57 protein-coding genes and 1 tRNA gene (2 of these 58 only partly in view) are annotated in these 54,843 nt (G+C 63.5%); 28 read left to right on the plus strand and 30 right to left on the minus strand.

Features of this window, described 5'->3' with window-relative positions:
• The 3 genes from ACP2YO_RS07050 to ACP2YO_RS07060 form a co-directional block, all read right to left on the minus strand.
• Nucleotides 1-276, minus strand: partial view of a carbohydrate ABC transporter permease gene (locus tag ACP2YO_RS07050; RefSeq protein ID WP_426440213.1) — the start only. Its footprint begins 681 nt before the window's first position; 276 of the gene's 957 nt are visible here — the first part of the coding sequence; its start codon is at nt 274-276; the stop codon falls past the left edge of the window.
• A 132-nt stretch (nt 277-408) separates the two neighbouring features.
• Nucleotides 409-1,746 carry an ABC transporter substrate-binding protein gene (locus ACP2YO_RS07055; protein ID WP_426440214.1) on the minus strand — a complete coding sequence of 446 codons (1,338 nt, stop codon included), beginning with the start codon at nt 1,744-1,746 and terminating at the stop codon, nt 409-411.
• Between the two features lie 147 nt (nt 1,747-1,893).
• Nucleotides 1,894-2,937 (minus strand): C-terminal binding protein, encoded by a 1,044-nt coding sequence (locus tag ACP2YO_RS07060; RefSeq protein ID WP_426440215.1) that lies wholly within the window; start codon nt 2,935-2,937, stop codon nt 1,894-1,896.
• Between the two features lie 286 nt (nt 2,938-3,223).
• On the opposite strand from ACP2YO_RS07060, the gene ACP2YO_RS07065 reads away from it, so the two are divergent.
• Entirely contained in the window at nt 3,224-4,909 is a 1,686-nt protein-coding gene (locus tag ACP2YO_RS07065) for a methyl-accepting chemotaxis protein (protein ID WP_426440216.1), read from the plus strand.
• Nucleotides 4,910-5,032: 123 nt separating this feature from the next.
• Here the strand turns inward: ACP2YO_RS07065 and ACP2YO_RS07070 are convergent, their stop codons facing one another.
• On the minus strand, nt 5,033-5,983 hold the full coding sequence (locus tag ACP2YO_RS07070) for a DMT family transporter (RefSeq protein WP_426440217.1): 951 nt from the start codon (nt 5,981-5,983) through the stop codon (nt 5,033-5,035).
• Nucleotides 5,984-6,236: 253 nt separating this feature from the next.
• Nucleotides 6,237-7,082: a metal-dependent phosphohydrolase gene (locus ACP2YO_RS07075; RefSeq protein ID WP_426443094.1), complete on the minus strand. Its 846-nt coding sequence runs from the start codon at nt 7,080-7,082 to the stop codon at nt 6,237-6,239.
• A 147-nt stretch (nt 7,083-7,229) separates the two neighbouring features.
• Here ACP2YO_RS07075 and ACP2YO_RS07080 point away from each other — a divergent pair, with 147 nt between their 5' ends.
• On the plus strand, nt 7,230-7,631 hold the full coding sequence (locus ACP2YO_RS07080; protein WP_426440218.1) for a DUF1330 domain-containing protein: 402 nt from the start codon (nt 7,230-7,232) through the stop codon (nt 7,629-7,631).
• Between the two features lie 3 nt (nt 7,632-7,634).
• Here the strand turns inward: ACP2YO_RS07080 and ACP2YO_RS07085 are convergent, their stop codons facing one another.
• The 4 genes from ACP2YO_RS07085 to ACP2YO_RS07100 form a co-directional block, all read right to left on the minus strand.
• A complete protein-coding gene (locus ACP2YO_RS07085) occupies nt 7,635-8,789 on the minus strand; it encodes an alpha-hydroxy acid oxidase (RefSeq protein WP_426443095.1) in 1,155 nt (384 codons plus the stop codon).
• 99 nt (nt 8,790-8,888) lie between these two features.
• Nucleotides 8,889-9,698, minus strand: coding sequence for an MlaD family protein (locus ACP2YO_RS07090; RefSeq protein WP_426440219.1), 810 nt, complete (start codon nt 9,696-9,698; stop codon nt 8,889-8,891).
• A gap of 108 nt (nt 9,699-9,806) precedes the next feature.
• On the minus strand, nt 9,807-10,733 hold the full coding sequence (locus tag ACP2YO_RS07095; protein ID WP_426440220.1) for a DMT family transporter: 927 nt from the start codon (nt 10,731-10,733) through the stop codon (nt 9,807-9,809).
• A 159-nt stretch (nt 10,734-10,892) separates the two neighbouring features.
• Entirely contained in the window at nt 10,893-11,930 is a 1,038-nt protein-coding gene (locus ACP2YO_RS07100; RefSeq protein ID WP_426440221.1) for a LysR family transcriptional regulator, read from the minus strand.
• 64 nt (nt 11,931-11,994) lie between these two features.
• Here ACP2YO_RS07100 and ACP2YO_RS07105 point away from each other — a divergent pair, with 64 nt between their 5' ends.
• Nucleotides 11,995-12,255 carry a hypothetical protein gene (locus ACP2YO_RS07105; RefSeq protein ID WP_426440222.1) on the plus strand — a complete coding sequence of 87 codons (261 nt, stop codon included), beginning with the start codon at nt 11,995-11,997 and terminating at the stop codon, nt 12,253-12,255.
• Between the two features lie 6 nt (nt 12,256-12,261).
• On the opposite strand, the gene ybaK is transcribed toward ACP2YO_RS07105, so the two are convergent.
• A complete protein-coding gene (gene ybaK / locus ACP2YO_RS07110; protein ID WP_426440223.1) occupies nt 12,262-12,744 on the minus strand; it encodes a Cys-tRNA(Pro) deacylase in 483 nt (160 codons plus the stop codon).
• 349 nt (nt 12,745-13,093) lie between these two features.
• Between ybaK and ACP2YO_RS07115 the strand changes: the two genes are divergently transcribed.
• The 4 genes from ACP2YO_RS07115 to ACP2YO_RS07130 all read left to right on the plus strand — a co-directional run bounded on the left by ACP2YO_RS07115 (nt 13,094) and on the right by ACP2YO_RS07130 (nt 17,475).
• Nucleotides 13,094-14,386 carry an adenylosuccinate synthase gene (locus ACP2YO_RS07115; RefSeq protein WP_426440224.1) on the plus strand — a complete coding sequence of 431 codons (1,293 nt, stop codon included), beginning with the start codon at nt 13,094-13,096 and terminating at the stop codon, nt 14,384-14,386.
• Nucleotides 14,387-14,421: 35 nt separating this feature from the next.
• Nucleotides 14,422-15,990 (plus strand): hypothetical protein, encoded by a 1,569-nt coding sequence (locus tag ACP2YO_RS07120; RefSeq protein ID WP_426440225.1) that lies wholly within the window; start codon nt 14,422-14,424, stop codon nt 15,988-15,990.
• Between the two features lie 196 nt (nt 15,991-16,186).
• A complete protein-coding gene (locus ACP2YO_RS07125; RefSeq protein WP_426440226.1) occupies nt 16,187-16,615 on the plus strand; it encodes a DUF5413 family protein in 429 nt (142 codons plus the stop codon).
• Between the two features lie 314 nt (nt 16,616-16,929).
• Complete coding sequence (locus ACP2YO_RS07130) at nt 16,930-17,475, plus strand: DUF4112 domain-containing protein (protein WP_426440227.1); 546 nt, start codon at nt 16,930-16,932, stop codon at nt 17,473-17,475.
• A gap of 84 nt (nt 17,476-17,559) precedes the next feature.
• Here ACP2YO_RS07130 and ACP2YO_RS07135 read toward each other — a convergent pair whose 3' ends face one another.
• The 5 genes from ACP2YO_RS07135 to ACP2YO_RS07155 all read right to left on the minus strand — a co-directional run bounded on the left by ACP2YO_RS07135 (nt 17,560) and on the right by ACP2YO_RS07155 (nt 21,087).
• On the minus strand, nt 17,560-17,850 hold the full coding sequence (locus ACP2YO_RS07135) for a hypothetical protein (protein ID WP_426440228.1): 291 nt from the start codon (nt 17,848-17,850) through the stop codon (nt 17,560-17,562).
• A gap of 221 nt (nt 17,851-18,071) precedes the next feature.
• On the minus strand, nt 18,072-18,236 hold the full coding sequence (locus ACP2YO_RS07140; protein ID WP_426440229.1) for a DUF3309 family protein: 165 nt from the start codon (nt 18,234-18,236) through the stop codon (nt 18,072-18,074).
• A gap of 279 nt (nt 18,237-18,515) precedes the next feature.
• The gene (gene msrB / locus ACP2YO_RS07145; protein ID WP_426440230.1) at nt 18,516-18,941 is read right to left on the minus strand and encodes a peptide-methionine (R)-S-oxide reductase MsrB; all 426 of its coding nucleotides are present in this window, start codon (nt 18,939-18,941) and stop codon (nt 18,516-18,518) included.
• A gap of 21 nt (nt 18,942-18,962) precedes the next feature.
• A complete protein-coding gene (msrA, locus tag ACP2YO_RS07150) occupies nt 18,963-19,679 on the minus strand; it encodes a peptide-methionine (S)-S-oxide reductase MsrA (RefSeq protein ID WP_426440231.1) in 717 nt (238 codons plus the stop codon).
• A 298-nt stretch (nt 19,680-19,977) separates the two neighbouring features.
• Nucleotides 19,978-21,087 (minus strand): ATP-dependent DNA helicase, encoded by a 1,110-nt coding sequence (locus tag ACP2YO_RS07155; protein ID WP_426440232.1) that lies wholly within the window; start codon nt 21,085-21,087, stop codon nt 19,978-19,980.
• A 197-nt stretch (nt 21,088-21,284) separates the two neighbouring features.
• On the opposite strand from ACP2YO_RS07155, the gene ACP2YO_RS07160 reads away from it, so the two are divergent.
• From ACP2YO_RS07160 to ACP2YO_RS07195, 8 genes are all read left to right on the plus strand, one after another.
• Entirely contained in the window at nt 21,285-22,490 is a 1,206-nt protein-coding gene (locus ACP2YO_RS07160; protein WP_426440233.1) for an LLM class flavin-dependent oxidoreductase, read from the plus strand.
• A 216-nt stretch (nt 22,491-22,706) separates the two neighbouring features.
• Complete coding sequence (locus ACP2YO_RS07165) at nt 22,707-23,657, plus strand: sulfonate ABC transporter substrate-binding protein (protein ID WP_426440234.1); 951 nt, start codon at nt 22,707-22,709, stop codon at nt 23,655-23,657.
• Nucleotides 23,658-23,683: 26 nt separating this feature from the next.
• The gene (locus tag ACP2YO_RS07170) at nt 23,684-24,637 is read left to right on the plus strand and encodes a sulfonate ABC transporter substrate-binding protein (protein WP_426440235.1); all 954 of its coding nucleotides are present in this window, start codon (nt 23,684-23,686) and stop codon (nt 24,635-24,637) included.
• A complete protein-coding gene (ssuD, locus tag ACP2YO_RS07175) occupies nt 24,619-25,800 on the plus strand; it encodes an FMNH2-dependent alkanesulfonate monooxygenase (protein WP_426440236.1) in 1,182 nt (393 codons plus the stop codon). The genes ACP2YO_RS07170 and ssuD overlap by 19 nt, the downstream gene beginning before the upstream one ends.
• A complete protein-coding gene (gene ssuC / locus ACP2YO_RS07180) occupies nt 25,797-26,603 on the plus strand; it encodes an aliphatic sulfonate ABC transporter permease SsuC (protein ID WP_426440237.1) in 807 nt (268 codons plus the stop codon). The genes ssuD and ssuC overlap by 4 nt, the downstream gene beginning before the upstream one ends.
• An 8-nt stretch (nt 26,604-26,611) precedes the next feature.
• Nucleotides 26,612-27,457, plus strand: a complete 846-nt coding sequence (locus tag ACP2YO_RS07185) for an ATP-binding cassette domain-containing protein (RefSeq protein ID WP_426440238.1) — start codon at nt 26,612-26,614, stop codon at nt 27,455-27,457.
• A 7-nt stretch (nt 27,458-27,464) separates the two neighbouring features.
• Nucleotides 27,465-28,055: a flavin reductase family protein gene (locus ACP2YO_RS07190; RefSeq protein WP_426440239.1), complete on the plus strand. Its 591-nt coding sequence runs from the start codon at nt 27,465-27,467 to the stop codon at nt 28,053-28,055.
• Between the two features lie 395 nt (nt 28,056-28,450).
• Nucleotides 28,451-30,892 carry an EAL domain-containing protein gene (locus ACP2YO_RS07195; RefSeq protein ID WP_426440240.1) on the plus strand — a complete coding sequence of 814 codons (2,442 nt, stop codon included), beginning with the start codon at nt 28,451-28,453 and terminating at the stop codon, nt 30,890-30,892.
• A gap of 186 nt (nt 30,893-31,078) precedes the next feature.
• Here the strand turns inward: ACP2YO_RS07195 and ACP2YO_RS07200 are convergent, their stop codons facing one another.
• Complete coding sequence (locus tag ACP2YO_RS07200) at nt 31,079-31,459, minus strand: hypothetical protein (RefSeq protein ID WP_426440241.1); 381 nt, start codon at nt 31,457-31,459, stop codon at nt 31,079-31,081.
• A 185-nt stretch (nt 31,460-31,644) separates the two neighbouring features.
• Between ACP2YO_RS07200 and ACP2YO_RS07205 the strand changes: the two genes are divergently transcribed.
• On the plus strand, nt 31,645-31,800 hold the full coding sequence (locus tag ACP2YO_RS07205; RefSeq protein ID WP_426440242.1) for a hypothetical protein: 156 nt from the start codon (nt 31,645-31,647) through the stop codon (nt 31,798-31,800).
• Between the two features lie 42 nt (nt 31,801-31,842).
• Here the strand turns inward: ACP2YO_RS07205 and ACP2YO_RS07210 are convergent, their stop codons facing one another.
• From ACP2YO_RS07210 to ACP2YO_RS07240, 7 genes are all read right to left on the minus strand, one after another.
• Complete coding sequence (locus ACP2YO_RS07210; RefSeq protein WP_426440243.1) at nt 31,843-33,228, minus strand: sigma-54 interaction domain-containing protein; 1,386 nt, start codon at nt 33,226-33,228, stop codon at nt 31,843-31,845.
• Nucleotides 33,229-33,281: 53 nt separating this feature from the next.
• Nucleotides 33,282-33,632, minus strand: a complete 351-nt coding sequence (gene fliN / locus ACP2YO_RS07215) for a flagellar motor switch protein FliN (RefSeq protein WP_426440244.1) — start codon at nt 33,630-33,632, stop codon at nt 33,282-33,284.
• 10 nt (nt 33,633-33,642) lie between these two features.
• Complete coding sequence (locus tag ACP2YO_RS07220; protein ID WP_426440245.1) at nt 33,643-34,275, minus strand: FliH/SctL family protein; 633 nt, start codon at nt 34,273-34,275, stop codon at nt 33,643-33,645.
• On the minus strand, nt 34,275-35,357 hold the full coding sequence (gene fliG, locus ACP2YO_RS07225) for a flagellar motor switch protein FliG (RefSeq protein ID WP_426440246.1): 1,083 nt from the start codon (nt 35,355-35,357) through the stop codon (nt 34,275-34,277). The genes ACP2YO_RS07220 and fliG overlap by 1 nt, the downstream gene beginning before the upstream one ends.
• A gap of 1 nt (nt 35,358) precedes the next feature.
• Nucleotides 35,359-37,002 carry a flagellar basal-body MS-ring/collar protein FliF gene (fliF, locus tag ACP2YO_RS07230; RefSeq protein WP_426440247.1) on the minus strand — a complete coding sequence of 548 codons (1,644 nt, stop codon included), beginning with the start codon at nt 37,000-37,002 and terminating at the stop codon, nt 35,359-35,361.
• A gap of 173 nt (nt 37,003-37,175) precedes the next feature.
• Entirely contained in the window at nt 37,176-37,451 is a 276-nt protein-coding gene (locus ACP2YO_RS07235; protein ID WP_002714638.1) for a DUF1153 domain-containing protein, read from the minus strand.
• 57 nt (nt 37,452-37,508) lie between these two features.
• Nucleotides 37,509-37,742 carry a hypothetical protein gene (locus tag ACP2YO_RS07240; protein ID WP_426440248.1) on the minus strand — a complete coding sequence of 78 codons (234 nt, stop codon included), beginning with the start codon at nt 37,740-37,742 and terminating at the stop codon, nt 37,509-37,511.
• Nucleotides 37,743-37,834: 92 nt separating this feature from the next.
• Between ACP2YO_RS07240 and ACP2YO_RS07245 the strand changes: the two genes are divergently transcribed.
• From ACP2YO_RS07245 to ACP2YO_RS07255, 3 genes are all read left to right on the plus strand, one after another.
• Nucleotides 37,835-38,614 carry an alpha/beta fold hydrolase gene (locus ACP2YO_RS07245; protein ID WP_426440249.1) on the plus strand — a complete coding sequence of 260 codons (780 nt, stop codon included), beginning with the start codon at nt 37,835-37,837 and terminating at the stop codon, nt 38,612-38,614.
• A gap of 214 nt (nt 38,615-38,828) precedes the next feature.
• Nucleotides 38,829-39,095 (plus strand): DUF3551 domain-containing protein, encoded by a 267-nt coding sequence (locus tag ACP2YO_RS07250; protein ID WP_426440250.1) that lies wholly within the window; start codon nt 38,829-38,831, stop codon nt 39,093-39,095.
• Nucleotides 39,096-39,321: 226 nt separating this feature from the next.
• Nucleotides 39,322-39,615, plus strand: a complete 294-nt coding sequence (locus ACP2YO_RS07255; RefSeq protein ID WP_426440251.1) for a hypothetical protein — start codon at nt 39,322-39,324, stop codon at nt 39,613-39,615.
• 628 nt (nt 39,616-40,243) lie between these two features.
• Here ACP2YO_RS07255 and ACP2YO_RS07260 read toward each other — a convergent pair.
• The gene (locus ACP2YO_RS07260) at nt 40,244-40,942 is read right to left on the minus strand and encodes a flagellar hook assembly protein FlgD (protein WP_426440252.1); all 699 of its coding nucleotides are present in this window, start codon (nt 40,940-40,942) and stop codon (nt 40,244-40,246) included.
• 11 nt (nt 40,943-40,953) lie between these two features.
• Nucleotides 40,954-42,039 carry a flagellar hook-length control protein FliK gene (locus tag ACP2YO_RS07265; RefSeq protein ID WP_426440253.1) on the minus strand — a complete coding sequence of 362 codons (1,086 nt, stop codon included), beginning with the start codon at nt 42,037-42,039 and terminating at the stop codon, nt 40,954-40,956.
• Here ACP2YO_RS07265 and ACP2YO_RS07270 point away from each other — a divergent pair.
• From ACP2YO_RS07270 to ACP2YO_RS07295, 6 genes are all read left to right on the plus strand, one after another.
• Nucleotides 41,981-42,472, plus strand: coding sequence for a hypothetical protein (locus tag ACP2YO_RS07270; RefSeq protein ID WP_426440254.1), 492 nt, complete (start codon nt 41,981-41,983; stop codon nt 42,470-42,472). The genes ACP2YO_RS07265 and ACP2YO_RS07270 overlap by 59 nt on opposite strands.
• Before the next feature lie 401 nt (nt 42,473-42,873).
• Nucleotides 42,874-44,058: a tRNA 2-thiouridine(34) synthase MnmA gene (mnmA, locus tag ACP2YO_RS07275; protein WP_426440255.1), complete on the plus strand. Its 1,185-nt coding sequence runs from the start codon at nt 42,874-42,876 to the stop codon at nt 44,056-44,058.
• Between the two features lie 25 nt (nt 44,059-44,083).
• Complete coding sequence (locus tag ACP2YO_RS07280) at nt 44,084-44,722, plus strand: class I SAM-dependent methyltransferase (protein WP_426440256.1); 639 nt, start codon at nt 44,084-44,086, stop codon at nt 44,720-44,722.
• Between the two features lie 53 nt (nt 44,723-44,775).
• Nucleotides 44,776-45,141 (plus strand): hypothetical protein, encoded by a 366-nt coding sequence (locus ACP2YO_RS07285; protein ID WP_426440257.1) that lies wholly within the window; start codon nt 44,776-44,778, stop codon nt 45,139-45,141.
• Nucleotides 45,142-45,256: 115 nt separating this feature from the next.
• Nucleotides 45,257-45,333 (plus strand) — tRNA-Met (locus tag ACP2YO_RS07290).
• Between the two features lie 569 nt (nt 45,334-45,902).
• Nucleotides 45,903-46,037, plus strand: a complete 135-nt coding sequence (locus ACP2YO_RS07295) for a hypothetical protein (RefSeq protein ID WP_426440258.1) — start codon at nt 45,903-45,905, stop codon at nt 46,035-46,037.
• 134 nt (nt 46,038-46,171) lie between these two features.
• Here ACP2YO_RS07295 and ACP2YO_RS07300 read toward each other — a convergent pair whose 3' ends face one another.
• Nucleotides 46,172-46,645, minus strand: coding sequence for a hypothetical protein (locus ACP2YO_RS07300; RefSeq protein WP_426440259.1), 474 nt, complete (start codon nt 46,643-46,645; stop codon nt 46,172-46,174).
• 476 nt (nt 46,646-47,121) lie between these two features.
• Here ACP2YO_RS07300 and ACP2YO_RS07305 point away from each other — a divergent pair, with 476 nt between their 5' ends.
• The 3 genes from ACP2YO_RS07305 (at nt 47,122) to ACP2YO_RS07315 (ending at nt 49,805) form a co-directional block, all read left to right on the plus strand.
• Nucleotides 47,122-47,424, plus strand: a complete 303-nt coding sequence (locus ACP2YO_RS07305) for a hypothetical protein (RefSeq protein ID WP_426440260.1) — start codon at nt 47,122-47,124, stop codon at nt 47,422-47,424.
• Nucleotides 47,425-47,517: 93 nt separating this feature from the next.
• Complete coding sequence (locus tag ACP2YO_RS07310) at nt 47,518-48,318, plus strand: type I restriction enzyme HsdR N-terminal domain-containing protein (protein WP_426440261.1); 801 nt, start codon at nt 47,518-47,520, stop codon at nt 48,316-48,318.
• Nucleotides 48,319-49,574: 1,256 nt separating this feature from the next.
• Entirely contained in the window at nt 49,575-49,805 is a 231-nt protein-coding gene (locus ACP2YO_RS07315; RefSeq protein ID WP_426440262.1) for a hypothetical protein, read from the plus strand.
• A gap of 1,133 nt (nt 49,806-50,938) precedes the next feature.
• On the opposite strand, the gene ACP2YO_RS07320 is transcribed toward ACP2YO_RS07315, so the two are convergent.
• From ACP2YO_RS07320 to ACP2YO_RS07335, 4 genes are all read right to left on the minus strand, one after another.
• On the minus strand, nt 50,939-51,283 hold the full coding sequence (locus ACP2YO_RS07320; protein ID WP_426440263.1) for a hypothetical protein: 345 nt from the start codon (nt 51,281-51,283) through the stop codon (nt 50,939-50,941).
• Between the two features lie 317 nt (nt 51,284-51,600).
• A complete protein-coding gene (locus ACP2YO_RS07325) occupies nt 51,601-51,858 on the minus strand; it encodes a hypothetical protein (RefSeq protein ID WP_426440264.1) in 258 nt (85 codons plus the stop codon).
• A 1,122-nt stretch (nt 51,859-52,980) separates the two neighbouring features.
• The gene (locus ACP2YO_RS07330; protein ID WP_426440265.1) at nt 52,981-53,235 is read right to left on the minus strand and encodes a hypothetical protein; all 255 of its coding nucleotides are present in this window, start codon (nt 53,233-53,235) and stop codon (nt 52,981-52,983) included.
• Between the two features lie 396 nt (nt 53,236-53,631).
• Nucleotides 53,632-54,843, minus strand: partial view of a transposase gene (locus ACP2YO_RS07335; RefSeq protein WP_426440266.1) — the 3' portion only. The gene runs 141 nt beyond the window's last position; only the last 1,212 of its 1,353 coding nucleotides appear in the window; its start codon lies beyond the right edge, outside the window; the stop codon is at nt 53,632-53,634.

Here is a 54,843-nt window from a genome sequence, read left to right on the forward strand (position 1 = left end):
GAAGATGCTGTAGAACACCGCGTTCCACCACAGGGGATCGCTGAGCAAATACTGGAAATTCTCCAGCCCGACATAGACGCCGCGCCGGCCGATGGTGGTGTCGGTGAAGGCGAGCCAGATGCCGAGGCCAAGCGGATAGGTCAGGAAGACCAGCAGCAGGCCGATCGCGGGCGTCAGGCACACCACGATCAGGAACGGCTTGTAGTCGAACACCCGCGCGATCCAGCTCGGCTGGCGCAGCGCGTAGGTGCGGGCGGGGATGGTCGTTACGGACATTGATGGCCTATCCTGGTGCGGATGCCGTCACCACACCGTCGTTGCGAGCGAAGCGAAGCAATCCATGTCTCCGCACAAAGAAAGAATGGATTGCTTCGTCGCGTTGCTCCTCGCAATGACGGCCGCTGCCTGCTACCTCCGGAAATATCGCTTCGCGCGCCGCTCGGCTTCCGCCGCGGCGGCTTCCGGCGTCGCCGCGTCGGTCGCGACCGATGCACACATCTGCACCAGCACGTAGTCGGCAGTGACAGCGCCGGTCCCGGTCGAAATCGGCCCGTTGTAGCCGTTGTAATAGGGGCTCTTCATCGTATCCTTGAAGATCGCGACCTTGGGGTCGCCCGACCACACCGCGGCATCGGCATAGGCCGCCAGCGGCTGCGCCCAGTAGCCCGAGTTGGCATTGAGCCACGGCTCATACTGCTCTTTTTCCAGCATGAACTGCAGGAAGGCCTTCGCTGCGTTGGGGTAGGGGCTGTGCTTGAACACCATCGCGTTCAGCGTCAGGCCGGACATCGGATAGGTCGCGGCCAGCCCCTTGGGCAGGAACTGGTGCTCGGTGTCGTCGGCGATCGCCTTGGTCGCGGGATCGTTCTTCAGAGAGAAGTACAGCGAGACGCCGTTCGCGGTCAGGCTGATGTCCTGCGCCGAGTAGGCGCGGTTGTTGGAGACGTCGTTCCACGACGGCGTGCCGGCGATGAAGGTCGGATACAGCTCCTTGAGATATTTCAGCGCGGCGATCGTCTCCTTGCTGTTGATGACGATGTTGCCTTCTGGATCCAGTAGCGCGGCGTTGTGCGACCACAGGATCCAGCTCGCGAAGCCGTTGCCGTCGCCGACGGCGTTGCCGAGTGCGAAGCCCGCGGGCTTGCCGGCCGCCTTCAGCTTCTTGCAAAGCTCGAGGATACCGGCGTGATCGTCCGGCACCTTGTCGAAGCCGGCGGCCTTGACCAGCGACTTGCGGTAGACCAGCGGACCGCCCGAGGCGCCGAATGGCAGGCCGATCCAGGTCTTCGACTTGGCGCGCATACCGTATTTCTGCGCCAGCGTCAGCCAGCCGCCATAGCGCTGGCCGAGATAGTCGGCGACGTCGGTCAGTTCGATCAGCTTGTCGACATAGATGTGCGGCGCGTCGCCGAAGCCGATGATCATGTCGGGGCCGGCGCCGGAGTTCGAGGTCACAGCGGTCTGCTGGTTGATGTCCTCCCAACCGACGAAATCGACCTTGACCTCGACGCCGGTCTTGTCGGTGAATTTCTTGGCATTGGTACGGAACACGTCTTCGTCGGCCTGGACGAAGCGTACCGGCCGCAGCATCCGCAACGTCGCGCCCTTTTCGATCGGCAGCGACGGCGCGGCCACCTCGGCGGCCTTCACCTTCGATGCATCCTGCGCCGCAGCCCCGGTTGCAGCCAATGCTGCCGCGGAAACCCCCAGCGCCAACGCGTCGCGACGCGTGATCTCGGTCTTCATTCGTTCGCTCTCCCTGGTCTTCTGTTTTTGTTGTTTCTTCCCGGCGTTGGCCGCCGGTGAAGGGTCGCCTTGGTCCCAGCGCGCACGTGAAGCCCGCCGTCCCGCTTCGCTTGCGGGACGGGCCCTCGCGTGACAATGCGCCGCCGCCTAGCTGTTCGGACCGCGATCCATGCTGACAGGCTGCCAGCGGCGCAGCGCGGTGGTTTGCAGCACCGACGGGTTGACGCAGCTTACCGGCCACATGCCTTGCAGCACTAGTGACAATTCGTAGCCCACCCGGCGCTTGCGTGCCTCGTCAAAACGTGCCGAGGCCGAGGCGACGTGGGCGGTCAGGGTAACATTGTCCATCCCGAGCATCGGATTGTTGTGCGACGGCGGCTCCTTTTCCAGCACGTCGAGCGCGGCGTGCGCAATCCAGCCCTCCTGCAGCGCCTTGATCAGCGCCTCCTCGTCGACGGTGGCGCCGCGGCCGGTGTTGACGAAAACAGCCGTTTTTTTCATCTGACGAAAATGCTTCTCGGTCAGCATGTGGTGCACCTCGGGCCGCGCCGGCGCATGCATCGAGACGAAATCCGACTGCGACAGCACCTCCGACAGCGTGGAGGGGATCACGCCGTGGTCGTACATCAGCGTTTCCTGGATGAAGGGGTCGTAGGCCATCATCCGCAGGCCGAACGGCGCGGCGCGTTTTGCCACCGCGCGCGCGACCCGGCCGAACGAGATGAAGCCGAGCGTCTGGCCCATCAGGCGTGGAATTTTCAAAAGCGCCGGGCGCCCCTCGGCCCAGCGGCCGGTCCGCACCATCCGGTCCTGCTCGACCAGGCGGCGGAAGCCTGACAGCAGCAGCATCATGGCGTGGTCGGCGACCTCCTCGATGAAGGTGTCGGGGATGTTGGTGACGGGGATGCCGCGGGCGGTCGCGGCCTTCACGTCGACCGAGTCGACGCCGACGCTGCCGAGCGTGATCACCTTGCAGTTTTCGAGGGCGTCGATGATCGTCTTGGTGATCGGCATGCCCTTGGCGTAGATCGCGTCCGCGGTCTTTGCCGCGGCGATGAACTCGGCCTCGTTGGCCGGGGCCTCGACGATCTCGGCGCCAACAGGGTCGAGCGCCTCCTTTTCATAGTCGTAGCCGCCGCCGGCGACCGTGAAGCTTGCGCCCTTCGGCGTGACCACCCTGAATTTCGGCATTGCCTGCTCCCGATGTAGGTCTTCTGTTATTGTTCGTTGCTGGTTTGCTTCTTGCTCTTCTTGATTGCCAGGCCGCGGTCTCGCGCCGCCGCCTTCATATGCTTTTACGCGACATATTCTTCTACGCGACTTGGGCTGCCCCCTCCACAATTGCCGGTTGGTGTTCAGCGCGATTCTCCGGGCTTCTACGGGGAACTTGTGTAACCAACGGGTAAAGGGTCTCACATTACGGTGAGCGGAATCAATCCACCCATCGCGCCGCGTTCCCCACCTCCCGGAGATCCCCGTGAAGCTGTCAAATCTGAAGATCACCCCCAAGCTCGGCATCTTGGTGGGCGTGGCCCTTGTCGGCCTCTGCACCGCCGGCATCCTCGCGATCAATCTGATGCAGCGTGAGATGACGAATGCGCGCATCGACCAGGCCAAGGCGATGGTCGAGATGGCCAAGAACTACGCGGTAAGCCTGAAGAAGGACGTCGACGCCGGAAAGCTGACCAAGGAGGCCGCGATGGCCGAGCTTGGCAAGCGCGCCAACGCCATGACCTATGACAACGGCTCCGGCTATCTGTTCGGCACGTCCTATGACGGCATCACCGTGCTGGCGCCCGATCCGAAGCAGGTCGGCACCAACCGCATGGACGTCGTGACCAACGGCCGCAAGCTGTCCCAGGAGCTGATGAACGGTGTCAAGGCCAACGGCGATATCCTGCTGTTCTATGAATATGTGAAACCCGGTCAGGAGACGCCGATCCGCAAGCTCGGCTATGCCGTCGCGGTGCCCGGCTTCGACATGTACCTCGGCACCGGCGCCTATCTTGAAGACATCGACACCAAAATGCGGCCGATCACCTGGATGCTCGGTCTTGCCATTCTCGGCATCGGCATCATCTCCAGCTCGGTCGCCTGGCTGATTGGCCGCAGCATCTCCCGGCCGCTCAATCTGCTCGGCAATCGCATGCGCGACATCGCCGACGGCAAGCTCGACGGCGAGATCCCCGGCGTCGGTCGCGGCGACGAGGTCGGCGCGATGGCGTCGACCGTGCAGATATTCAAGGACAACGCAGTACGCATTCGTGGTCTCGAACAGGCCGAGGCCGAAACCCAGGCCCGCGCCGCTGCCGAGCGCCGCACCGCCATGGAGAACATCGCAAGCGACTTCGAGCGCAGCGTCAACGGCATCGTCCGCTCGGTGGCGACGGCTGCGGCCGGCATGCAGACCACCGCGCAGTCGATGACCGCGACCGCGAGCGACGCCAGCGCAAGGGCCGCGACCGTGGGCGCAGCTTCCGACAGCGCCTCCAACAATGTCGGCACGGTTGCCGCCGCGGCCGAGGAGCTCTCCTCGTCGGTTGCCGAAATCGCCCGCCAGGTGGCGCGTTCCAGCGAGGTCGCCGGCAAGGCCGTGGCCGACGCCGAGCGCACCAATGCCACCGTGCAGGCGCTCTCCACCGGCGCCGAGAAGATCGGCGAGGTGGTCAAGCTCATCCACTCGATCGCCGCCCAGACCAATCTGCTCGCGCTCAACGCCACCATCGAGGCGGCGCGCGCCGGCGAATCCGGCCGCGGCTTCGCGGTGGTTGCTTCCGAGGTGAAGGCGCTGGCCAACCAGACCGCGAAGGCGACCGAGGAGATCTCGGCGCAGGTCGCGGCGATGCAGGCCTCCACCGGCGAGGCGGTGGCCTCGATCGGCGGCATTACCGCGACCATCGCGCAGATGAGCGAGATCACCTCCTCGATCTCGACCGCGATCGACCAGCAGGGCGATGCGACCCGCGAGATCGCGCGCAACATCCAGCAGGTCGCGGCCGGCTCGAGCGAGATCTCGGCCCATATCGGCGGCGTCACCACCGCGGCTGCCGCCACCGGCACTGCGGCAGGCGACGTATTGTCGAACGCCCGCGAACTCGACACCCAGTCGGGCATGCTGCGCAACGCCGTCGACGGGTTCCTGCAGAAGGTCCGCGTGGCGTAGCTCGCGTAGGTTTGTGCGTAGGGTCGGCAAGGCGAAGCGTGCCCACCTTCAAGAGCACGACACTTGATGGTGGGCGCGGCGCAAGCGCGCCTTTGCCCACCCTGCGATTCCAGCTTGGGACCGCTAGCGCTTGGCCGATCCCTGCCGCGAGGCGATCACGACGCCGGCGAGCACGAGCGCGTAGCCGATCAGGTGATATGGTGCGAGCTGTTCGCCGAGCAGCAGGATCGCCATCGCCGAGCCGAACACCGGCACCAGATGAAGGAACGGCGCGGCGCGGTTCGGACCGATCAGCGCGACGCCGCGGTTGAAGAACAGATAGGCGAGCGTGGACGGGAAGATCAGCACGAAGCCGAGCGTGGCCATGGTCAGCAGGTCGAACTGCAACCTCGCGCCGGTCGAGAATTCCCAGATCGCGGCCGGCAGCAGCAACAGCGCGCCGCAGCATGTGGTGAACGAGATCAACGAGAGCTGATGGATCCTCGGGCGCCGCGGGATCAGCGCCGAATAGAGCCCGAACGACACCAGCGAGGCGCCGAACATGATGTCGCCCTTGTTGAAGCTGATGCTGGCCAGCGCCGAGATATCGCCGCGCAGGATGATGGTGAGCACGCCGGCCAGCGAGATCGCGATGCCGGCAAGCTGCGCCGGCGTCAGCCTGACGCCGAACAGGATCAGCGACCACAGCGCCACGAACAGCGGGCCTCCCGACTGGATCAGCAGCGCATTCAGCGCCTCGGTATACTGCAGTGCCCAGTAGGAGATCGCGTTGTTGAACGCGAAGCCGACGGCGGACAGCAGCAGCATCAGCGGCAGCTGTGCGCGCAGCTTCGGCCAATCCTGCTTCAGATGCGGCCAGGCGAACGGCAGCAGGATCAGGAACACGCCGAACCAGCGGACCGTGGTCAGTGTGATCGGCGGCACATGGCTGCCGACATGCCGGGCCAGCACGATGTTGCCGGCCCAGAACAGCGACGTCAGGCTGAGCAGCAGATAGGGCTGGTCGTTGAGCCAGTGCAGCGGCGAACGATGCGTGGGTGCGGCAGGTGCGGGCAAAGCGCGGAGATCGGTCATTGCTGTGCGATGTTGTGCCCGAATCCGGCGTCGCGACAAGACAAAAGAGCGGATTGGTGCCATGCGCGTCGCTCGTCATCACCGCTGTCATTACCCGCGCAGCACCCCCGTCATCCTGAGGTGCGAGCAGAGCAAGCCTCGAAGGATGCACGGCCCGGATGGTAGCCGATTCATCCTTCGAGGCTCGCCGAGGAGGCTCGCACCTCAGGATGACGGGGATAGATTCGAGCGCGCGTGACCCAGATCACTGTGCCTATTTCTGCGGTCCCGACAGCGAGATGTCGCGCTCGGCGCGGAACACGTTGCCGTAGAGATTGGCAATCCATTGCCGCCCGCTGGAGGTGATGTTGAGGTGGCGGATCGCCTTCTGGACATGCGGTGCGACGCTGTTCCAGTAGAACTGCGGATAGAGGTTGACGATGTCGGCCGGCGAATCGTAGCCGAGCTGGCGGTTCAGCCCGGCCTCCTCGAATTCGTGATACAGCGCATTGGCCTTGCGGATGTAATGGGGATCGCCGAGCTGGCCGATCAGGTCGGCGGCGCGGAGCAACGCGGCCTCGTCGTCGAATGCCTGGTTCTCGGCCGGGAGACTTTCCGGGAATCGCGTGCCTTCGATGGCGCGCGCGATGCGGCCGCTGTCGAGCTGTGCGATGCCCTTGATCCGTTCGATCACGAACATCTTCGAGCGGTCGACGTGATAGGGCAGCAATGCGGCGTCCGACGAGCCGCGCGGCAGCGCGACCTTGCGTCCATCAGCGTCGACCAGATAGCCGTCCTGGTCGTCGGCCTCGAACAGGCCGCGCACATAGCCGATGTCGTGCGTGAGGCAGGCGATGATGACGTGGGCATAGTCTTCCGCGGTCATGTGCGCGTGCAAGGCGCGCCCGCGCAGGATGTCGTGGCCGGCCAGGGTCACCAGCATGGTGTGCTCGACATTGTGATACAGCGCGTCGCTGTTGCCAATGCATTCGATCGCGATCCGCGCGATCGAGGGCACCGTCTCGACCAGCTGGGATTGCGCGCCACCGAACCGGCGTTGCATGTAATCGCCGAGGAACTTGCCGAGCGCGTCGGCCGCAAGTTCGGGAAGGGTCATCACGGCCTTGACCTCCGGGATCGCTGCGGCCTGCTGGCAGGCTTGAGGCCGGAGCGCCATTTCAGGGTAGCCCCGCCATGTGACATAATCGTTGCGGCCGGACCGCGGCCAGGTCTTGTTGGGAGCTACAGGTCTTGTTGGGAGCTGTTGATGGGTGTCGATCTCTTGAACGTCAAAGGCCTGAGCGAACTGGACGGCGAGGCGCCGGTCGTGATGGTCAATCTGATGCGGTTTCGCGCGCGATCACTCGACGGCGACGGTTCGGGCTGGGATGCGTATCTGCGCTACAGCGCGCTCACCGTTCCCATGATCAAGGCGCGCGGCGGCACGCTGCTGTGGACCGGCAGTGCGGAGACCGTCGCGCTGGGAGAGCCGGCCGGCCAGCAATGGGACTACCTCGCGCTTGTCTATTACCCCAGTGTCGCGGCCTTCATCGACATGATGACCTCGGCCGATTACGAGACGCAGTGCGATCCGCATCGCCGCAACGGCTGCGAACAGCATGTGATCATCGCGACGCGCGAGGCCTACAGCAAGTTCAAGGGTGGGTGAGACCTAAAACTTCCGCACCAGGTCCGGCGTGATCTCCTTGAGGCTGCGGATGCCGAGCAACGCGAGGTTGCGGTCGATCTCGTCATGCAGCAGCGCGATCGCGCGCGCCACGCCGGCTTTGCCTGCGACCACGGCGGCATAGAGGAAGGGACGGCCGACCCAGACGAAGTCGGCGCCGAGCGCCAGCGCCTTTATCACGTCGGTGCCGCGGCGGATGCCGCCATCCACCATCACGGTCATGCCGCCCTTTTGCGCCGCGATCTCCGGCAGCGTGCGCAAGCCGGAGAGGGTGTAGTCGAGCTGGCGGCCGCCATGGTTGGAGACCATCACGCCGTCGCAGCCATGCTCGCGCGCCAGCCGCGCGTCCTCCGGCGAGATCAGCCCCTTGACCACCAGCTTGCCGGGCCAGCGTTTGCGGATCAGCTCGACATGCTTCCAGGCGAGCTGGTCGCGGTTGCCGATGTTGCGCATCAGGTTCTTGGCCAGCACCGGCGGGCCCCGCTTGGCGTCCATGTTCTCGAAATGCGGCATGCCATGATTCACAAGCGTGCGCGCCCAGGTGTTCAGCAGCCAGTCGGGATGGGTGATGGTGTCCCAGAACACCCTCGGCGTGATCGCGAGCGGCACCTGGAAGCCGTTGCGGATGTTGTTCTCGCGGTTCGGCGGCACCGGCACGTCGGCGGTCACCACGAAAGTGTCGTAGCCGGCGGCTGCGACCCGATCGACCAGCGGCTCGATGCGCGCGTCGACGCCGGCGAGATAGGCCTGGTACCAGGCTGAAGGGTTGGCCGCGCGGACGTCCTCGAGCGTGATCAGCGACGAGGCCGAGAGGATCATCGGCACGTCGGCGGCCGCCGCTGCACGTGCCAGAACGATGTCACCGCGATAGGCGGCAAGCGCCGACGAGCCCATCGGTGGAACGCCGAACGGCGAGGCGTAGGTCCTGCCGAACAGCGTCGTGGTCTGGTCGCGGCCGGAGGCGTCCTTCAGCACCCGCGGCACGAAGCCGTATTCGTCGAACGCCCTGCGGTTGTCGGTGCGCGCCGCATCGGTCTCGGCGCCGCCCGAGATGTAGCCATAGAGGAATTTCGGCAACATCCGTCGCGCCTGCGGCTCGAAATCGTCGAGCGTGAGATAGCGCCGCAAACGCCGCGGCACGGCGCTGGTGGCGCGGGTCACGGTTGCAGGGGGCGGGGAGGGCATGGCGGTCCGGTCGTGCACGGCGGTGTTTCCGTTGTTCTTGCTTGGTAGCTGACGTTAGCGCTTGCCGCGGGCCCCGACAATTTTGTCGTTGAACGCGTTGACCGACTGGCTGACGTCGCTGAGCGTCTTGCGGGTGTCGGCCAGAACCACGCCGGACTTCTTGTCAAAGCTCTGGATCAATTCGCGCAATGAGATCACGGTCGGCAGCAGCTCGCCGCCATATTTGTCGCTGCCGAGGCTTTTCATGAACTTGTCGGTCGCGGTCAGCTTGTCGTCGACCGCGCTCACCCCGGCGTCGGCGGCGTCGATGAAGCCGGCGATCATTTCGCCATTGCCGGACAGTGAATTGGTGAAATTCTCGAAGCTCCGCAGCGTGTCCTTGATCGCACCCTCGTTCTCGGTGATGGCGCGGTCGACATTGCGCAGCGCGCGGCGCAGCTTCTCCGGCACGCCCATGGTGCCCTCGGGATCGGCGGTCAGTTCGGGAATGCCGTCGGCGCCGAGCGGCGGCGGGGGGGCGCCGTCGGAGCCGCCGGTGAACGAGATCGCGGCAATGCCGGTCAGGCCCTGGAATTCGAGACCGACCTCGGTGTCCTTCCGGATCGGCGCGTTGTTCTCGATCCGCGTCATCGCGACCACACGGTGATGGTCCAGCCTGATCGAGACCACCTCGCCGATCCGCACGCCGGCGAAGTTCACGCTGCCGCCGCGGCGCAGGCCGGAGGCCGAGCCCTCGAAGATGACGCGGAACGGCACCTGGCGCTTGATGCCGGCATAGCGCTCATAGCCGAGCCAGCCGCCGAGCGAGCCCGCGATCAGGGCCAGTGTCACCGTTCCGATCATCACATTGCTGGCGCGCGCCATGCTTGAAACCTGTCTGCGAAGCAGACCCCAAGAGATAGCGGATTTGGGTCAAATAGTCACCGCGTCTTGCTTTACCTCGCCCCGCTTGCGGGGCGAGGAAGAGCAGGCTCAAGCGGCCTGCTTCCGCGATGCCACGAAGACGCCGGCCAGCACCAGCGCGAAGCCGATGAAATGGAACGGCTGCGGATGCTCGCCGATGAACACGATCGACATCACGGCGCCGAACACCGGAACCGCGTGGAAGAACGGCGCGGCGCGGTTGGCGCCGATCAGCTGGATGCCGCGGTTGAAGCAGAGATAGGCCACGGTCGAGGGGAACACCGCGACATAGAACAACGAGAGCAGATTGTTGGTGTTCAGCTCCATGATCGGGCGCGCATGGAGTTCCCAGATGAAGAACGGGACCAGCAGGAGCGCGCCGCAGCCGAACGTGAAGCCGGCAACCGACAGGCCGTGGATCTTGGGCCGCTTCAGGGTCAGCACCGAATACAGCGCGAAGATCACCAGTGCGACGATGAAGATCAGATCGCCCTTGTTGAACTCGATGTTCGACAGCGTGGTGAGATCGCCGTGCAGCAGGATCACCAGCACGCCACAGAGCGACAGCGCCACGCCGAGCGCCTGCGCCAGCGTCAGCCGCACGCCGAGCAGGATCAGCGACCATACCGCGACCACCAAGGGCGCCGCGGATTGCAGCAGCAGCGTGTTCAGCGCCTGGGTGTGTTCCAGCGCCCAGTATTGCAGCGTGTTGAACGCGCTGATGCCGGTGATCGACAGCATGATCATGATGCCGAGATTGTTGCGGATCGCGCCCCAGTCGCGCACCAGATGTTTCCAGGCAAACGGCAGGATGATCAGGAAGGCCGCCGACCAGCGCAGGAACGACAGCGTCACCGGCGGAATGTGGCCTGCAGCGAGCCGGCCCACGATTGCGTTGCCGGCCCAGCACATCGCAGTGATGCACAGCAGCAGATAGGGCTGGTTGGCGATCCAGGAGCCCGACGCAGGCGTTCTGGCGGATTCGGAAGCAGACATTCAAAGGACCGGGTTCATGGCGCCGCGGCCCGCCCGGCGGGCAATCGCCGGGCCGGAATGACATGCCCGGCGCATCTCACAGACACGGAATCCGGCGTTCCATCAATGGGACCGGACGCATCGCGACCATGCGAGAAGTTCCTCTTGCCGTCAGGCGGTTCAGGTTTGCGGTTCCCGCACGAAGCCGGCGAACAGGCTGCCCATCGCCTCGCCTTTGTAAGAGCCCTGCAGATCGTTGGGGTGGACGAATTCGTCGCGGAACCAGGGATATTTGCGGCCATCGAACGCCTGCATGATGCACTCGATCAATTGCCGGACCCGCGGAATCCGGTTGGCGTCGGGATGGTAGGCAAGCCAGATGTCGAGCGAGAAGTTGATGCCGATGTCGAGCGGGATCAGCGGTCCGGTGACCGACGGGATGTAGGTCGGCAACCAGCCGACGCCGGCGCCCTTGGCGACCACCCAGACATGCGCGCTCGAGACGTTGTTGCGCATGGCGACGAAGCCGATGGGTTCGCGATCGGCATATTGGTCGTAGATCTGCTGCGCGCGGGCCTGGTCGGCGTCCTGCAGCACGATGCGGTGATTTTGCCTGATGTCGTCCCGGTCCTTCGGCAGGCCGAAGCGTGCGACATAGGACCGGCTGACGAACGGCATGATGTGCAGCCGCCCGATCTTGGCGCGTTTCAAATCGGGCTTGTTCGGCTCCTCAAGCTGCACCGCAACATCGGCCTCAAGCCGCAGCAAGTCAGCGGACCGCATCTCGCATTTGAGGTCAACCAGGAGGCCTGGATGGGCGTGCTGGAATTCGACCAGCCGTGGCGCCAGCCAGAAGGTGCCGAGGCCCTCGGTCACGGCCAGCCTGACCTCGCCGCTCAAGGCCGGCGCGACCTGGTTCAGCGTGCGATCGAGCCCGAACGAGGCCTCTTCCATCCGCTCCGCGGCCTCCAGCACTTTGGCGCCTTCGGGCGTCAGGCGGACGCCGTCGACATGGCGCGTCAGCAGCGTCGCATGCGAGGCATCCTCGAGCTGCGAGATACGCTTCTTCAGATAGTTCGCCGACACGTTCATCTCGGCTGCGGCGCCGCGGAAGCTGCCGATCCGGGCAACCTGCAGGAAGATCCGCACCGTATCCCAATCCGTGATCCGTGCCGGGTGCGCACCGATGCGCGCACCCATGGTCCGAAGTGATCGCATACAAGTCATCTGGTCTGGACTTTTATCGCAAAACTATCACACTGACGCAATCAGGGGGTGAACCGTGAAGCGAGCCCAACCAGGATTTGTTGCCTCGGCTTGCCTCGAAGCCTTCCCGCTGGTCGCCGACCTCGCGACGAGAAGTGAAATCCTGATGGACGTCCTGAAAATGCCGCCGCCGGACGACGACGCCGAAGACCGCAGCGAACGCTTTGCCGCCCGCGCCAATTCGATCCTGGCCCTCATCGAATGCTCCGAGCAGGTGCGGCCGAGACTCCGCGAAGCGATCGTCGAGGCGATGCTGTGGGCGCGAAAGCAGCCGTAATCCGAATCATTCGCGCGGCGCCACCACCGCCGTCATCCTCGCGCCGGCGGCCAGGGCTGCGTCGTTCGGGTCGATCTCGATCTGCAGACCGCGCTGCCCGCCATTGACGAACACGGTGACGTGGGTGAGCGCGGAGACGTCGATCGCGGTCGGCACGCGCTTCTTCTGGCCGAACGGGCTGATGCCGCCGACATGGTAGCCGGTCAACCGCTCGGCATCGGCCGGGCGCATCATCTTCGCGGACTTGCCGTCCATCACGGCAGCGAGCTTCTTCATGCTGACCTCGCAGTCCGATGGCACCACGGCACAGACCGGCTTGCCGTCGACCTCGGCCATCAGCGTCTTCAGCACCCGGTTCGGCTCGACGCCGAGCGCTTCGGCCGCCTGCAGCCCAATGCTGTCCGCGTTGGAGTCGTAGACATAGGTGTGGAGGCGGAAGGCAATGCCTAGCTTCCTCAGGGCCATGGTCGCAGGTGTGGAATTGGGCATCGATGGAGCCGGTTGTTACAGGCGGATGATCGCCGCAACGGCGGCGGCGATCAACCGCCTGCACGGCCCGCCGCGGTGGCGCCAACATTAAATTCGCGCCAGCTCCGCGCAGGTCCGGGTGCCCTAGGATTTTCAGGGGATATCAAAGGGTTGGAGCCTATCCAAAAGGCTTAACGCGCGCCCTTCTTGCTTGCGCAGCCGAGCCGCTTCCTTTATCCGGTTAGGCGCCTTGCGTGCGAACGGCCCCGGCCGTGATTTGGGCTGGGCACATCAATGCATGATCGCTGTGGGCGGACGCGTTTTCGCCGCGATCATGTTCTGAGAAACACCTGAAGGGAATAGCTTCGAAATGGCCAATGTTGTCGTCGTCGGCGCCCAATGGGGCGACGAGGGGAAGGGCAAGATCGTCGACTGGCTGTCGGAACAGGCCGACATCGTCGTGCGCTTCCAGGGCGGCCACAATGCCGGCCATACGCTGGTCATCAACGGCGAGACCTACAAGCTGGCGCTGCTGCCGTCCGGCGTGCTGCGTCCCAACAAGCTCGCGGTGATCGGCAACGGCGTGGTGTTCGATCCGCAAGCCTTCCTCGACGAAGTGGCAAAGCTGAAGGGGCAGGGCGTGGCCGTCGGGCCTGAGAATTTGCGCATTGCCGAGAACGTCACGCTGATCCTGCCGCTGCACCGCGAGCTCGACGCGTTGCGCGAATCCTCCAACGCGGTCACCGCGATCGGTACCACCCGTCGCGGCATCGGACCGGCCTATGAGGACAAGGTCGGCCGCCGCGCCATTCGCTTGATGGATCTCGCCGACCTCGATACGCTGCCGCACAAGATCGACCGGCTTTTGGCCCATCACAATGCGTTACGCCGCGGCCTCAATCTGGAAGAGATCGACGGCAAGGGGATCCTCGCCGAACTGACGGCGTTCGCGCCCAAGCTGTTGCCCTATGCCGAGACGGTGTGGCGGCTGCTCGATATCAAGCGCCGCGAGGGCAAGCGCATCCTGTTCGAGGGTGCGCAGGGCGCATTGCTTGATGTTGATCACGGCACCTATCCCTATGTGACCTCGTCCAACACGGTGGCCGGGCAGGCGGCGACCGGCACCGGCATGGGGCCGGGCGCGGTCGGCTATGTCCTGGGTATCTGCAAGGCCTACACCACCCGCGTCGGCCTCGGCCCGTTCCCGACCGAGCTGCATGACGAGATCGGCGAGGAGATCGGCCGCCGTGGCAAGGAATTCGGGGTCAATACTGGGCGCAAGCGGCGGGTCGGTTGGTTCGATGCCATGCTGGTACGCCAGACGGTCCGCACCTGCGGGATCGCCGGCCTGGCGCTGACCAAACTCGATATTCTCGATGGCTTCGACACCATCGAGGTCTGCATCGGCTACAAGCTTGACGGCAAGGAGATCGACCATCTGCCGGCGGGCGAGGGCGCGCAGGCCCGTCTCGAGCCGATCTATGAGACCATCGAGGGCTGGAAGCAGCCGACCGCCAATGCGCGGTCCTGGGTCGACCTGCCGGCCCAGGCGATCAAGTATGTCCGCCGGGTCGAGGAATTGGTGGGGTGCCCGATCGCCCTGTTGTCCACCAGCCCGGAACGTGAGGATACTATTCTGGTACAGAATCCGTTCGAGGCTTAACGGGATATTACCTATGTCCCACCAATTGTATGGAAATGGCTGACTACTACCCGCTGATCGCCCGTGCCATTGCCGGACTGGACCCCAACGCCCCCGGCGAAAGCCGCCGCGCGCTCTATGAGCGGGCGCGGGCGGCGCTGATCCAGCAGCTCCGCAGCGTCCAGCCGCCGCTCTCCGAATCCGAGATCACCCGCGAACGGCTGTCGCTGGAAGAGGCCGTCCGCAAGGTCGAGTCCGAGGCCGCCCAGCGCGCCCGCGAGGCCTCGCGCCCGGGCGGCGCCCGTGGTGGCGATGCGTTCCGGCGCGCCAATGCCGCCCGCCCGCCGGAGAGCAATCCCACGGGCAGCGCGCCGCCGCGCCCGCGTCCCACCGCGCCGCCGGCCCCGTCGCCGCCAGCCGACACCCGTCCGCCGCGCAATTTGCGCGCCGATGCGCCGCCGGTGCCGCCACGCCCCCCGACCCCGCAGGCGCCGGACGCCGATCCGCAGACGGCGCGCGACCGCCCGCCGGTGCCGCGCCGTGGCGCCGAAGCGCCGCCTCCGCCGGCTGCACCGGGTGTGCGTGGTTTCCGCGACATCACCGCCGACGCCGACGATCTCGGTCGCGCCGCGGCGCAGGCCAGTCGCAACGCGCGCAAGACCTACGCCAACGTGCCGTCGCCCTCGCCCGAATTCGACCCGCTCGAGCCCGGCCTTGAGAACCGCGGCGCCGATCCCGACGCGCCGTACTCCTATGACGAGTCGATCGAGGAGGCCGAGCGCTATGCGCCGCCGCCGACGCAGGCACCGCCGCGCTCGCGGATCGGCAGCGCCGATCGCGAGCCGAAGAAGCGCGTCCGCACCGGCACGACGTTCCCGTTCAAGAGCGCGATCGTGATCGGCATCGTGCTGATCCTGGTCGGCACCGGCATCCTGTTGCGGCAGCAGGCCGTCGCGTTTGTCAGCGACCTGTTCAAATCAGCGCCGTCGACGGAGGCTCCGAAGGACGCTTCCGCGCCGGCCACCAAGCCGAAGATCGCCGATCGCGTCGGCCAGCCCTCGTCGAGTGGCGAACCGGTCGCCCCAGTGGCGCAGCGCGTCGTGCTGTATGACGAGGATCCGTCCGATCCGAAGGGCAAGCAATATGTCGGCTCGGTGGTGTGGCGCACCGAGCAGATCAAGGCGTCCGGCAACCAGAAGCCGGATATCGCGGTGCGCGCCGACATCGACATTCCCGATCGCAAGTTCAAGATGACGATGTCGTTCCGCCGCAACACCGATACATCGCTGCCGGCGAGCCACACCGCGGAATTGACCTTCATCCTGCCGCCGGACTTCGCCAATGGCGGCGTCGGCAACGTGCCCGGCATCCTGATGAAGTCTAACGAGCAGGCCCGCGGCACGCCGTTGGCGGGTCTTGCCGTCAAGGTCACCGACGGCTTCTTCCTGGTCGGCCTCTCCAACGTCGACGCCGACCGCGCGCGCAATTTGCAGCTCCTGAAGGAGCGCTCCTGGTTCGACGTGCCGCTGGTCTACACCAACCAGCGCCGCGCCATCATCGCGATCGAAAAGGGCGCCCCGGGCGAACGCGCCTTCAACGAGGCGTTTGCGGCGTGGGGGGAGTAGATTCGCGTCACGCCTCCTCACGCGCTGTCATCGCCCGGCGGCCGACCGGGCGATCCAGTATCCCAGAGGCACCAGACGTTCATCGATGGGCTCGCCGTTCGAAGCGGGCCGGGAACATTGACGAACCCCTCGGAATTTCCCCTAGAACCATCAGAGGACTGAGTTACACTCGGTTCATGTCTGGCAAGGGCACGCCATGAAACGCTATTTCATCTTCGCAGCGATCGGGCCGTTCCTCGGCGGCTTCCTGCTGTTGCTCGCGACCACCTACCAGTCCGGCTACTGGACCGAGATCGAGCGCGGTGAAGTTGCAAAACTGTTCACCGTGTTCGCGAAGTCGCTGCAATACAATTATCTGTTCGGCATCGTGCCGGCGATGATGCTCGGCGCGATCGACGACATCCTGATGCATGTCAGGCGGATTTCACCCGTGCTGCGGATGCTGATCATCGGCGTGGTGGCGTTCTTCGCCGCGGCATTCACCTATGCTTCGCATGGCTCCGAGAGCGGCGCGGCGCAATTTATCCTCTATGGGGTGGTCGGCCTGGTGCCGGGCGTGATCTCGTCGTGGGTCGCGCATAAATATGCCGAAGAGCCGCAGCCGGCGCCGTCGGCGCAGCACTGAGGCGATCCGCGCGGGACCGTCGGCCGCGCATTCAAATGCGGACGCACGTCCTTTCGCTGTTGATATGTGAATCTGAATCAACCTCACGTCGTCCTGGCGCACGCCAGGACCCATTACCCGAATCATCAATTGTTGTGGCACGCCCGGACCGCGATCCCGCTCACAACGGAGCTCGGTGGCTATTGGGTCCTGGCTTTCGCCAAGACGACGGCGGTGGATAGTGCGTCACCGAAAAGCGGCGGATGTATTGCTAGCCGCAGATGACACAGCGGTAATGTGAAGCAACTTGAACCCCTCGCCGGCGTTACCATGTGATGGCCATGCTCGATAACGACGTCTTCACCTCAAACGCTGCGCGATCGCGGCCGCCGTTCGGCGGTCCGCAGGCGCGCGGCCGCGGCAAGGTCATCGACCAGGACGGGTACGAAATCCCGGAGGCCGGGCCGCGCCCGCGGGTCGAAGGCTTTCACTTCGACTTCCGCCATTCCGCCGCCAACCCGTTCGGCAATCTGACGCGCGAGCAGCGGGTGGCGCGGCTGGAGGCGATCGCAAAACTGCTCGACGTCGCCTTCATCCTGCCCGGCACCAATATCCGCTACGGCATCGACGGGCTGATCGGCCTGATTCCCATTGTCGGCGACATCATCACGACGGTGATCCAGCTATGGCTGGTGCGCGAGGCCCGCGCGCTCGGCGCGCCCTGGCACATCACCGCGCGGATGCTCGCCAATGTCGCGGTCGACGGCGTGGTCGGCATGGTGCCGGTCGCGGGCGATGCCTTCGACGTCATGTTCCGCGCCAATATCCGCAATATGCGGCTGCTTCGGCGATGGCTCGACAAGCAGCCGCGGCAAGCATGAACCGGCGACACCAAGCGCACGACAAACAAAAGCCCCCGGACACGTCCGAGGGCTTTTCGTTGGCAGGGTGAGAGGAAGAAAGGCTTACGCGGCGTCGGCGTCGGTCTGGTCCTGAGCGGGACGCGGACGGCGCTGCAGCGGGAAGGATTCGGCTTCGTACAGCGAACGGATGCCGTTCTGGTCGAAGCGCGCTTCCTCGACCTGCAGATAGGCACCGTTCAGCGAATCCGCAGGCAATTGCTCCATCGCGAACTGCACGGCTTCGGCGGCGGTGCCGAAACGGCGATAGGCGAACCCGGCCCGCTTCTTCTTGCGGATCGCGGCGGGAAACAGTTCGGCGGAGGTGTTGTAGTTGAACGGACGCAAGGGACGCATTGTCGACGACCTCTTATCTTCGTGACGGCTAGAGCTATCGAATTGGATTTTTGGGGACGGTGGGCCGCTACCGGCGACGCGCCGCACATCACTGAACCCCCAATATAGGCCTATTTGACAAAAATGCGACCCCAGAACCATCGGGGCAAGGCACATGATGAATCCGCGCATAGCAGCGGAACAGATTGAATTAGTTATTTTATCTCAATGATTTATGGCGGTTACAGCTTGCCCAGAACGACCAGGACCAGGACAACGACCAAAATTACGCCGATCAGTCCGGTTCCGGAGTGGCCGAGGCCGTAGCCATAGCCGCCGATCCGCCCACTGGCACCGCCAAGCAGGATAATCAGCAGGAGGATGATGAGGATCAGTCCAAGCGACATGGCGCCCTCCTCGGAAAGGGCGGCAGCCGCACGGCGAGACGCCGACGGCCCCGCAAGGGAGAGGAAAGCACAATTCGGACGAGTCGCCGATGACTTCGTCGTCATTCCGGGGCGGCGCGGAGCATCGACCGGTCCCTGGTCGCGCGGGGCGGATCATGAGTTCGAGGGCCGAGCCACCCATCGTCATTGCCGGGCTTGACCCGGCAATCCACCGCGACAAGGAGTTCTTTCTTTCGATGGATGCGCGGGTCGAGCCCCGCGCATGACAAGTGCCAACGGCTATTTCTTCTCGTCGAGCTTCAGCGCCGCGGAGTTGATGCAGTAGCGCAGGCCGGTCGGGCCCGGGCCGTCGTTGAAGACGTGGCCGAGATGGCCCTCGCATTTCGAGCACAGCACCTCGGTGCGGACCATGCCGTGGGTGACGTCGCGTTCCTCGTCGACGTTGCTCTCGGCCGCGGGCTGCGAAAAGCTCGGCCAGCCGCAGCCTGAGTCGAACTTGGCGTCGGACTCGAACAGCGTCTGCCCGCAGCCGGCGCAGACATAGGTGCCCTTGCGCGGATCGTGCTCATATTCGCCGCTGAAGGGGCGCTCGGTCGCCTTCTCGCGCAGCACGGCGTACTGCATCGGCGTCAGTTCCTTGCGCCACTCGGCTTCGCTCTTGCGGACCTTGGTGTCAGTCTTGGTGTCAGTCTTGGTGTCGGACATTCAACCTCCTGTGGGAGATGCTCAGTTGGTGACCTTGGCGTTGCTCACCAGCGTTGGCTTCTCGATGTAGTTCTGCGCGAAGATCTTCTTCAGGTTCTCGACCTTCGGGATGTCGTTGTAGGCAATATAGGGTTGGTTCGGGTGCAGCGTCAGATAGTCCTGGTGGTAACCCTCGGCCGCATAGAACCCTTGCAGCGGACCAACCTTGGTGACGATCGGCTTGCCGTAGACCTTGGCCGCGTCGAGCTGGGCGATATAGGCATCCGTCACCTTCTTCTGCTCGTCGCTGGTCGTGAAGATCGCCGAGCGGTACTGCGTGCCAGAGTCGGGGCCCTGGCGGTTCAGCTGGGTCGGGTCGTGCGCGACGGAAAAGAAGATCTGCAGGATCTTGCCGTAGGAGATCTTCTGCGGGTCGTACTTGATCTCGACCGACTCCGCATGACCGGTCGTGCCAGTCGAGACCATGCCGTAGTCCGCCGTTGCCTTCGCGCCACCGGAGTAGCCGGACACCGCATTGACGACGCCGGCGGTATGCTGGAACACGCCCTGCACACCCCAGAAGCAGCCGCCGGCGACGACCACGGTCTTGATCCCGGTTTCCTGCGCATCGGTCGCGGGCGGCGGGATGATCACGGCGTCCTCGGCGGCAAGCGAGGGCGCAACGGCAAAGGCGGCAACGGCCAGCGCGCCGATCGCGGCGGCGCAAAGCGTGAGTCGGCTGAGAGAGCTGCGGGACATGGGTTCCTCGTGGGATCGCGGTTGGGGGCCAGTTTAGAGCGAAGACCGGCATTCGCAATCAGCCCGCTTCGCTCCAACGCCTCAAGATACGGGCGGTAGGGCGTTTTGTTACGGCCAAGGCGACACGGTTTCGTGAGGAAAAAGCCTGTGTTTCAAGGGAGTAGCGGCCGCTTCGAAGGCGTCATTCCCGGATGGTCCAAAGGACCAGACCTCAGATGCGCAATTGCGCATCGGGGAATCTCGAGATTCTCAGGTGCGCAAGTGCGCACCATAGTACGATGCTGCGCATCGCCCGGCATCACACCACGATGCTCAGCCGCTTCGCCGCCCGTGTGATGCCCGTGTACAGCCACCTCGCACGAGAGTCCTGGAACGCAAAGCTCTCGTCGAACAGCACGACGTCGTCCCATTGCGAGCCCTGCGACTTGTGCACGGTCAGCACATAGCCGTAGTCGAACTCGTCATACGGCTTGCGTTGCTCCCACGGCACGCCCTCGACGCCGCCGTCGAAGCATTCGCCGCGCACCGATACTTTCGTGACCTTGTAGCCAAAGTCCTCGTCCGGCGTCACGCGCATGGTGATGATCTTGGATTTCGACTGCGCGCGCGCCTTGACCCGCCACAGCCCGCCGTTGAACAGGCCCTTCTTGCGGTTGTTGCGCAGGCAGACCAGCTTGTCGCCGGCGACCGGCAAGGGGTCCTCGATGTTCTGCCGCTGCCGCACCCGCATGTTGTAGGCGCGGCGGGTGTTGTTGCGGCCGACCAGCACCTGGTCGGCGCTCATCACGCGGTCCGGATCGAGTTCCTTGCGCGAAACCACTTCGCTCTCGCCGTGGCGGCCGATTTCCAGCTCGCGGCCCTCGCGGATATCCATCGACATCCGCACGATCGGATCGTCCTGCGCCTGGCGGTGCACCTCCGTCAGCATCGCGTCCGGCTCGGCATCGGTGAAGAAGCCGCCGCCCTGGATCGGCGGCAATTGCGCGGGATCGCCGAGCACCAGCAACGGGCAGTCGAACGACATCAAATCGCGGCCGAGCTCGGCGTCGACCATCGAGCATTCGTCGATCACGATCAGCTTGGCCTTCGAGGCCGGCGCGTCGTCCCACAATTCGAAGCTCGGCTGCTCGACGCCGGATTCACGGGCGCGGTAGATCAGCGAATGGATCGTTGAGGCGCTGTCGCAGCCCTTGTTGCGCATCACCAGCGCCGCCTTGCCGGTGAAGGCCGCGAACTTGACCTCGCCGTCGACGCCCTCGGCGATGTGGCGGGCGAGCGTAGTCTTGCCGGTTCCGGCATAGCCGAACAGGCGGAACACCGGAGGCGTGCCGTTTTTGCCGGGTTTGGCCTTCAGCCAGTCGGCAACGGCTTTCAGCGCGGAATCCTGGTGCGGCGTGAAGTTGGTCATGGGGCTTTCGGAAGGACGAGCGCGCCACGGATAGCGTCGCGACTCAGCGCACTCAAGCTAACAATTCGTGCGCTCCAATCAAGCCGACTTCCGCACCGCGGAATTGGAGTTTCGTGACCGAGGCTAGACTTGAACCGCACCGGCACTAGACTGGCCGCAAACAACAAGCTGGAACAAGCGACCTTGGGAGTGACGCCATGAAATTCGGCATCTTTTACGAGCTGCAACTGCCGCGTCCGTGGAGCGACGGCGACGAGCTCAGGCTTTACCAGAACGCGCTGACGCAACTGGAGACCGCCGATCGGCTCGGCTACGACTATGCCTGGGTCGTGGAGCACCATTTCCTCGAGGAATATTCGCACTCGCCGGCGCCGGAATCCTTCCTTGCCGCCGCAAGCCAGCGCACCAGGAAAATCCGGCTCGGCCATGGCATTTACCAGCTCACCACCAACCATCCCGCCCGCGTCGCCGAGCGGGTCGCGGTGCTCGATCTCCTGAGCAACGGTCGGTGCGAATTCGGCATGGGAGAAAGTGCCTCGATCACCGAGCTGACGCCGTTCGGCCGCGACATGGAAACCAAGCGCGAGGTGTTCGAGGAAGCCGTTCAGGCGATCTTCCCGATGTTCAGCAAGGTCGGCACCGAACATCACGGCAAGCATTTCGACATTCCGTTGCGCAACGTCGTGCCGAAGCCGGTGCAGAAACCGCATCCGCCGCTGTGGATGGCATGCTCGCAATTGCCCACCATCGAACGTGCCGGCGAGAACGGATTTGGCGCGCTCGGCTTCCAGTTCGTCAGCGCCGACGCGGCGCACGCCTGGGTGCACGCCTATTACAACGCGATCACCAAGCGGCTGAACAAGCTCGCCGACTACGAGATCAATCCGAACATGGCGCTGGTCTCGTTCTTCATGTGCGCCGAGACCGACGAGGAAGCCCGCAAGCGCGCTGACGGCGCGACCTTCTTCCAGTTCGCGCTGCGCTATTACGGACAGGCGCAGAACCGGCAGCGGCCGGCGCCGGGCACCGTCAACATGTGGGACGAATACAACAAGTGGAAGCGCGAGAATCCGGAGGCGCAGGAAGCAGCGCTTCGCGGCGGCCTGATCGGCTCGCCGGAGACCATCGCCAGGAAGCTGCGGCGCTTCCGCGCCTCGCATATCGACCAGGTCATCCTGCTCAACCAGGCCGGCAAGAACACCCACGAGCACATCTGCGAATCGCTCGAGTTGTTCGCGAAAGAAGTGATGCCGGAGTTCCGGAACGATCCCGAGCACGACGCCTGGAAGCAGGGCGTGCTCAGTGGCGCGATCCAGCTCGAGGAGATCGACACCGAAGCCTTTAGGGATCGCTATGGTAAACTCGCCGTCAATGTCGGGCCCAAAACGGCAGCGGCGGGCTGATCGATTGCTGTGCAGCGACATCGCGATCTCGTGAGGAAAATAATTCGCTACACGCCATCGGCGCGTTGAAAGAAACCGCCCGCACGTTGCCCGCATGACAGTGCGGGCATCGCTATTTTTCTGCAGTGCTCGACAGCTTCATTCGCCGCCCCCATCATCCTGGCATCGCACGATCGTGCAGCGCAGCCCGCGCGATCGTCAGGAGAGTTTTTGGCAATGAAGCGTCGTGAGTTCCTCAAACTGTCGCTCGGCTCTGCCGCCGTGGCCGCGCTGTCGCGGCGCGCGAGCGCCGAGGGCGAGGTGAAGGAAATTCGTATCGGCTACCAGAAGAACGGCGTGCTGGTTATCGCGCGGCAACGGGCAGATCTGGAAAATCATTTCAAGCCGCGGGGCATCGAGGTGAAATGGGTCGAGTTCTCCTCCGGCCCGCCGATGATGGAGGCAATGAACGTCGGCAGCATCGATTACGGCGCGGTCGGCGATTCGCCGCCGGTGTTTGCGCAGGCCGCGGGTGCGGCGATCGTCTACGCGGCGGGACAGCCGATCATCAATGGGCAGGGCATCCTGGTGCAGCAGAACTCGGCGATCCGCGGGATTGCTGACCTCAAGGGCAAGCGCGTCGGCTTCACCAAGGGCTCCAGCGCGCACAACATCGTGGTGCAGACGCTGGAGAAAGCGGGACTGACCTACGCCGATATTACACCGGTCTATCTGACGCCGCCGGACGCCGGCCCCGCCTTCGCCAACGGCGGCATCGACGCCTGGGCAATCTGGGATCCGTATTTTGCGATCGGCGAGACCAAGCAGAATGGCCGCATCCTGGTCAATGGCTACGAGATCACCAAGACCAATTCGTTCTACATCGCCAACCGCGACTTCGCGAACAATCACGGGCGTGTGCTGCAGCAGATTGTCGATGTCACGAGCGCGACGGCGGTGTGGGCGCAGGCGCATCGCGATGAGGTCGCAAAATCGCTCGCCGCCGTTACCGGCGTCCCGCTCGACATCCAGACCATCGCAGCCAAGCGGGCTGGCTTCTCGGTCAGTCCTGTCACCGACGACATCATTGCGACCCAGCAGGGCGTCGCTGACCGCTTCTTCAAGCTCGGCCTGATTCCGAAGCAGATCGCGGTGCGCGACATCGTCTGGCGCAACAGCCAGACCTGAATTCCTTGAACACAAAGGGCGTCATCATGCGACGTATCATTCAACGCTGGATCACCAGTGCGGTGCTGTCGGTCAGCATCGTTGCTGCCGCGGTCGGCGCGTCCTACGGGCAGGACAAGGTGGTTCGTATCGGCTTCCAGAAATACGGCAAGCTGGTGCTGCTGAAGAGCAAGGGCTCGCTCGAGGACAAGTTGAAAGCGGTCGGCTACCGGGTGGTGTGGACGGAGTTTCCGTCCGGGCCGCCGCTACTCGAGGCGCTCAACGTCGGCGCGATCGATTTCGGCAATACCGGCGAGGCGCCGCCGATCTTCGCGCAGGCCGCTGGTGCGCCGATCCAGTACGTCGCCTATGAGCCGCCGGCGCCGAAGGGCGAGGCGATCCTGGTGCCGAAGGACAGCCCGATCAAGTCGGTCGCCGAGTTGAAGGGCAAGAAGGTCGCACTCAACAAGGGCTCCAACGTCCACTATCTCCTGGTCAAGGCGCTGGAGAAGGCCAGCGTCAAATATTCCGATGTCGAGGTGGCCTATCTCGCGCCGGCTGATGCCCGCGCAGCGTTCGAGCGTGGGGCGGTCGATGCCTGGGTGATCTGGGATCCGTTCCAGTCGGCGGCGGAAGCCGCGACCGGCGCACGCATCCTTGCCGATGGCACCAATACCGTCTCGAACTATCAGTTCTATTTCTCATCGAAGGCGTTTCTGCAGCGCGATCCGAAGACCGTCGATCTCGTGCTGGCACAGTTGAGCGAGGTCGATGACTGGGCCAAGGGCGATATCCACGCCGTTGCCGAACAGCTCGCGCCCACCATTGGTCTCTCGGTCCCGGTGGTGGAAGTCGCGTTGAAGCGCCAGGCCTACGGCATCAAGCCGGTCACCGATGCTGTGATCGCGGATCAACAGCAGGTCGCCGATACGTTCTTCGCGCTCGGCCTGATCCCCAAACACATCAAGATTTCTGACGTCGCATGGAGGCCGGGAACGTGAGCACCGCAACCAACGCCAACATCCTCTGGTTCCTGCCGACCCATGGCGACAGCCGCTATCTCGGCACGTCAATCGGCGGGCGCGAGGTGAACTTCAATTATCTGCGCCAGATCGCGCAGGCCGCCGACCAGCTCGGCTATTACGGCGTGCTGCTGCCGACCGGCCGCAGCTGCGAGGACTCCTGGGTGGTGGCCTCGGCCGTGGCCCCCTGGACCGAGCGTCTGCGCTATCTGGTCGCGGTCAGGCCGGGGCTGCAGTCACCGAGCGTTGCCGCGCGCATGACCGCGACGCTGGACCGGGTGTCGAACGGCCGCCTCTTGATCAATGTCGTCACCGGCGGTGATCCCGTCGAGAACAAAGGCGACGGCATCTTCCTGGGTCACGACGAGCGCTACGCCGTGACCCGCGAGTTCCTGAACGTCTACAGCGATCTGCTGGCGGGCAAGACCGTCAATGTCGAAGGCAAGCACATCCGGATCGAGGATGGCCGCCTGCTGTTCCATCCGGTGCAGTCGCCGCGGCCGCCGCTGTATTTCGGCGGATCGTCCGACGCCGGCATCGACGTCGCGGTGGATACCGTCGACAAATATCTGACCTGGGGCGAGCCACCGGCGCAAGTCGCCGACAAGGTCGCACGGGTCAAGGCGATCGCCGAGCAGCGTGGCCGCAAGCTCTCGTTCGGCATCCGCCTGCACGTCATCGTGCGCGAGACCAATGCCGAGGCCTGGAAGGCTGCCGACGAACTGATCCAGCACGTCACCGACGACACGGTGGAAGCGGCGCAAAAGATCTTCTCGCGGATGGACTCGGTGGGCCAGCAGCGCATGGCGCAACTGCACGGCGGCCGTCGTGACCAGCTCGAGATCAGCCCGAATCTGTGGGCCGGTGTCGGCCTGGTGCGCGGTGGCGCCGGCACCGCGCTGGTCGGCGACCCCCAAACGGTCGCGGCCCGGATCAAGGAGTATCAGGATGTCGGCATCGATACTTTCATCATGTCCGGCTACCCGCATCTCGAGGAAGCCTATCGCTTCGCGGAGCTGGTGTTCCCGCTGCTGTCGCTTGGGCACGGCAACAACGTGACGCCGATCCGTGTCAACACCGGGCCGTTCGGCGAGACCATCGGCAACGAGTATCGGCCGCAGAAACAGGCATCGCAATCATGAGCTTGATCGACAGTCTCCCGCGCCTCACTACCCCCAGGCTCCCGAAGGTCGACGGTCTGATCCCGTGGATCGTGCCGCTCGCGATCGTCTTGATCTGGCAGCTCGCCAGCGTCACCGGCTTCGTGCCCGCGCGCGTGCTGCCGGCACCGACCGACGTCGCGCTGGCCGGGTGGAAGCTATTGCTGTCCGGCGAGCTGATCCGCAACATCTGGGTCAGCTTCTGGCGCGCCTCGATCGGCTTCCTGATCGGGGGCAGCATCGGCTTCGCATTCGGTCTTGCCAACGGCCTGTCGCAGCTGTCGGCCAAGCTCACCGACACCACGCTGCAGATGGTGCGCAACATTCCGCATCTGGCGCTGATCCCGCTCGTCATCCTGTGGTTCGGCATCGACGAGTCGGCCAAGCTGTTTTTGGTTGCGCTCGGCGTGTTCTTTCCGATCTATCTCAACACGCTGCACGGCATCCGCACCGTCGATCCGCAATTGATCGAGATGGGCCGCGTCTACGGCATGACCGACAGCGAACTGTTCCGCCGGGTGATCTTCCCCGGCGCGCTGCCGTCGATCTTCGTCGGCCTTCGCTTTGCGCTCGGCATCATGTGGCTGACGCTGATCGTGGCCGAGACCATCGCCGCTTCGTCCGGTCTCGGCTACATGGCGATGCAGGCGCGCGAATTCATGCTGATTGACGTCGTCGTGCTGTCGATCCTGATCTACGCATTGCTGGGCAAGCTCGCCGACAGCGCCTCGCGGGCGCTGGAGCGACTGACGTTGTCGTGGCATCCCGCTTTCCAGAAGAAGTGAGAACGAGAATGCAAGAGGCGCTTCGTTTTGAGTCTGTCGATGCCGAACCGGTCGACCGTGCCGATATCCTCCCGCAAGCCCGGCAATTGCGGCGGGCGTCGGAAGGCGCGACGCGCGGGCTGTCGCTGACGATCCGCGGCTTGCGCAAGTCGTTCGGCGACAACGAGGTGCTGCGTGGCGTCGACCTGCACATTCCACCCGGCCAGTTCGTCGCGATCGTCGGCCGCAGCGGCTGCGGCAAGAGCACATTGCTGCGCCTGATCGCGGGCCTCGATGCGCCGACGGCCGGCAGCACCGCCTTCAGCGAGCAGCTTCGCGCGCAGGATCTCCGCGTCATGTTCCAGGAACCGCGGCTGTTGCCGTGGGCACGCGTGCTGTCCAATGTCGAGGTCGGCCTTGGGCGTGAACGCAGATCCGCGGATGCGCAGGCGCGTGCCGAACATGCGCTGGTCGAGGTCGGCCTCGACGACAAACGCGGGCAGTGGCCCGCGGTGCTCTCGGGCGGCCAGAAGCAGCGCGTGGCATTGGCCCGTGCGCTGGTCAGCCACCCGCGCGTGCTGGCGTTCGACGAGCCGCTCGGCGCGCTCGATGCGCTGACGCGGATCTCGATGCAGGCATTGCTCGAGCGGGTCTGGCGCGATCAGGGTTTTACCGCGATCCTGGTGACGCATGACGTCGCCGAGGCGGTGGCGCTCGCCGATCGCGTGCTGGTCATCGAGGACGGCCGCATCGCCCAGGATGTCGTGGTCGATCTGCCGCGGCCGCGCCGGCGCGGCTCGGCCGGGCTCGCTGCGCTGGAGGGCGCGATCCTGAAGCATCTGCTCGAAGGTAGCGAAGACATTTCTGATTTGTGAGGCCGTCATGAACACCGCCGTCCGCAACCTCTCCATAGTCCAGCCCCTCTCGGCCGCCGATTTTCGCGGCGCGATGCGTCATTTGACCGGTGGGATCAGCATCATCACGGCCGGGCGCGGCGACGACATTTCGGGCATGACGGTGACCTCGGTGTCGTCATTGTCGGTCGATCCGCCCTCGCTAATGGTCAGCATCAACCGTGCGGCGTCGTCATATCAGCTGATCAAGCGCCATGGCGTGTTCGGCGTGAACATCCTGACGGCGGACCAGATCGATGTCGCGGAACGCTTCACCGGCAAAGGTGGCCTGAAGGGTGCGGACCGGTTCGCCGGAGCCGAATGGACGACCCGCGCCTCGGGCGTGCCGCTGCTGGTCGGAGCGCTTACGGCGATCGACTGCGAGGTGGAGGAAACGATCGAACGTCACTCGCACGCGATCGTGATCGGTCGCGTGCTGGATGTGGTGGCTTCGCAGCGCACCGCTGCACTGGCATATTGGCACGGCGAATATGTCGCGATCGACCGGGAAGAGGATCAGCTCAAGCTGGCCGAGGTCAGCCTGCCGTCACGCCACGTCCACGCGCGGTGGCCGCGTTAGAATTCTCGCTCCAGTTGTGTCACAGCCAAAACGTCCAGTCCGCAGCTTGGCGTTGTTAAGCGCCGCTTGGGCTTGAAGTCTTAAGGCGACGGAAACCCGAACTTAGCTGCCACAACAATAGTTTCGTCCGGTTTAGGTTCTTCCGCATACTTGGTGTCGGTAGCCGAATTCACCGAAACTACACCAAATATGCCGACGATACCCGGATTGTCATGGCCTTCGCTCCAAGGTTGTCGCGCTCTATGCTAATGGTCGCCTGGGTGATTGTACGTTAGCGTTTTGGTTGGGGACCAATGGCCGTTAGCAGATTGCCGCAAGGGCAGGCCCCCGCGGGGGTAGCGCGTCACCGCTGGCATGAGGAACGGTCGCTGCGGTCCGCCATCAGGATGGCCCGCATGGGCTACTGGGAGTCGCAGAGTGCCGCTGCGACCGATTTCTGGATATCGCCCGAGCTCGCCGCCTTCTACGAATTCGAAACGGTCGATGGCTTCATCCCCATCGTTACGGTTCACGAGCGCTATTTGCCCGAAAGCCGAAAGGTTCTGGAGGCGCATTACGCGGCGTGCTGGGCGGAGGGACAGCCCTACGCGGTGCAGACGAGGCTCTGCAAGCCCGACGGCAGCGTGCTCGACTGCGTGGTGCATGGCGAGCCGGAATTCGACGCGCTCGGTCAGGTTCGGCGCGTGTCGGGCATTGTCCGCGACGTCACGGAGGAGACCTCCGCGCTGCGGCGCCTGGCGGAGAGCGAGCAACGGCTGGCCGATTTTGTCAGCACCGCCTCGGACTGGTGCTGGGAGAGCGACACCGCCCATCGACTGCTGCCTTATCCCAAATTGCTCGACGGCAATGCGGCCTTCCAGACGGTGGCCTCTGGCGGGAGCACGCGCTGGGAACTGGCTTATGCACCCGAGGACCAGGAGGCCATGGCACGGCACCGGGCCGACATGGAGGCCTATCGCCCTTTCCGCGACTTCACCTATACGGTGATCGGCGAGGACGGGTCGCGCGTCAGCATCTCCACGAGCGGCAAGCCCATCTTCGCTGATAATGGCGCCTTTCTCGGTTACCGCGGCACGGCCAGCGACATCACCCAGCTCAGGGCGGCCAAGGCCTTGCTCGACCAGCGCACGCGGGCGCTCGCGGAAGCCCACCAGCTCGGCAAGATCGGCACCTGGAGCCACCGGCTGGACAGCGACCGTACGATCTGGGCGCCCGAACTCTACCAGCTTCTCGGTTTCGACCCCGACACGTTCGAGCCGACCTTTGAGAACATCAGGCCCTACTTCCTGGGCGGAGACGCCGACCGCTTCCGCGACGTTCAGAAACGGGTCCTCCGCACCCGCAGGACCGAGGCCACGGACCTGCGCATCCTGCACGCGGACGGCACGGCCCGCGATCTCGCGGTGATCTGCAAGGCGGAGGTCGCCGACGACAAGGTCGTCGGCATCATCGGTACCGTGCAGGACGTCACCGAGCGCAAGGAGGCGGAACGCCAGCTCGAGCAGCTCGCCTACAGCGATCCACTGACCGGCCTTGCCAATCGCGCGCTGTTCAAACGCCAGCTCGCTACCCTGATTGAAGGCTGCGTCCGGGAAGGCCGGGGCGACGCGCTGCTGCTCATCGACCTCGATCGCTTCAAGGAGGTCAATGATTCCCTCGGCCACGCCGCCGGCGACGAATTGCTGATCCGGGTGGCGGCTGTGCTGCGACAGGAGTTGGGGCCGCGAGCCTTCATCGCCCGGCTCGGCGGCGACGAATTCGCGGTGCTGGCGGAGGGTTGCGGCATGTCCGACGCCGCGCTTACCGGGCTTGCCGATCGGCTCATCGCCAGGCTGTCCGGCCCCGTCGATCTCACCGACGGCGAGGCGTTCGTCGGCGCCACGATCGGCATCGCCCGCCTGCCGGAGCATGGGGCTACGGCAGAGACCGCTGTCCGCAACGCGGACCTGGCGCTCTACATGGCCAAGGAGGCCGGACGCGGCCGAGCGCAACTGTTTGAGCCGGTTTATGCCCAGGCGGTCGATCAAAGGCTCGATCTCGCCCGGCATCTGCGCCATGCCGTGGAGGCCGGCGCCCTCAAGGCTGATTACCAGCCGCAGCTGGACCTGAAGACCGGCCGCGTCACCGGCTTCGAGGCGCTGCTGCGCTGGACCCATCCCGAGCGCGGGCCAATCTCGCCGGCGGAGTTCATCCCCATCGCCGAAAGCTCCGGGCTGATCGTCGATCTCGGCCTGTGGGTGCTTCGCGAGGCCTGCCGGCAGGGTCGTGCCTGGCTGGATGCCGGGTTGCCGCGGCGCTCCGTCTCGGTCAACGTCTCGCCGGCGCAGATCTGGAACGTGGATTTCGAGACGGCAGTCTCGGCCGTGCTGGCGGAGACCGGCTTTCCGGCGGAGCTGCTGTGCCTGGAGCTGACCGAAAGCCTGTTCGTGGATCATACCGAGCAGCGGATCAATCGCACGCTGACGGCCCTCTCCGGTCTAGGCGCCCGGCTGGCGCTGGACGATTTTGGCTCAGGCTATTCCTCGCTCGGCTATCTGACGCGCCTGCCCTTCGACCGGCTGAAGGTGGACCGGGCCTTCGTGGAAGGCATTTCCACCGCGCCGGAGAAGCGCAAACTGCTGGGCGGCATCATTGCCCTTTCGCACGGGCTGGGCATGACGGTGGTGGCAGAGGGGGCCGAACTGCCGGCTGAAGTGGACGTGCTCGGCGGACTCGATTGCGACGTGGTGCAGGGCTTCGTCTTTTCCCCGCCCATCGCCCCCGACATGGCGCCGCTGGTAGCCGCCCGCATCGAGCGCGAGGCGTGCCTGATGCAGCCGAAACGAAATCGCCTCTAGGCTAACACGATTTTGGCATGCGTCTGTTCGCAGATCCGTCGCGCCTTGATGGTGGCAGCTGGACAAGGGCGCTTCACGTCAGGAAAACACGTCGAAGCAAGAGTCCCGAAAGTCCGTGGTCCCGTTCCGGCGCTGTCGGAACGGGCGATTGCTCGAGCTGCCGCTCAAACCTCATCTCATCACGCTTTAGAAGGTCACGCTGAGCGTCGCCGGTGTGTCGATGATCACCGTGCTGCCACGGACACTCTGCCAGACCGCCTGGATGGTCTGCGCGTTGTTGGCAAGCGGAACGCCCACGACCAGGGTGGTCGGCACGCGGCCGGTGCTTGGCGGGACCTGTTCATTGTAGATGAAGCCAGCAACGACCGCAGACGCCGTTCCGTTAATGGTAATCCCGAAGGTCCCGCCTGGATTGTGATCGCCGGTGGCGTAGGGCATCGGAACGTTGAGGATGACGAGGGCGGTGGTGCCGACGCCCTCGGGAAGCGTCAAGGTGAGGCCCTGCATCGCCGTGAAGGAAGAGGAATTGGTGGACAGATCGCCGCTGGTCTGCGCGTAAAGAGCCATATCTCTCTCCAGTTGTCTAAAAAGTAAAAACAATGTGAGATTGAGTACGGCAATCGGTTGCAAGATTCAAGGGAGGAAAGCCTTCGGGGGATGAGAAGGCCGATGGCGCACCGCGGCATGTTGCCGGTAGCGCATCGCCGCTTCGCGCATTAAAAGCGGGGATGTTTCGGAGACGTGACGGTTCGATGAAGCGCGTCGGAGCCATTCTGCTTTATGTCGTCGGCGCCATCGCCATCGGTTACCTCGCGCTCTATGCTTATGCGGCATTCAGCGGCCGGGACATCACGCCCGGTGATCCGATCCGCATCTTCCGCAAGCCGGACGCGCCCAGCTATTCTTAAGGCGCCGTTCGCGGCGATGGTTGCCTCGCCGCGATCCGTTGCTTAGCCCGCCGTCGCCAGCCGCTGATAGTCGCCGGCGCCGTTGCCTGCCGGCGTGATCGGGATGCCGCCGTCGGCATATTCGTTCAGCTTGTTGCGCAGCGTGCGGATCGAGATGCCGAGGATGTTGGCGGCATGGGTGCGGTTGCCGAGGCAATGCTTCAGCGTCTCTAGGATCAAGTCGCGTTCAACGTCGGCAACGGTGCGGCCGACCAGAGCGCGGGTGACCTGTTCGGCGGCGAAGGTGGCATGCGCGACGGCCGGCGCGGTCTTGGTGAGATCGAGGCGGTCGCCGTCGGGGGTGAGGATGGCCTCAGGCCCGATCTCGTCGCCCTGTGCCATCAGAACGGAGCGGTGGATAGTGTTTTCGAGCTCGCGGACGTTGCCCTGCCAGCGGTTGGCAGTCAGGATGCGGCGCGCATCCGCCGAAATCGGGCGTACCGGCACGCCATTGGCTTCGGCATATTTCCTGGCGAAGTGCTGTGCCAGCTCGAGGATATCGGCCGGGCGGTCGCGCAGCGGCGGGATCTTCAAATTGACGACGTTGAGGCGGAACAGCAGGTCCTCGCGGAACGTGCCTTCGCGCACGGCCTCAGTGAGGTTGCGGTTCGAGGTCGCGATGATGCGGATGTCGACGGCGACGGGCTTGGTGCCGCCGACACGATCGATCACGCGCTCCTGGATCGCGCGCAGCAGCTTGGATTGCAGCCGGACCTCCATTTCGGAGATTTCGTCTAGCAGCAGCGTGCCGCCGGTCGCTTCCTCGAATTTGCCGATGCGGCGCGCGACCGCGCCGGTGAAGGCGCCCTTCTCATGGCCGAACAGCTCGGACTCCAGCAAATGCTCCGGGATCGCCGCGCAGTTGATCGAGATGAAGGGCCGCTTGGCGCGGCCCGAGCGGGAATGGACGTAGCGCGCCAGCACTTCCTTGCCGGTGCCGGATTCGCCGGTGATCATCACCGAGGCGTCCGAGCCCGCGATCTGCTGCGCGAGCTTGATCACCTTGGCCATCGCCTCGTCGCGGTAGACCAGGTCGCGCGCGTCGTTGGCGACCGCGGCGAGCACGGCTGCGATCAGCTCGGGGTCGGGCGGCAGCGGGATGTATTCCTTGGCGCCGGCGTGGATCGCGGCGACCGCGGCGCGGGCATCGTTGGAGATGCCGCAGGCGACGATCGGCACGTGGATGTGCTCGGCCTCGAGCCGCATCACGAGGTCGCGGATGTCGAGGCCGACGTCGACCAGCAGCAGGTCGGCGCCCTTGCCGCCGCGCAGCACGTTCATCGCCTGTTCGATGGCCTCGGCGTGGGTCACCGAGGCGCCGTTCTCCATCGCGATCTTGGTGGCGGTCGTGAGTTGGCCCTTCAGGGTACCAACGATGAGAAGCCGCATGATAGTCTCCTGTTCGTCTGGTCGCGCAGGTCCCGCGCGCTATCGTTGGATTGTTACGAGCGTTCCGCCTTGATGATTTCGGTCATGGTCACGCCGAGCTTGTCTTCGACCAGCACCACTTCGCCACGCGCCACCAGCCGGTTGTTGACATAGATGTCGATCGCCTCGCCGACCCGGCGGTCGAGTTCGAGCACCGTACCGGGTCCGAGCTTCAGGAGATCGCCGACGTCCATCTTGGAGCGGCCGAGCACCGCCGACACCTGCACCGGCACGTCGAACACGGCCTCGAGATCGGCGGCGATGCGCGCGGCATTCTCGTCTTCGTTGTAGCCGACGTCGTCGATGGCGGGCGCATCGGCGGAGTTGAGGTCGGGAAGCGGGACGTGTGTGTCGGTGTCGCTCATGGTTCAATCCTCAATCGCCGTTGGCCGGCTGACCGCGGGACGCCAGATAGCGCCCGACGAGTTCGTTGATCTTGGCTTCGACGGCCGCACGCTCCAGCACGACGCCGCCGTCGGCCCATTCGATCCGGCAGTCGCCGGTCGCGATCGTGGGTTCGGCCAGGATCACCAGCCGGCCCTGGAAGCCGCTATGCGCGGCCGTCCGTTCGATGTGCTCGCGGGCGCCGTCATAAAGCGCGTCGTTGATGCGCACCACGAGATGCGGCGTCGATACCAGATGCGAGAAGCAATCGCTGACCAGCGCGGTGATCTCGCCGAGCGGCTCGCGGGCAATCAGTTCGGAGCAGAGCTTGCGGGCGACCGCGACGGCGACGTCGACGGCCTCGGTCTCCATCCGCGTCTCGATGCCGGAAAAGCGCGCCGCGATGCCCTTGATCGCGACGCCGATCTGCTCCAGCGCCTGCGCGGAGCGGCGGTCGCTCTCGACCTTGGCCTCGCGCTGGGCGGCGTCATGCCCGGCGCGGTAGGCCCGAGCCTCCGCATCGGCGATCTTTTGCGCGACTTCGGCCGGCGTGGCCGCGCGTTCGCGCGCGCGGTCGGGCGCCGAGAAGTCCGTATCGAACATGAACTTTGCGGGCGCGGCCATCAGTACACCAGCTCGTCGTCGGCGCGGTTCTTGGTCAGCGTGATCTCGCCCTTGGCGGCGAGATCCTTGGCGAGATTCACGAGCAGCGCCTGCGCCTCGTCGACGTCGCGCAAGCGCACCGGACCCATCGCGGCCATGTCGTCCTGGAGCATCTTGCCGGCGCGCGAGGACATGTTGCCGAGGAAGAAGCCGCGCACCTCCTCGTTGGCGCTCTTCAGCGCGACGCCGAGCTTGTCCTTGTCGATGTTGCGCATCAGCGTCTGGGCCGAGCCGGCATCGAGCTTGATCAAATCGTCGAAGGTGAACATCAGCGCCTTGATGCGCTCGGCGGATTCGCGATTTTCCTCTTCCAGCGAGGTGATGAATCGGGTCTCGGTCTGGCGATCGAAATTGTTGAAGATCTCGGCCATCACCTCATGGGCGTCGCGGCGGCGGGTCTGCGACAGGTTCGACATGAACTCGGTGCGCAGCGTCTGCTCGACCCGCTCGATGACTTCCTTCTGCACCGCTTCCATCCGCAGCATGCGTCCGACGACGTCGAGCGCGATGTCCTCGGGCAGGATCGCGAGCACGCGGGCGGCATGCTCCGGCTTCAGCTTCGACAGCACCACGGCAATGGTCTGCGGGTATTCGTTCTTGAGGTAGTTGGCGAGCACCTCTTCCTGGACGTTGGAGAGCTTCTCCCACATGTTGCGGCCGGCGGGGCCGCGGATCTCGTCCATGATGCCGGTGACGCGCTCGACCGGCAGATATTGCTGCAGCAGGCGTTCGGTGGCGTCGAAATTGCCCATCAGCGCGCCCGATGCCGACATCCGCGAGACGAATTCCAGCATCAGGTCCTCGACCACGTCGGCCTCGACGGTGCCGAGCGTCGACATCTGCACCGACAATTCGCGGACCTCGTCGTCGTCGAGCAGCGACCAGACCTTGCCGCCATACTGCTCGCCGAGCGCGAGCATCAGGATCGCGGCGCGCTTCGGGCCGGAGAGCGGCTTGCTCTTCGGCCGGCCGTTCTGGCGGCTCGCCAGCGTCGACAGGACGCTGGTGATGTCGTTCTGGTTTGTGGTCTGCGGTAAGGCCATGTCAGCTCTCGGCGGGCTCGGCTAGCCATTGACGGACGATGGAGACGGTCTCGTTCGGATTGCGGTCAGCGAGTTCGCCGACCCGATGCACGGCCTGGGCATGGACCTGACCCTGGATCTGGGCGACGTCGATCAATTGTGCCGCGGCGCTGCCGCTCGGGATCAGCGCCTGGCCGGTTGCTCCCGAGGCGCCTTCGCCGCCGGCATGCGCGGCCTCGGCGCGGGCGGGCACGCTGCCTGCGCCGGTCCGCGAGGCAACCGGGTCGGTTGCCACGATGCGCTTGACCAGCGGACGGATCACCATGAACAGCACGACCAGGCCGAGCAGCATCATCACGCCGAGCTCGATGACGTACATGACGTCGTCCTTGGTGAATTGCAGCATGCCGAGCAGGCCGGTCGGCTCGGTGATCGGGGTGACCATCGGCGGTTCGGCGAAGCGGAGGTTGACGACCTCGACCTGGTCGCCGCGCTTCTGGTCGAAGCCGATCGCGGAACGCACCAGGGCGGCGATGCGGTCGAGCTCTTCCTTGCTGCGGTCCTGGTAGAGCATCTCGCCTTTTTCGTTCTTGCCGTAGCTGCCGTCGACCAGTACCGCGACCGAGATCCGGTTGACGCGGCCGGCCTCGGTGACCTCGGTCTTGGTGGTGCGGGAGATCTCGTAATTGTTGGTTTCCTCGCTCTTCTTGCTCTGGTCCTTGGCGCGGGCGGCGTTGTCATTGTTCTGGTTGCCCGGCAGCTCGTTGTTGACCGTGACCTGGCCGGAATTGTCGGCGGTGAGACTGGATTCCTCCCGGGTCTGGCTCGAACGGAGCACGCGGCCTTCGGGGTCGAACTTGTCCGAGGTCTCGGTGATCTTGTTGTAATCGAAATCGGCGGAGAGCTGGACGCGGGCGCGGCCGGCGCCGACCACGGATGAGACGATGTCCTCGACCTGCTTGCGCATCCGCTTCTCGAAAGCGGTACGGCGCTCGTCGCCGGCGGTGGCATCGCCATCGGTGGCGGCGCCGTCGGCGAGCAACTGGCCGGCCTCGTCGACGATCGAGACGCGCTGCGGTTTCAGCCCGTTGACGGCGGAAGCGACCAGGTGACGGATGGCGCGGATCTGCTGCGGTTCGAGGCTGCCGCGCACCCGCAGCACGATCGAGGCGGAGGGCTCCGGCGTCTCGCGCGAGAACAGTGGCCGCTCCGGCAGCACCAGATGGACGCGCGCGGCCTGGACCCGGTCGATGGCACGGATGGTGCGGGAGAGCTCGCCCTCCAGTGCGCGCAAATGATTGATGTTCTGGACGAAGCTCGTGGTGCCCAAGGCGTCCGACTTGTCGAAGATTTCGTATCCGACCCCGCCGCCCTTGGGCATGCCGCCCTCGGCGAGTTTCATCCGCAGCCGCGTCACCTTGTCCTTTGGCACCATGATCGCGGCGCCGTCATTGCGCAGCTCGTAGGGGATCGCCTCGCGCTCCAGTTCCTTGATGATGGCTGAGGAATCCTCGGTCGACAGGTCGGTGAAGAGAGTGGTCATCTGCGGCGTAGTGACGCGCATGATAACGAACGCGAAGAAGCCGATCAGGGCGGCGGTGACCGCCACCATTGCCACAAGCCGGGCCGTACCAAGGCCTCTCAGGAAAGCAACCAGACTTTGCACGCACGGCCCCCAGGGATTCGGCCCCGATGGGTCCGACTGGGCAATTATTGCCTAGGGTATGGTTTCCATCTGGTTAACGAAGGTTAAGGTCCGCGGCAAAAACGCGGACATGAAAAAAACCGGCTTCGCAGAACGAAGCCGGTTTTCATCAAATACCGCTGGTTTGATCGGACTTACTGCCGATACTGCTGAATCCGGGTGGTGCGCAGGCCGGCCAGACCATGCTGGTCGATCGAGAACTGCCAGGAAAGGAATTCATCGACGGTCAGCGTATACCGGCTGCAGGCTTCCTCGAGGGAAAGCAGGCCGCCGCGGACCGCGGCTACGACTTCGGCCTTGCGGCGGATGACCCACCGTTTGGTTCCGGGCGCAGGCAGGTCCGCAATCGTTAACGGGCTGCCGTCAGGCCCGATGACGTATTTCACCCTCGGGCGATGGGGTTCTGTCATGGCGTACTCACAAACTCTCAACCACTGAACTCACGCTAGCAACCTACGCCTGCCGACTTAAAATTTGCCTAAGCCCAAGCGTTCAATACGAATCTCGTTGGAATGGCCGGGAACAGGACGGCGAACCAGGGCTGTTTGGACCCTGGCAGAGCCGGGTGCATGGTGGCGGGCACAGTCGGCCGAGCCGAAAATCATACCGTCGGCAGCCCGATCATGACCGCCGATGGGTATCTGGAAATTGTATCGGGCCGGTCCAATTTCCATCACAACGGCGGTATCGAACGTAACCATGATGTCGTCACGCGCGTAGACGGCATCATGCATTCACCGCAGGTTTGCGCGCTCCTGCGGAGATCCGCGCCAGCGCGCAACGATGGAACGACATGATGATGAACAGACGCACCTTCGCTGCCACGTTGCTCACCGGCGCGGCGGCTTCCCTGATTTCCACGCGCGGCATGGCTGCCGTTTCGCCTCCGGTGAAGGCGCGCAACGTCGTGCTGGTGCACGGCCTGTTTGCCGACGGTTCCTGCTGGACCGAAGTCATTGCGCGATTGCAGGCAGCCGGACTCAACGCGACATCGGTACAGAATCCGCTGACCACGCTGCCGGAAGCGGTTGCCTCGGCGCAGCGCGTGCTCGATCGACAGGATGGCCCGACGGTTCTGGTCGGCCATTCCTTCTCCGGAATGATCGTCAGCGAGGCCGGCGTGCATCCGAAGGTATCTGCGCTGGTCTATGTGGCCGCGCGCGCGCCTGACGCGGGCGAGGACTACACCGCGCTGGCGAAGACCTATCCGACACCACCGGCAAGCGCAGGGATCGTGTTCGATGGCGATGAGGGGCGGCTTTCCGAGCAGGCCTTCCTGCACGATTTCGCGGGCGACCTGCCCGAAGCGAAGGCGCGGGTGCTCTATGCGGTACAGGAGCCCTTCCACAAGGCGCTGCTGACCGGCAAGACGACCCAGGCGGCATGGCGGTCCAAGCCGAGCTACTACGCCGTCTCGACGGAAGACCGCACCATCAACCCGGATCTCGAGCGTTTTATGGCCAAGCGGATGGGGGCGACGACGATCGAGGTGAAGGCGAGCCATCTCGCGCTGATCTCGCAGCCGGACGCGATTGCACGGCTGATCCTCGACGCCGCGGGACAGCCGAAATAAGCGTCGGCCCTCAGGGCGGTCCGCGACGGCCGCCCCCGATGAGCGTCCTTGGGAGCGTCCCTGGGTTTGGCGAACCGGTTCGCCCTGTTCACGTTGAGCGCGCGGGTAAGTGATTGCTGCCAACGCCGCATTTTGAACTAAAGTACCCCTGCCGGCGTTGACTGACACTCCGGCTTGGCCTTGCTGCGCGGGCCGCCAGTGAAAGGACATGAAAATGAAAAAGCTCATCGCCTGCATGGCCCTCGCAACGGCTGTCTTGGCGGCTTCAGTTTCGGCGTCTTCTGCGCAATCGGCGCAGTACATCCACGCTCGTGCCCTCGACCTAAACAGCCGTTATTGCCTCCAGGGACGTATCTGGGGCTATCCGGGCAACTGCGACTTCGCGACGTATGCCCAGTGCGCGGCCAGTGCCTCCGGCACCGACGCCTATTGCGGGATCAATCCGCAATTCGCTTTCGCTCGACGCGGCTATTACCGCTGAGCCGGCTGCGGGTGACGAAGCCGGGGCGCAGCGCTGCGGCGCCAGGCGTCTCGCTCGGCCTCCTGCCGGCAGCTCCGTAGCGAGCGGGCTCTCTGCTCGTGCAGTGCACCGTTGAATCCAGAGAACTTCTAGGTAACTGAACGCAGTTCCCGCAATCGTCGTCAGTTTCGTGTCAGCGTGTTTCGTTACGATTGATGTTTATTCAACCGGCGGGACACATACGACGATGCGAAAATTGGTCATTGCGGCGGCCTTGGTATTCCTGCCCTCCGTTGGACATGCGCTCGAAGACTGCAATAAATACCACAATGATCTGGCCAGGCGACTGGATTGCCTGCAGCAAAGCAACAAGGAGTTGAGCGATCAAGTCGCCCAATTGAGCCAGCATGCAATGAGAAGCGATCGTCAATATACCCTGGAACAATCGAAGAGTTGTCTTCGGGGAAATACCGGCGGAAACAGTTTCTTAGGTGCTTGTGGCGACAGTAGTTCCTGGTGGAAATTGATAGAGATCAAATGAAACCATTGAGTGGCCGCCTCACAAAGGGCCGACCACGACCCCGAGGATCGTAGGCTTCTTGTGGGGCACGCCAACTGTCCGATCAGCCAGCAAAATGTAGTCAGATCGCCTGCCACTGATTTGCCCGACGGCGCAAGGTCTCGCGCGAAAAATATTCTGATTTTCAGAACCACAACTCAGTGCTATAGATTTGTCCGTCTCACCCGATTGAGGGGCGCTTCGCGGTCGTCACGAGTGTTGCGGTGAGATGCGGTGGACGCCGATGTCATGATTGACGATCGTGGCAGATAGCGGACGGCGAAGTCGTGCAGGCCTGACGCCCTGGTGGCAGGTGTCCTGTCACAAGAGACTGATGTCTCTTGCTGACGGCGGTGACAAGCAAGCCCAGTCTCACCGGGGAGAGCACGTATAAGCCGTAACCCATCGCGCAGGGACAAATCATGTCGCGAGAATGCGAATGTATGTCTCACAAGCCACGCAACAAATTCAGTGTCGTCCCGGGCTTGACCCGGGACCCGTAACCACAGCCTTCAATTGTTGCACGATGCTGTGGCGATAACTTTCTTCAACAACGCAATCCAGTGGTCGGGTCCCTGCTTTCGCAGGGACGACGATTGTGGTGGGCGACCTAGCTGCTCGCGACGGTGCGGACTACGCGCTTGACCTTGTCGGCGGTGTAGGACTGACCGCCGATCGACAGCAGCGGGGGCGAGGCTGTCAGGTCGACGGAATCGACCATGCCTTGCACCTCGGTGGAGATCGAGACGCTGTTCCCGCTGGAGTCCTTGCCGGTGGCGGTCAGGGTGTAGGCGCCGGGCGGCCACTGGGAGCCGTCATTGCCCTTGCCGTCCCAGACGAAGCTGGCGTTGCCCTGGTTCAGGGTGAAGTTGCCGGAATAGGCGGTCTGGCCGGTCGAATTGGTGATCGTGATCGTGGCGTTGGTACCCTTCGCCGCGGTCAGGTTCCAGGTCGCGGATTTGTCGAACTGGGCCTTGCTGCCATCGACCGCCACGGTGTTGCCGACATAGATCAGCGCCTGCGTCGACTGCGCGCTCTTTTCGATGTCGACCAGCGACTTCAACTGGTCGTTCGATTTGAGCTGCTGCTCCACGCCGGCGAACTGCACGAGCTGTTGGGTGAACTGGTTGGTGTCGAGCGGATCGAGCGGGTTCTGGTTCTTCAATTGCGTCGTCAGCAGCGTCAGGAAGGTCTGGAAATTGTCTGCGATGCCCGTCGTCGCCGTCGACGCGCTGCTGTTACCGGAGCTCGATCCGGTTTTGGTGCCTGGCGCCGAAACAACCGGCGTCGGCATGGTTGCATCGACCATCGTGAATTTCCTTACACTTTGATATCGACGCCGCCGAGCGCGCTGGCAGCGCGCCCGTACGAGCGGCCGGCTGCGGCGGCGGGAACCGCGTCGTCGTCGCTGACGATCAATTGGTGCGCGTTCGGATTGGACTGGCTGTTGTTGTTCTGGCCCGACTGCGACTGGTCGCGCAGGCTGAACTGGAGCCCGCCATTGCCGGTCGAGAGGCCGGCATTGTCGAGCGCGCGTTGCAGCTGGTTGGCATCCTGGCGCAGCATCGACAGCGTTTCAGGCCGCTCGACGGTAAGATGCGAGGTCACGTTGCCGTTGCGGTCGACATCGATGCGGACGTCGATGCGGCCGAGCTCGGCGGGGTCGAGCCGGACCTCGAAACGGCTCTTGCCGCCCTTGGCGGAGGCAGCGATTTGCACCGCGAGGCCGCTCAGCGGCACCGCGGCGCTGTGCGACGCGGCGGTGGCGGTCAATTGCGCCGTTGCAAGCTGTGTCGTGGCCGTGGTCTGCAGTTGCGGCGGAATCGCGTTCGCGGCCTGGGCGCTGAGGTCCGTCGTGTTGACCTGGGCCTGCGAGCCATGGCCGTTGGTGGCCGGCGTCGGAGTTGCGTCGCCGTCGGCTTTGGCGGCATCCGCGATGCTGTTGTCGGCCGCAGCTTTCCCGGCGACGGCGGCCGGCTGGGTGACGGGGGGAACGATGGTCGTCGGCGTGGCGGCCGTGCTGGATCCGGCGCTGCCGTTCGGATCGGCCGGTGTTGTTGTGGCCGTGGTGTTATTCGCGGTCGCCTGGACGGCGGGCTGCGAGGCCGTCTTGCCGGCGGGCTTTGTCGTCGCGACCGCGGCGGCGAGCGCCGTTCCGGTGGTTGCGTTTGCCGTTGCCGTTGCCGTGGCTGTGCCCTGCGCTGTCGCCGCGTCAGCGGCGGTCTGGGCTTCGTTTTTTGCGCCGGCCGCCTTGGCGACGTTGGCTGCGTTCGCGGTGGTCGTGACGGCCGTTGTGGTGTCGGCCCCGGCGGGAGCCCCGGTACCGGCGATGGCCGAGCTTGCCGCAATGGCTGCGGCCGCGATCGCCAGCGGCGCTGCCGGCTGGTCGGACGGGGCAGGTGTCACCGGTGCATTGGTCGGCGCAGGCGCCGCCGCAATCACGGTGGCGACGGCGGTTGCCGCATTGGCCGCGTTCTGCTGCGCGTCGGTCTGGCTGGTCGTTGGTTGCGTGTCGGTGGATTGGCTGTTCGTGGATTGGCTATCGCTGGTCGACTTGGAGTCGTCGGATTTCGACGTCGATTTCGACTTGGTCTTGGACGAACCGCTACTGCTGCCATCAACCTTGCTGTCGCCCCGCGAAGAGCTGGTGTCGCGCGACGATCGATCGGTCGTCGTCGAGGAGGAATCGTCGGTCCGGCGCGGGGGCGGCGTGTTTGACGAGGCGGACGGTGAATTGTCGGTGCTGGCCGCCGTGTTGGTATCGAACAGCGCGGCAAAGCCGTCGTTACGCGGCTGTGACGTCGGGTCCGACCGCGCCGACCGTCGGGCCGCAGCTTGAAAGGAGAGGCTAGCCAATGTTTCCGACGTGACGCTGACCACAGCCAACCCTCGCAATGAGACTTCCGGCCTCCTTTCAGCAAGGATTGGGCCAATTGTGGCAAGGATATAATGTGTAATTGTTTCAATGATTTATTAGAGGGCGGCGCCCGTCGAGGCAGGTTCCCGGCGGTTTCCTTTTTGCCCGGCGGCAAGATTTGCCGTCTCCGGTGCGGCAAACCCGGTGCTTGCCCTGATTGCCTCCCCGGAATACGGCCTATATTAGAGTGCAGTCTTCAACGCATCCCGAACTGACCGATCCTGCCTTGGACGCGTTCCAAGACTCTCTGAATAAAGGCTTTTTTCTAATCCCGTCGTGACGTCCTGCAAGCTCGTCGCGACCATGACCGATGACCCCTTAAGATGCGCAACAATCTGGATCTCGAAGGCCGCCCTGAGGACACACGGATCGTGGTCGCCATGTCCGGCGGCGTCGATTCGTCGGTGACGGCTGCGCTGTTGAAGTCGCAGGGCTACGACGTGGTCGGGATCACGCTGCAGCTCTACGACCATGGCGCTGCGACCCATCGCAAGGGCGCCTGCTGTGCCGGCCGCGACATCCACGACGCGCGCAACGTCGCCGAGCGGATCGGCATTCCGCATTACGTGCTCGACTATGAAAGCCGCTTCAAGGAATCCGTGATTGAGAATTTCGCCGACAGCTACGCGCTCGGCGAGACGCCGGTGCCGTGCATCGAGTGCAACCGTTCGGTCAAGTTTCGCGACCTGCTCACGACCGCGCGCGAGCTCGGCGCGCAGGCGCTGGCGACCGGCCACTACGTCGCGTCGCGCCGCCTCACGGGCGGATCGCGCGCGCTGGTCTGCGCAGCGGATTCCGATCGCGACCAGAGCTATTTCCTGTTCGCGACCACGCGCGAGCAGCTCGACTTCCTGCGCTTCCCGCTCGGCGACATGACCAAGCCGCAGACCCGCGAACTGGCACGGCGCTTCGGTCTCGAGGTTGCCGACAAGCAGGACAGCCAGGACATCTGCTTCGTGCCGACCGGCCGCTACACCGACATCATCGGCCGCCTGAAGCCGAATGCGATTGCGCCGGGCGAGATCGTCGACCTCAACGGCAATGTCATCGGCCAGCATCAGGGCATCGTTCATTTCACGGTCGGCCAGCGCAAGGGTCTCGGCATCGCGGCCAGCGCGCCGCTTTATGTGATCAGGCTCGATGCGGCGACGCGCCGTGTCGTGGTCGGGCCGCGCGCGGCGCTGCGCATGGATCGCATCGCGTTGCGCGACGTCAACTGGATCGGCGAGGGTGCGCTCGATCGCGTGATTGGCGAGGGCATCGAGATGCATGTTCGCGTGCGCTCGACTCGCGCGCCGCAGCCCGCATGGCTGCGCGCGGTTGCCGGCGGCTACGAGGTTGAACTCGTCGCCGGCGAAGAGGGCGTGTCGCCCGGCCAGGCCTGCGTGTTCTACGACGCCCCATCGGGGCAGGCGCGCGTGCTCGGCGGCGGTTTCATCAAGAGCGCGACCGCAAGCCGTGCGGCGCGGGATACCATGGCGCCGCTCGCGGAAGCGGTCCGCGGATAGATATAAAGAGGCGTCGGGGCAGGTAATGGCTGGGGACATCGACCGCGAGGGGGTCGAAAAGGCGTATGGCCGCTGGGCGCCGATCTACGATCTGGTGTTCGGCAAGGTGTTCGATTCCGGCCGCCAGTCGACCATCGCGGAAGCCGACCGGATCGGCGGCCGCGTGCTCGACGTCGGCGTCGGCACCGGGCTGTCGCTGTCGGATTATTCGCGCACCACAAAACTCTGCGGCGTCGACATTTCCGAGCCGATGCTGCGGCGGGCCCAGCAGCGCGTGCGTACGCTGGGGTTGAGCAATGTCGAGACGCTGGCGGTGATGGACGCCAAGCATCTAGCGTTTCCCGATTCGTTTTTCGACGCCGTGGTCGCGCAATACGTCATCACGGCGGTGCCGGACCCGGAGGCGACGCTGGATGATTTCATCCGCGTGTTGAAGCCCGGCGGCGAACTGATCCTGGTCAATCACATCGGCGCCGAAAGCGGGCCGCGCCGCGTGTTCGAACTGGCGTTCGCACCGCTCGCGCGGCGGCTCGGCTGGCGTCCGGAATTCCCGTGGGCGCGGTTAACCGACTGGGCCGCCCGGCATGGCGGTGTCAGCCTCGCGGAGCGCCGGCCGATGCCGCCGATGGGCCATTTCTCGCTGATCCGCTTCCGCAAATCGTGAGGCTGCGACGATTCTGACGAGGAACATCAGCGCGCCGACGCGGTTTTCCTGTCATGAGGATCAATCGAACACTCGCTTTATCCTGCGTGCTGATGGTGATGCCCGTCGTAGCCGCCGCGCAAGCGCCGCCTGCGCCGGCAACGCCGCCGGCCCAGACCGCCCCGCCGTCGCCATCGCGTGCCGCCAATTGCGCGCCGATGCAGCAGCCGTCGCATCCGGGCGTAGCCGCACCGGAGGGAACCACCACCGGCCAGCGCATCGAGCCATTGGGTGACAAGCTCGCCAAATCCGACGGCGTGCTGTGCCCGCCCGCCGGTGTCGATCCCGAGATGCGGGCGCCGACCCCGGAGAGCGGCAACACCCCGGTCATCCCGCCGCCCGGCAGCCCCGGCGGCGACCCATCGATCCGGCCGAAATAGCCCTGTCTCCAGCAAGTTGGCGGTGGGGCCGGGTTTGCTTGACAGGCGCGCGCCCCACTCTTTATATGCCGCGCGTTCGCGCCCGCGGCCTGCATGCCGCCGACCGTGACGCCGTGGCGGGGTAGCTCAGCTGGTTAGAGCACGGGAATCATAATCCTGGGGTCGGGGGTTCGAGTCCCTCCCCCGCTACCAAGAAAAATAAGCGCTTTTCGGAAAGTGAGCCCGCTGCAAGTGGCTCGTACCACGCTTCGTACCACGTTTTCAGCCCGTCTGCGCTGAAGGCTTCGAATACGAACGGTAGGCATTTCAAACGTTTGTCAGCGGCGGCGAAGAGAAGGGCCGAGTTGAACCGGCGGCCAATGCGAGCCCCCAAACGCGAAACTATCAGCAAGCGGTGCGGTCCAAGCAACCTGGCCGCGCGATACTCCTTGGGGCGTTTTCAAGCCGTAGTCGCGTTCAAGAACCGCTAACTCTTAATCAGGGGTCGAGGGTTCGAGCCCCTCCGCGCTCACCAAGCAAATTCAACCATTTAGGCTCTAAAATCCGACTTTACTGCAGTTTGCCCGCTTCCTATTGTGCACAAAATCTGCACACAAAGACGGGCGGAAGATCGCCGGCACCCCCGGCTTCGATTGTTTCGCACCATCCTCTTTCGACGACACAATTGGTCGCCTCAGCGAAACCTGATTGAGACTGCGATGAAGTATAACAGCAATATGACAGGCGCATGCTTTTGACGTTGAACAATGGAGTTTGACGTCATGCTCGCCGAGAAATTCTTCCTGGTGCTGGAGATGCTGAGCAAGAGTTCCAACCAGCCGACATACAGCGACGGCGCACCGCGGGTGCTTAGCTCATCCCGCCATGTGCCGGTGACACTTCCCGCCAAATCCTGAACCTGTCCCATTGGGGCTAAGGAAAAAGCCCGCCGGGGATGAGCCGGCGGGCCGTCGTGTGCGAACGACGACGCTAGAGGGCCTTGAACGGCATCTGCGTGATCGGAGCATAGGGGTTGGCAACAAAGATTCCGTCAGGCGGCGGTCGTCTCAATCTTGGGAACGATTGGCATCGTTACCGCACTCAGTTCAGCGGCCAGCTTCCTGATATGGGCAACGTTCAGGACCTCCTCGATCGAAACGCCGGTGCCCAAGCAATCGATCTCGGCGAACACCGCCCCGAGTTGGGCAGCTACCTCGCCAGATCGCGTCGCCCGCGCGGACAGGACGGCCTCCAAAATGCGGTTCTTGATCGCGCAGTAAGCGTCGAACTCCTCCTCGTCTGAGTCCGAAAGCGACAGGCTGTCGACCACCTCGATGGACCTGCGATGCCAGCACAGCAATCCAATTGGCTGTTGTTCCTCGAGAACGAATCTCTGAGGCAGATCGCCGAAGATCTCCGGCGGATACTCTGGAAAGGGCCCGTCGTGAACCAGCGGTCCCCTGCGCCATTCGGCGAGATTGAAGGGGGCTTTCAGCTCTTCTGCGAGTGCGGTGTCGACGGCCACGCCCTGGGGTAGTTGCGTCGCCGGCGAGAGCGAGGGCAGCGCAACGGACGACGCAACCGCTCCAGCGGTTGTAACAAGCAAGTTCATCAAGAGCCTCCTACTTAGAGTTGGTGGCCCAGCCCGCTCTGTAAAAGGCGCCTCAGCGGCGTTTCGTTCGTCCTTATGGCCGACCGGCTGGCATGCGCCAGGCTGGCTGGAATCACTTGCGTTGAGGACAATTCAACGGCGCCACGGGCGCCGTGCGGGTTCTCGGAAACTGCGAACGTGCTTGTGGGTGGCGTGCTATACACGCGTTCAGCCTTGGTCATTTTCGATTTGCCTCCTAATGGCCGGGTTAGAGCCGAGCCGGTGTTACAGCACTTGCTCGGCTTGTGATTTTATGACACCATAAAACAATGAAGCCGTCAACTATAAATAGCGCTAAAAAGCCAAGGCGTGGCAGGCCCGCGGTCGAGAGCGAAGCCGTCAACGTTCGGATGACGTCTGATGCGCTGAAATCGCTGGACGACTGGCGTCGGCAGGAAGCCGACCTTCCCGGCCGGCCGGAAGCCATCCGCCGGCTGGTTGAGATCGGGCTGGGCAAATCAGAGCAACCCACGCCGGTGACGCCAACCGCGGCGGCTTCATCCGAGCGGGCGAAGGAACTGGCGGGAAAGACGGCCGACCGCCTGATCGATCCGGCCGCGCCGGCAGAAGGAAAAGCCGTCCGCAAGCGTCGGCTGATCAAGGGACCGTCGGAGTTTCAGGCGGTGCGCGTCGATCAACCGAAAAAACGGTGATGCCTTAGCTCTGGCCAAAGCCGCCCCCTATTCCCCGCTCTTGCGCTCGCCCCGAGGTTGCGGAATGATCCACCTTTTTGGGGGAGGATAGCCATGGCAGTTTCCGCAAAGGTCGCCGCGCGCATTTCCGCACAACTGAAAAAATACCAGAAGATTTTAGAGGCCGCCAAGCAGCGGGACATTAGCGAGGCCGATACGGTTACGATCATCAGCGGCATCCTTTCGGATGCCCTCGGCTATGACAAATACAAGGAAGTCACGAGTGAACACGCTATCCGCGGCACCTACGTGGACCTCGTCGTCATTGTCGACGACAAGAAGCGGTTTCTGATCGAAGCCAAGGCGATCGGCGTAGAACTAAAGGATTCACACGTCAGGCAGGCTGTCGATTATGCGGCCAACGAAGGCATCTCGTGGGTTGTGCTTTCCAACGGCGCGGTGTGGAGGCTTTACAATTTGAAATTTGGAAAGCCCATCGACAAAGTCATGGTTTTCGAAATCGACGTTCTGTCATGCGATTGCAAGAGCGACGACGTCATTTACTGCTTTGGAAACCTAAGCTCGGAAGGATTTTCCAAGGACTCCCTAACTGACCTGCTCAATGAGAAACAGACTAGCAGCAAATATACGATTTCCGCTGTGCTTCGCAGCACCAACTTGATCGAGGCGCTTCGTAAAGAAGTTAGGAGGCTTTCGAGCATCCGGCTGGATACAGACTATCTACGCTCCCTGCTCGAGAACGAAATTATTAAACGCGAGTTGATCGATAGCGACGACGCCAAGGCTGCGGCCGCATACGTGAAGAAACTGCAGCACGCCTTTGACAAGGAGCGAGCGCAAACTGCAGCATCAACGATAGATTCAACGACAGCGCCAACGGCTTCGCCGGCCTGAGACTTGAACAGCAGAGAAGCACAGCCTTGCCTTCTACTGCGGGCTGCGTGGATCGCGCGCCGTCACCACTTCATCACCAGGAGCGCGACGGCAATCCACACAGGTGAAAGGCCAAGCAACATTGCGAGCCAAAAGCCGGGCTCTCTAGGAATGTTGTTGTCGTGAGGCATTGATATGGCTCCCCCTGCAACGGATTCACGCAATCAATCGATATCAAAAAGAATGCCTGCCGAAACCATAGCTCGACAATAACCTAGGTTAAATGCCAGAGATCGGCGAGAACTGATTGCCATGGCGGCCAAGGGGGCAACCGTGTCGCAGATTGCTATTTGGCGTAACTGAAGCGTCCATTCTGCTTGCCTACCATCGCGAAAACGGTTGGGGGTCAATGTGCGGAAGGATAAGGCGCCTCCACGCCAGGTACTAAGTTGGCACCCCTCCGACACGCGGTAGCTCGGGGCCGTTCCGATCCTCAAGGGATTGATAATTTGCGCTCGCAAGCCGACGTCGCTCTGATGGGCTATGCCAGCTCAGAAAATCACGTTCGGCGACATGCGCTCGATGGGCGTGCGGGGCGTGCTGGTTTACTGCTCGGACCACCCGTGCAGCCACTCGGTCGGGCTCATTGCTGACCGGTGGGCGGACAATGTACGCCTGTCGGATGTCGAGCCGCGGTTTGTCTGCGCCGCCTGCGGCAAGCGCGGTGCCGACGTCAGGCCGAACTTCAATTGGGATGCCAAGGGACCGATCGGCGGCATGGGCTACCGATACAGCTCGATGAAGCTCGTGCTTTTGGGGTGCGTCGCTGTGCCGGTGGATCAAAGGAATCATTATTTGATTTCCCTGATACCCCCCGGCTTGAGATTAAGGACCGCAGCCTCTTCAGGACTTAGCCTGTCGTCCAACAGCGCAGCGGTCCAGCCCTCTGGCACCGCATTCAAAACTTGGTTAACCGCACGGTACCGCGCCCCGGCGGTGGCATATAAAAGCCGCTCTCGGTCATCGGTGGTCACTCGAACCAAATGTACTTCGCTCGCGCGAGCATTTGCCATTTGTCCAAAATGCACACGCCCGCCTCGCGTTCCAGCCCCGCCACCCGCCAGTTCCTCAAGGGACCACGTCAGCCTGACACCCGGCAGTGGCTCTGAATTGGTTAGTCATCTCTTACCGGCCCCTGTCCGATCTAGCCTCCGGACGGGGGCTTTTAATTAGTCGGAAATCGGGCTGAAGGCGAAGAAAGGAGCGCGAATAACTGGGTGGCCAATGAGGACGAATTGCTCGTCAGGCTTCTTTTGGAAGGGAAGTCATTGAAAGACATTTCAGCATATCTTGATCGACCGGCCAGCAGCATCCGTAAACGTCTCGAGCACCTAGCGCCCCAGAAATTAAAAGATAAATTCGATGGTGTCGCGCAAAGCGGTGTCCCGGCCCCCGCAGAGAACGTCGGGTATGCCCTGGATTATTGCGGCCGCTACTACAGCTTTTAGCGAATCGCGAAAGGATGGATCGAGGAAGTCCATGGAACTTGCCTCCTTCTGGACAATTGTCCGGATGCGTTCCTTTGCGATTGGGGTTTTAATCATATGACTCGGCTGCTGGCAGTTCTCGCTTTTTGCACTCTCTGCGCCCTTCCAGACGCAGCATCCGCAGATCAGCTAAAGCCGCAGCAAAGAAGTTCATCTTCCGACTTCAGCTCGCGTCAGCGGTGGGTGTGCAGTTCATGGCACAGGTCCGCGCGCATCGTCCGATATAGGCAATACCGAGTGAGAGCGGCATACTTGATCGGCTACGATCCGCTGCCGTACCGTTTCGGCTCGACATTCGTTTTCGAACCACCGTATCGCTATTACCGGTGGTAGGCTGCTGCTGGATCACATGCCCAGCGGCGCCAAGCTTCGGCTGAGCGAGGTCAAAGAACTGTTCGAGCGGATGAGGTCTCTATCATGATCGTGTTCGTCTACGTCAACACACGCTGGCAGGTTGGCGACAAGGATCACCTTAAGGTTTTCGCCAACCAGGACGCCGCAGAGAAGTGGTTCGAGGAAAACGACCCCGAGGGGAGTGGCGTTCGAGTACGAAGTTTTGGAGTAGTCCGGACTGGTGCCTCGAACCTGCCTCGAATCAGAACGACTAGTGGAATGGCAACGCCCCATGCGTTGCATACGGGTACCTCGCTTCATCTCACAACCCCCAGCCCCGTGGGATGGAGCGAGGCCTTTGCTACTGCCCGGCCTGCAACAAGCAGGATGACGGCGAGGTGCCACGGCTGCCGCGCGGGTTTCGCCACGTCCTGGGCAAGCGGAAACGATGATGCCCGGGCCTAGCCCCCGGCATCCCTAAAAGAAACGACCCCGGCGCGGGCGCGCCGAGGTCGCCGTTCCAATGCTCCCGACGGGGTTGGGGGCGCAGTGCCGGGAGCTCTAGATTCGATTCTTGGCCAACTCATTTGTTCCAAGACCGACAAAGCAAAACCCGCCGGCGTTAACCGGCGGGCTTCGTTTTGCCCAGGCACCTTTTCAATGCGCATGGTCGCGGCTGGACGATAGCCGCAGAGCTGCGCACTAAACCATGGTCCGCGCGAAAGGATGCGGCCCTTCGTGCTTACGCGACAGTGTGACTGTCAGGGTCGCGGAGAAGGAGACGGGGTGGGTGATGGGGCCTGCGGTTGCGGCTGGTCAGTTTTGTTCAGCGACGTGATCACCTGATCGGTGCCTGAATGCGGAATACAGGTGCCAGTATTGGCAACCCGCTTATCCTCTCGTCGCTCCCGATAGTAGTTGCGGCGTTCATGTCGGTCGAGTTGGTCCGAATCCATCGTGACCTGCCTATCCTGGGCTTCAAACGCTGCGGCATAAGCGGTTCGGAGCTGCTGTTCGGCGGCCAGGCAATCAGAAAGCTTCTCGAAAACGACGTCGGTCTGCACAGGTGCCACACCGCCGACCAAAACGACCAACAACCATTTCATGGTCATACCTCGAATTCTGTCCCCAACTCCGAGTGAATGTTTTTTGTTCCTAGTCCAGGCCCCCGCGCCGCTGCGCAGGGCGTCCGTCAGGAGCGCGCGGGTCCAACGCGTCAGATTCGGCCCGACGATCACGGCTCCATAGGCGGTCGGCGCAACGACCCTGAGGGCCACTGCGGAGGGATTGAATGCTCAAGGCATCCGCCCGCGGCGTGGGGCACATGGTCCGCAGTGCAAGTCTCTCGCGTGCTGGCGAGGCTGTAAGCCCGCCCCAGGGGTCATTTACAGACACCCCAGTAGGTGTGCGCCATCCATCCTCTTCAGGCAGCGAGCGCCAAAGGATCGACCTCCCTAAGCTGAGCTTCCAGCGTTGCGATAGTTGCGATCAGATTATCACGACGCTCTCGTAGGTCCCTAGCAACGAAGGGATACACCACATGGCTCACGTTAAAGATCCCCGTCCTCTGCTCCTCGTCAGCAATGTCGGAGTTGAAGAGCTGCACCTTCCACTGAAGGTCTGCGATCAACGCCTGTAAGTGCATTGAACTTGTCGTTCCAGAACTGAACATTGGCTGCATGAGAATTGCCTCAATCTGAAGCAAACCCAACGCGGGTTAGCTAGTTGGTGGGGTTACAGCAAGTTGAGTGCCACCCTCCCACCTGCGCATCGGCCTGCGCGCCCCGTAAAAACGCTGCTTGCCTTCGCCATTTGGAGCTTGGGGGGCGCTGTTTTGCTGTGATGCAACAGCCGATTTCGCTTCTCGCCAACCGATTGATTGTTACAGTTCCACTCGGCGCTTGCCCCTGCACCGCCATCCGCGAGCGCCCTATTGGTTAGAGACTTTCATCTCTTACCGGCCCCTGTCCGATCTAGCCTCCGGACAGGGGCTTTTAATTGGTCGGAGATTGGGCTGCGGGCGTTCTCGAAACTCAGAGATCCGGACAAGCGGAAGGCTGTTCTGGAATTTGTCGAGGCAATCCTAGCCGCCGAGAAACCGATACGCGAAGAGCCTGACGACTAACGTTCGACCATGCTTGTCACGCAATGGTGCGCATACCGATTTTCCGTTCGGGCAGCCGTGATTTTTCACCGGGTGTCGTTTCTCACACGCCTACCTACATAGGTATTGTCCAAAAAAATCCGAAGGGAAACGCTTCAACAGAGCAGCCGATTCTAGCCAGCGCCAATGCTCCGCACGAAACAAGAATCGTTCGGAGTACGACTATGATTGGATTCAGGACTTCCATTATTGCAGCGATTATGTCGATTGGCGTGATCAGCTCTGCAAACGCGCAATGCCCGACATGGGCGACATCAAATCCCGCTCTATTTGATTCGCAATACCCCGATAGCAGTGTGTTGAACGACTGCGAGTTAACGCCAGCAGGCAGAATGGGCCTGGAATTACCTGGCGGAGCGGCTCCCTCGTTTGGGCGCAATAGGGCTTATGGGGCAATGCTTGGCGTTGCTCAACACCACAGCTTTCGGCACCGATCGCGGTGAGTCAGGGGTTGTGTCGGGGCGCGCCGCCGTCCATCCGGGCCATCCATCGGAACGAGGTTCGGGTGTTCAATCCCGATCGTAAGGACCACCATTGGGGCAAGCGCAAGCTGAAGAGAGACCAATGACAGTCTTCGTCAAGCGCTGAACGGAAACGTGAGACGCCCCTATGTTGAAACGGCGCCAAGTCGAACTTAGATCAAGTTGCGCCAGCTTGGGAGATTTCGCAATGCTGCGAGCAATCTTCATTGTGACTTGTCTTGTTATAGCGTCGCCCTCGGTTGCCCGGCAGGTGCGGGTAATCACGGGAGACATCGAGCATATATACGGGCCCGGCGGTGAGATACTCGACGATGCTGAGCTGCGTGCACGAAACGAGCGCGCCGAGAGAATGCAGCTTGAAAAGCAGCAAATCGAGGCCGAGGACGAGCGGCTTAGGCTTCGGCGTGACCAAGCGGCTCTCGCCTATGCAAGCGCTCCGACTTGGGACTCAACATATGGCGGCGGGTTTTTCGATGGTCGCCATCGGGGTCACGGGAGGATAAGCGCCTCGCCCAGGATCGGCAATCGACGATGACTCACCGCGCTTTGCGCAAGCAGGGCGCTGGCCCGACGCTCGTGGCCGCAGAGCGCATGCCACGTTAAAGACCTATCAGGGCAGCCGCCGGAGATGCAGCAATCGCGGCACCGCTGAATGTCAACCTGACCTGACCGTTGCCGCCAGCGCCCGAAAAGCGGACCACTTCGGAGCCCGCCCGCGCTTCGCAGTCGGGCCGATTTTGTTGAAAAAGACCGGAAGTAATTCGTCGCAATGACGAGTACTGATGCAGGCGAACGGCTCCGGCTGTTCTTATGCGAGCCTCGGAGTGGGTATCGGGATCAGCTTGGCCATCTTTCGAAGGTTCTGGGCGGTGGCTGCGAGGATGAACTCATCTCGGGCTCCGTTTGGGCCTCGTAAACGTAGACGGTCGAGCCTGAGAATGCGCTTGAGGTGCGCGAACAGCATCTCGATCTTTTTGCGGAGCCGACGCGAGGTGCCTCCTTCCCACGAGCCTGCGATCTGGCGGGCCATGTCGCGAGCGCCCTCATAGATTGAGCGCGGCACCCTCCGTGAAGGCTGCTTGGGGCAACACCGGGATTTCAGTGCGCACCGACCGCAATCGCGCTTTCTGGCCATGTAAAGCATCGTGGCGCCATCATTCACCAGCGTTCCCGTCGTGGTGAGTACGTTGCCGCTGGGACAGCGGGACACGTCACCTGCGTGGTCATAGGTGAAGTCCTCGCGCGAGAATATCCCGTCTGTGCGGACCGACTTGTCGAACACTGTGACGTGTGGCTCGATGCCGTGCTCGTAGACTAACCATCCGAGCATCTCGGCCGAGCCATAGCCGCTGTCGCCGAGGAGTCGGCTCGGATAGAGATCGAACCGTTCGAGCGAGCGCTCAATCATGCGCTTGGCGGCCAAGACCTCAGCCTGCCGGATTGCTGTTGTCGCTTCGACATCGACGATGATCGCATTCTCGATGTCGATCAGGTAGTTCGCCGAGTAGGCGAAGAAGGCTTGGCCGCCGTGCGCTCCCGTCCAGCGCGCCGCCGGATGGGAGGGCGACACAAACTTCGGGGTAACCTCAGTCGCCGCGCCGAAGGCGGCATCGTCGAGGGCAGCCAGATACTCATCGATGGCTCGTCCAGTAGCCTCAGCCGGAAGCCCCTTGTCACCTTCGATCCCCTTCTGTCGATTGGCATCGGCTTTGATCAGGCTCGCATCGACTGCAAATCCGTCCCCACCGACCAGCCGCTCCCTGATGCAGCGGCGCAAGACGCTCTCGAACACACGACGAAACAGATCACTCTGCCGGAAGCGGCCATGCCTGTTCTTGGAGAACGTCGAGTGATCCGGCACCGTCCCATCCAGGCCGAGCCGGCAGAACCACCGGTAGCCCAAATTGAGATGAACCTCATCGCACAGTCGCCGCTCCGATCGGATGCCAAAGCAGTAACCGATCAAGAGCATCCGGATCATGAGCTCGGGATCGATCGAAGGTCGACCGATACTGCTGTA

The organism is Bradyrhizobium genosp. P (genome assembly GCF_049949265.1).
GTDB lineage: Bacteria > Pseudomonadota > Alphaproteobacteria > Rhizobiales > Xanthobacteraceae > Bradyrhizobium.

Excerpts from the sequence above, each read along its gene's own strand:
- ACP2YO_RS07190 (WP_426440239.1), top strand. The coding sequence starts at position 27,465 with ATGAACACCGCCGTCCGCAACCTCTCCATAGTCCAGCCCCTCTCGGCC.
- ACP2YO_RS07120 (WP_426440225.1), top strand. The coding sequence starts at position 14,422 with ATGGCTGACTACTACCCGCTGATCGCCCGTGCCATTGCCGGACTGGAC.
- ACP2YO_RS07080 (WP_426440218.1), top strand. The coding sequence starts at position 7,230 with ATGGGTGTCGATCTCTTGAACGTCAAAGGCCTGAGCGAACTGGACGGC.
- ACP2YO_RS07285 (WP_426440257.1), top strand. The coding sequence starts at position 44,776 with ATGAGGATCAATCGAACACTCGCTTTATCCTGCGTGCTGATGGTGATG.
- ACP2YO_RS07200 (WP_426440241.1), bottom strand. The coding sequence starts at position 31,459 with ATGGCTCTTTACGCGCAGACCAGCGGCGATCTGTCCACCAATTCCTCT.
- msrB (WP_426440230.1), bottom strand. The coding sequence starts at position 18,941 with ATGTCCGACACCAAGACTGACACCAAGACTGACACCAAGGTCCGCAAG.
- ACP2YO_RS07170 (WP_426440235.1), top strand. The coding sequence starts at position 23,684 with ATGCGACGTATCATTCAACGCTGGATCACCAGTGCGGTGCTGTCGGTC.
- ACP2YO_RS07125 (WP_426440226.1), top strand. The coding sequence starts at position 16,187 with ATGAAACGCTATTTCATCTTCGCAGCGATCGGGCCGTTCCTCGGCGGC.
- ACP2YO_RS07165 (WP_426440234.1), top strand. The coding sequence starts at position 22,707 with ATGAAGCGTCGTGAGTTCCTCAAACTGTCGCTCGGCTCTGCCGCCGTG.
- ACP2YO_RS07060 (WP_426440215.1), bottom strand. The coding sequence starts at position 2,937 with ATGCCGAAATTCAGGGTGGTCACGCCGAAGGGCGCAAGCTTCACGGTC.
- ACP2YO_RS07130 (WP_426440227.1), top strand. The coding sequence starts at position 16,930 with ATGGCCATGCTCGATAACGACGTCTTCACCTCAAACGCTGCGCGATCG.
- ACP2YO_RS07310 (WP_426440261.1), top strand. The coding sequence starts at position 47,518 with ATGGCAGTTTCCGCAAAGGTCGCCGCGCGCATTTCCGCACAACTGAAA.
- ACP2YO_RS07155 (WP_426440232.1), bottom strand. The coding sequence starts at position 21,087 with ATGACCAACTTCACGCCGCACCAGGATTCCGCGCTGAAAGCCGTTGCC.
- ACP2YO_RS07135 (WP_426440228.1), bottom strand. The coding sequence starts at position 17,850 with ATGCGTCCCTTGCGTCCGTTCAACTACAACACCTCCGCCGAACTGTTT.
- ACP2YO_RS07195 (WP_426440240.1), top strand. The coding sequence starts at position 28,451 with ATGGGCTACTGGGAGTCGCAGAGTGCCGCTGCGACCGATTTCTGGATA.
- ACP2YO_RS07160 (WP_426440233.1), top strand. The coding sequence starts at position 21,285 with ATGAAATTCGGCATCTTTTACGAGCTGCAACTGCCGCGTCCGTGGAGC.
- ACP2YO_RS07270 (WP_426440254.1), top strand. The coding sequence starts at position 41,981 with ATGGCTGCGGCCGCGATCGCCAGCGGCGCTGCCGGCTGGTCGGACGGG.
- ybaK (WP_426440223.1), bottom strand. The coding sequence starts at position 12,744 with ATGCCCAATTCCACACCTGCGACCATGGCCCTGAGGAAGCTAGGCATT.
- ACP2YO_RS07320 (WP_426440263.1), bottom strand. The coding sequence starts at position 51,283 with ATGAAATGGTTGTTGGTCGTTTTGGTCGGCGGTGTGGCACCTGTGCAG.
- ACP2YO_RS07070 (WP_426440217.1), bottom strand. The coding sequence starts at position 5,983 with ATGACCGATCTCCGCGCTTTGCCCGCACCTGCCGCACCCACGCATCGT.
- msrA (WP_426440231.1), bottom strand. The coding sequence starts at position 19,679 with ATGTCCCGCAGCTCTCTCAGCCGACTCACGCTTTGCGCCGCCGCGATC.
- ACP2YO_RS07095 (WP_426440220.1), bottom strand. The coding sequence starts at position 10,733 with ATGTCTGCTTCCGAATCCGCCAGAACGCCTGCGTCGGGCTCCTGGATC.
- ssuC (WP_426440237.1), top strand. The coding sequence starts at position 25,797 with ATGAGCTTGATCGACAGTCTCCCGCGCCTCACTACCCCCAGGCTCCCG.
- ACP2YO_RS07325 (WP_426440264.1), bottom strand. The coding sequence starts at position 51,858 with ATGCAGCCAATGTTCAGTTCTGGAACGACAAGTTCAATGCACTTACAG.
- ACP2YO_RS07255 (WP_426440251.1), top strand. The coding sequence starts at position 39,322 with ATGCGAAAATTGGTCATTGCGGCGGCCTTGGTATTCCTGCCCTCCGTT.
- ACP2YO_RS07210 (WP_426440243.1), bottom strand. The coding sequence starts at position 33,228 with ATGCGGCTTCTCATCGTTGGTACCCTGAAGGGCCAACTCACGACCGCC.
- mnmA (WP_426440255.1), top strand. The coding sequence starts at position 42,874 with ATGCGCAACAATCTGGATCTCGAAGGCCGCCCTGAGGACACACGGATC.
- ACP2YO_RS07220 (WP_426440245.1), bottom strand. The coding sequence starts at position 34,275 with ATGGCCGCGCCCGCAAAGTTCATGTTCGATACGGACTTCTCGGCGCCC.
- ACP2YO_RS07295 (WP_426440258.1), top strand. The coding sequence starts at position 45,903 with ATGCTCGCCGAGAAATTCTTCCTGGTGCTGGAGATGCTGAGCAAGAGT.
- ACP2YO_RS07245 (WP_426440249.1), top strand. The coding sequence starts at position 37,835 with ATGATGATGAACAGACGCACCTTCGCTGCCACGTTGCTCACCGGCGCG.
- ACP2YO_RS07100 (WP_426440221.1), bottom strand. The coding sequence starts at position 11,930 with ATGCGATCACTTCGGACCATGGGTGCGCGCATCGGTGCGCACCCGGCA.
- ACP2YO_RS07090 (WP_426440219.1), bottom strand. The coding sequence starts at position 9,698 with ATGGCGCGCGCCAGCAATGTGATGATCGGAACGGTGACACTGGCCCTG.
- ACP2YO_RS07055 (WP_426440214.1), bottom strand. The coding sequence starts at position 1,746 with ATGAAGACCGAGATCACGCGTCGCGACGCGTTGGCGCTGGGGGTTTCC.
- ACP2YO_RS07115 (WP_426440224.1), top strand. The coding sequence starts at position 13,094 with ATGGCCAATGTTGTCGTCGTCGGCGCCCAATGGGGCGACGAGGGGAAG.
- ACP2YO_RS07240 (WP_426440248.1), bottom strand. The coding sequence starts at position 37,742 with ATGGTTACGTTCGATACCGCCGTTGTGATGGAAATTGGACCGGCCCGA.
- ACP2YO_RS07280 (WP_426440256.1), top strand. The coding sequence starts at position 44,084 with ATGGCTGGGGACATCGACCGCGAGGGGGTCGAAAAGGCGTATGGCCGC.
- ACP2YO_RS07235 (WP_002714638.1), bottom strand. The coding sequence starts at position 37,451 with ATGACAGAACCCCATCGCCCGAGGGTGAAATACGTCATCGGGCCTGAC.
- ACP2YO_RS07250 (WP_426440250.1), top strand. The coding sequence starts at position 38,829 with ATGAAAAAGCTCATCGCCTGCATGGCCCTCGCAACGGCTGTCTTGGCG.
- ssuD (WP_426440236.1), top strand. The coding sequence starts at position 24,619 with ATGGAGGCCGGGAACGTGAGCACCGCAACCAACGCCAACATCCTCTGG.
- fliN (WP_426440244.1), bottom strand. The coding sequence starts at position 33,632 with ATGAGCGACACCGACACACACGTCCCGCTTCCCGACCTCAACTCCGCC.
- ACP2YO_RS07185 (WP_426440238.1), top strand. The coding sequence starts at position 26,612 with ATGCAAGAGGCGCTTCGTTTTGAGTCTGTCGATGCCGAACCGGTCGAC.
- ACP2YO_RS07305 (WP_426440260.1), top strand. The coding sequence starts at position 47,122 with ATGACGTCTGATGCGCTGAAATCGCTGGACGACTGGCGTCGGCAGGAA.
- ACP2YO_RS07260 (WP_426440252.1), bottom strand. The coding sequence starts at position 40,942 with ATGGTCGATGCAACCATGCCGACGCCGGTTGTTTCGGCGCCAGGCACC.
- fliG (WP_426440246.1), bottom strand. The coding sequence starts at position 35,357 with ATGGCCTTACCGCAGACCACAAACCAGAACGACATCACCAGCGTCCTG.
- ACP2YO_RS07140 (WP_426440229.1), bottom strand. The coding sequence starts at position 18,236 with ATGTCGCTTGGACTGATCCTCATCATCCTCCTGCTGATTATCCTGCTT.
- ACP2YO_RS07205 (WP_426440242.1), top strand. The coding sequence starts at position 31,645 with ATGAAGCGCGTCGGAGCCATTCTGCTTTATGTCGTCGGCGCCATCGCC.